The following is a 57,671-nucleotide window of genomic DNA, read 5'->3' as shown; positions in this document are numbered from 1 at the left end:
GCATCTTCAGCAGCTTGCCGCAAGCTAGCAGATATACTCCCATGATGCACATGATATATATCTGGTAGTCCTTTTTCTGTGGCAATTTGTCGCAGAGATGCAATTACAGATTCGGTTCGTGTGCGATTATTAGCAAATATTAGACATTTGCGAGACTTGCTGAGGTTGAAAATATATTGTTCATCAGCTGTCGCTTCTGATTCATCTACTTCAATATAAAAATGTTCTACAGCTAGTTTTATTTGCCGTTTTATACCATCAATTTTTGGTGTAATGACTGGCTTATCTGTTCCTGAACTCAGCCAATTTTCCGCTATTGAGTAATCACCAAGAGTTGCCGACAAACCAATACGACGTGGTTGTTTTTGTGTCAACTTTGCTAAACGTTGTAATTGGCAAATAATTTGGCAACCACGTTCTGAACCCATAAAGGCGTGAATTTCATCAATGATGACAAACCTTAAATCACCAAATAACCGAGGTAGGTCGTTATTTTTGTTAATTAATAAACTTTCTAGAGATTCTGGGGTAATTTGGAGAATGCCTTGAGGATTCTTTAAAAGCTTGTTTTTTCGAGTTTGGGAAACATCGCCGTGCCAGTGCCAAACTGGAATATCTGCTTCTTTGAGTAAGTCGTTTAGACGCTCAAATTGATCGTTTATTAAAGCTTTGATTGGACTAATGTATAATACGCCAATTGTGGCAGCAGGGTTTTCATGTAATAGAGTCAAAACTGGCAGAAAAGCTGCTTCTGTTTTACCCGCAGCAGTTGCAGCTGTAACTAGCAAGTGAGCATTAGTATCAAATATAACTTGACAAGCGGCAATTTGAACTGGTCGTAATTCAGTCCACTGGTGATGATAAATATATTCTTGGATGAAGGGCGCAAGTCGCTTAAAGGCATCGCTCATATTTTTTATCGATAAAAGTGTTAGTAAAACTACTCCTTGGTATTTCAGAACTCTCGAATCATGGATCAACGAGTTCCATGCTTGGAATTACCGATTGCTAAAAGCGATCGCTACCCTAAAATTTCTGCCGTAAAGATTCCACAACAAGAGCATTGGTGGCAGAAGTTCCACCTGCTATGTCATATATGGAGATTGTTGCTTAATTATTTTATGTCTATTCAAGTCTATGGAATTCCCAATTGCAGCACTTGCAAAAAAGCTTTGACGTGGCTCCAACACAACAACATTGACCATGAATTTATCAACACCAAAGATACTCCCCCGACTCGTGAGATGATTCAAAGCTGGGTAAAGTCTTTGGGTTTTGCTCCCATGCGAAACACCTCCGGTCAATCCTACCGCGCTTTAGGAGATGAAAAGAAGACTTAGGCTGATGAACAGTGGGTTGATGCATTTACTCACGATGCGATGCTGCTCAAACGTCCACTTTTCGTCAAAGATGGAACAGCGGTGCTGGTTGGCTTTAGAGATGAGGGAATAGTTCGAGAAAAATTAGATAGTGGTAAGCTGTCGCGCATTTAATTTGCACAATTAGGGCGGGCAAGATGCCCACCCCACAAGAGATTTATTTTTTTGAGGATGCAAATTAAAAGATTTTTAGCTTAATTAAGGATAGCTAGTATGACAGCAAATTAACATCCGTCAGTCAAACTGAAGTAATAAGGGCAAGTATATAATGAGGCAAAAACCATGAAAAAGTATAAGGAAATATTACGTGTCATCCTTGCTATATCGATAATTGTAGTTGGAGTGACACACTTTGTGATTCCAGAACCTTATGTCAAAATTATGCCACCGCAACTTCCTTACTCTTTAGGATTAGTTTATCTCAGTGGCTTTTATGAAATTTTGGGTGGTATTGGGTTATTAGTTCCGCCTGTAAGTCAAGCTGCTGCTTGGGGACTTATTGCCCTTTTTATTGCGGTTTTCCCTGCCAATATCAACATGGCGGTTAATCACATTCAGCTAGAACATATACCAAATTCACCTTGGGTACACGTAGTTAGACTTCCTTTTCAAGCTGTTTTAATTGCTTGGGCTTGGTGGTACACAAAATCTTCGTTTGGGGAAAAACAAGCTTCTATCATTCCTATGTCATTGATTCCCAAGGAACTAGAATTAGAATAAGTGCGTTTTTTTATATCTGAATCATGCGCCTTGCAACTTTGTTTGGAATAACACTCTCGTTAGCAATAGGCATTGGAGAAGTTACGCTGCCCGTGACTCAAGCTGTGCAGCTTAGAGATGGCTTAGTCTATTTCGTCCAACCGCCAACACTTGTTAACGCGACAACTACTTACAAAGAGGTGAATTTTTGGGGCGCAACTTACTATTTCACTATCAATGTGCCGGAAAATGCTGGAGAATCCCTCCAGAAGGTAACGATCGCACAAAAAGAGGGATCGGAAAACATCCGCTACAATCTTGATGATACCCGTGCATTTGTCGGCACACGCTTACGCAAAGAAACGCAACTGAAACTAGGTTCAGTCACAAACGACCGCGACACACGCACGGTTTCTGTAAACTTTGACCCACCTGTGACTCCAGGACAGACAATTACCATCGCCCTCCGTCCTGTAAGTAATCCGAGCTTTTCTGGTGTCTACTTATTGGGTGTTACAGCATTCCCTGTGGGTGAAAAATCTCACGGTCAATTTCTTGGCTTTGGACGATTTCAGTTTTACAGCAATAGAGGAAGTTGGTGGTTCCCATAGAGGGAATAGGGAATATTTTCTAAAAGTTGTGTTATAAAAACGGGCAAGAGTCTTAAACAATACGAAAGGGCTTACCATCAAGCTTTTCCGTTAAATACTTCTGAGGATTCAGGAAAAATTAGCTGTATTTTTTCTGAGTCACTGACGTGTACTCTGATTTTTCGGTAAATGCGTAATTCTTACAGCAATGGAATCAAATGCTACTGTCAGCAATCAAGCTTTAGCGTTTAATCATCAGTAATCTTTAAAAATCCGAAAAAAAATATGTTAAGTATTCCTATTAACTTAAATTTACCTCGTATACCCCGTTTAGTAACTTCCTTACCTGGACCTCGCGCTCAAGCTATTGTACAACGCGATCGCGCTGTAACTTCCCCTTCTTATACCCGCGATTACCCGTTAGTTGTATCTCGCGGTCAGGGCTGTATGGTAGAAGATGTAGATGGCAATGTATTTCTGGATATGACCGCAGGTATTGCCGTTACCGCCACCGGACACGCCCACCCGGAAGTCGTCAAAGCAATTCAAGAACAGTCGGCGCGTCTGTTGCACATGTCAGGGACAGATTTTTATTATGAACCGATGGTGGAATTAGCGGAACAATTAGCAATTTGCGCTCCCTTTCCCCACCCACAGAGTAATGCTGTGTTTCCCGCAAAGATATTTTTCACCAATTCCGGGGCAGAATCTAACGAAGGAGGAATCAAACTAGCTCGATATTACACCAAGCGATCGCTAATCGTAGCCTTCTTAGGTGCATTTCACGGACGCACTTATGGGGCAATGTCTCTCACTGGTTCCAAAGCAGTGCAGCGAGCTAATTTTGGGCCTTTAGTTCCTGGGGTAACTCATATCCCTTATGGCACTCACGCTAGCTTAGATTACTTGGAAAAACAGCTATTTACGACGATTTTACCACCGCAAGAAGTAGCGGCGATCGTAGTGGAACCGATTCAAGGAGAGGGTGGATATATCGTACCCGAAGATGGTTTTTTGCAGCGAATTCGGGAGATATGCGATCGCCACGGTATTCTGATGGTAGTGGATGAAGTGCAAGCGGGGATGGGGCGGACTGGTCGCTTATTTGCGATCGAGCATTGGGGTGTGATGCCTGATATCATTACTACTGCTAAAGGTATCGCCAGTGGTATGCCATTAGGAGCGATACTTGCCAGACCAGAGTTAATGACTTGGCCTCCCGGTTCTCACGCTACCACATTTGGCGGTAATCCCGTAGCTTGTGCTGCTGGTATTGCCACACTGCGACTGCTAGAAAGTGGTTTGATGACCAACGCTACCAAAATGGGAGAATTATTACAAGCTAGTCTAACCGAATTGCATCAAAAATTTCCGAGAGTATCGCCGCCACGAGGTAAGGGTTTGATGGTAGCGGTAGATTTATTGGATGAACAGGGTAATCTTGATTATAAATTGCGCGATCGCATTATCCAAGAAGCTTTTTTACGCGGTTTATTATTGCTAGGTTGCGGTAAAGCAGCAATTCGTTTCTGTCCCCCTCTAGTTATCGACAGCGACCAAATTCAAATAGCCCTTCAGATTATCAGCGAGATTTTAACTTCTTAGGGGAGTGGGGACATGGGGAATAACAAATGACCAATGACAAATGACAAATGACCAATGACAAATAAAATAGCCCTTCATCTATGGAAATTACTTTGGCAAGAGTACAGCACCAGAGTAAATCATGCCCGTACCTACCAGCAAATGATTACTGCTGCGGGTGGGATTATCGCCAACGACCACATCGCCTTTCGGTCTTTGCGTTTATTAGTAGATACTCCACAAGGTCAACTTAACCTGGGTATTGACTACCTCGGACAACTTGCAGAAGCTTTAGGTTACGTGGCGGCTGGAGAGTATACTTTTGCTCAAACTCATTTGTACGCCCGTCATTATCGTCATCCACAGCAAGAGGAATTTAATTTACCGAAGCTGTTTATCAGCGAGTTAATTGTCGATGAATTACCTGCTAATATTGCTCAACTCATCTTTAAAACAGTATCTTCAATCCCTGACGAACTGACCTCACCCCTTACTCTTCTACAAAAAGACGCGAATATTGAAACCATAGCCAAACAACTCCAGCAAGTCTTTACTCGTCCTTGGCTACCTCCCCAGCGTTCTGTTGTTGAAGAGGTGAATCAGGTTACTCAGTATGGGGCTTGGGTGTTGCTGCACGGATATGCTGTCAATCATTTCACAGGTTACGTCAACAGACAGAATACTCCAGAATATCCAGATATCGATACTACCGCAAGTGGTTTGGCTAACCTGGGTGTACCAATGAAAGCAGAGATAGAGGGAAATGTTGCTTGTGGTTTGCGACAAACTGCAACTCAAGCAGTAACAGAAATGGTGACAGTATTAGATGATAACAGTGGTGCAGAAATTCAGATTCCTTGGACTTATGCCTATTATGAAATTGCCCAGCGCTATCTAGTAGAAGTGGAATCTGGAAAGCAGCAGCTTTTTGATGCTTTTCTAGGAAGTAATGCCCAGCAATTGTTTGAAATGACTCGTCTATCTAAATAGGCAGAAGGCAATAACAATTCAAAATTCAAAATTCAAAATTTACCCTTACAGGGAAACAAGCTATGCGTAGCGTGTAGCAGACAAGCCTCTCGTACTACTTCGTGGCAGCAAGCTACGCGTTAGTGTCTCCGTTCGCGCAGCGTCTCTGACAGGCTAAGGTGTAGGCACTATAGTGGTTCTTAGTTGCATAGAATACAGACCTAACCCCCAGCCCCTTCCCTTCTAGCGTTAGGGAGTAAAATTCAAAGCCTCTCTCCTTTTAAGAGAGAGGAATGGAAGTGAGGTCAAAGTGTATTGCATCCGAACGAGAAGCGTTATAGTATCTTGACCATACAATCGCATTGCATCGACTGACAATCGCATTGCATCGACTAACAATCGCATTGCATCGACCAACAATCGCATTGCATCGACTAACAATCGCATTGCATCGACCAACAATCGCATTGCATCGACTGACAATTGCATTGCATCGACTGACAATTGCATTGCATCGACTAATATCATGTCCGGCTAAAGTCAAAATTTGGTGTTCCAAGCTTGAAACTTTGTGTTGCCAGCTTGGAACACTGTGTTTTGAACGAACTATGCTTGCAACACAAAATCAGATGCCGTGAGAGTTGGCGCATTAGTTAGAGTCGCAAATAGACCACCAGTGCCAAAACCAGGCGCACTGCCATTTTGGTTGTAGAACAATTCCCCACTCACAGGGTTGTAGACAATTTTCGCCGTGCTAGTCCCGGCGGAAGTTGTGATTTTAAAATCACTGGCGTTACTAAAACCTGTTCCAGCAGTAGAAGCGATCGCATTAAAGGTAGTCTTATCTAAGATTATCTTGTCATCTTGAGAGTGTTTGAAGTCACTAATGGTATCGACACCAATAGCAGTCAGGGCAAAAGGAGCATTGGTATTGTAAAGAAATCTGTCAGCACCCGCACCACCAACAAGAATATCATTGCCTGTACCGCCAATGAGAGTATCATTACCAGCGCCACCCCGCAGTAGGTCGTTGCCACTCTTACCGTTAATGGTATCGTTACCCCCTTGACCATTAATCACATCATTTGAGTTGTCAAAACCCTTGATGTTGTTGTCAAGGTCATTAAGGAATGTCACTGTGTTTTTGTTAAACAAATTAGTTTGAGTGGACTTGGCATCGAAGACATCAAAATTGTCAGCGATACTGGTCTGTCCATCAAACAAGATATTCGCAATAGCTGCTCTTTTAGACAATGCAGGTAAATTATCCAGGTTTTCTAGTTGAAAGTTTTTGAGGATGACTTTGGTATTAGCGACACCTTCAAAAGTGACTTCTAAGTTGTTGCCATTTTGAGTTAATTGTAAATTTCGGGCAGTTAAGCCAGAACCAGTAAATTGCAGTGTATCAACATTAGCGATCGTTGTTGCTGATGGGTTTAAGCCTTTACTTACGCCACCAAAATCGGTGATGATGTCATTGCCATCACCAGGGGTAAATACAAATGTATCTTTACCACCGTTGCCTGTAAGGGTATCGTTACCAGCTTTGCCGTCGATGGTGTTGTTGCCAATTGAGCCGAAAAGGGTATCCGCACCAGAGGTTCCCGTTAAGATAGCGGTGCTGCTAGTGCCAATATTTTTTCCGCCAAATAACACGTAGCTCTGTCCTGAACTGGTACCGTTGGGGTCGGCATTTAGTGCCCCGATAATCAGGTCGTCAAAACCGTCACTGTTGATATCTCCCGCACTACTAACTGAGTAGCCTAAAGAGTCACCTGCATTGATGCTGTTGATGACAAAGCCATCAGTGCCATTGAGGTTAGAGAGGTTGAGTTGGGCATCAAAACCGGACTTCCTGCCAAACACTACGTAGCTCTGCCCAGAATAGTAAGAGTAGTCGCTTGAGGGGTTGGCAGAGGGTGCGCCGATAATCAGGTCGTCAATGCCATCGCCGTTGACATCTCCCGCACTACTGACTGAGAAGCCTGAACGGTCACGTGCATTGATGCCGTTGATTACAAAGCCGTTAGTGCCGTTGAGGGTGGAGAGGTTGAGGCTGGCATCAAAACCACCCTTGCTGCCAAACACCACGTAAGTATGGGTAGTAGTAAGTGTCCCGATAATCAGGTCGTCAAGACCATCGCCGTTAATGTCTCCCGCACTGCTGACTGAATAGCCAAAGTAGTTATTTCCATCAGTCCCGGTATTGATGGCAAAGCCATTAGTGCCATTGAGTGTGGATACGTCAAATTGGGCATCAAAACCCCCCTTGCTGCCAAACACCACATAGCTTTCTCCTGATTCACCGAAGTAATGGGAGGCAAAGGGTGCCCCAATAATCACGTCGTCGATGCCGTCACCGTTGATGTCTCCTGCACTGCTGACAGACCGACCTAAGTTATCACCCGAACTGAAGCCGTTAATCGCAAAGCCATTAGTGCCGTTAAGGGTGGAGAGGTCAAAACTGGCATTAAAACTCTCCTTACTCCCAAAAACTACATAGCTCTGCCCTAACTGCTCTATGGCACCCCTTGCGCCGATAATCAGATCGTCGATGCCGTCGCCATTGATGTCTCCTGCACTGCTGACAGAGTAACCTGACAAGTCACCTATACTAAAGTAATCTGATATATTAATTCCATTGATGCCGTTAATCGCAAAGCCATTAGTACCGTTGAGGGTGGAGATGCCAAATACCACGTAGCTCTGCCCTGAGTCTTCACCGTTGGGATTGGCATCTGGTGCGCCGATAATCAGGTCGTCAACACCGTCGCCATTGATGTCTCCCGCATTACTGACTGAGAAGCCTGAATGGTCATATTTATTGATGCCGTTGATGGCAAAGCCATTAGTGCCATTGAGAGTGGAGAGGTTAAGTTGGGCATCAAAACCGGACTTGCTACCAAACACTACGTAGCTCTGCCCTGAACCGATGCCGTTGGGGTTGGCATTGACTGCGCCAATAATCAGGTCGTCAATGCCGTCGCCGTTGATATCTCCCGCATTACTGACGGGCTTGCCTGAGTTGTCACCTGGATTGATGCCGTTGATCGCAAAACCGTTAGTGCCGTTGATGTCAGAGAGGTTGAAAACTGAATTTGCCATGAGTTTGTCTTTTTGTTTTTACAAATAAAAATTTAAACAATAAACACAGGTTGTTACAGTAGTACAAATTGGAACTAGAAGTTTGCTGTTCCAAACTTGGAACTCGGTATTTTGGGTAAACTATGCTTGCAATACAAAATCAGATGCCGTGAGAGTTGGCGCACCAGTTAGAGTTGCAAATAAACCACCACTGCCAAAACCTGCTGCGCTGCCATTTTGGTTGTAGAATAACTGCCCACTCACAGCGTCGTAGACAATTTTCGCCGTGCTAGTCCCAGGTGTAGAAGTAATTTGAAAATCACTGGCGTTGCTGAAACCTGTTCCGGCAGTAGAAGCGATGCCTACGGCAACCCCTTCGCGTAGCGTCTCCGACAGGAGAAGCGGGAGCGCGCCAAAGGTCGTTTTATCCAGTAAAATCTTGTCACCTTGGGATTTGTTAAAGTCACTAATGGTATCTACACCAATTGCAGCGCCGTTAAAAGCAGCATTAGTGTTGTAAAGGAATATATCAGCACCAGCACCGCCAACGAGAGTATCATTACCTGCGCTACCAATGAGGGTATCATTGCCAGCGCCACCACGTAGATAATCGTTGCCACTCTTACCATCGATGATGTCATCACCTCCCTGACCATTAATCACATCATCGGAGTTGTCAAAACCTGTAATGTTATTGTTAAGGTCATTGAGGAAAGTCACTGTGTTTTTGTTAAACAAGTTAGTTTGAGTGGAGTTAGCATCGAAGACATCGAAACTGTCAGCGATGTTAGTCTGTCCATCAAACAGGATATTGCCTACAGCTGCTCTGCTATCTGATGCTGGTAAATTATCCAGGTTTTCTAGTTGAAAGTTTTCCAGGATGACTTTGGTATTGCTTATATCTTCAAAAGTGACTTCTAGATTGTCGCCATTTTGAGTTAATTGCAGATTTTTAGCAGTCAATCTACTACCTGTAAATTCCAACGTGTCAACTTGAGGAATCACAGCTACTGAAGCTTTTGAACCTTTGCCTACACCGCTAAAGTCGGTTATGGTGTCAATGCCATCGCCAGGGTGAAAGATAAATTTATCTTGACCACCCAATCCCTGAATGATGTTATTGTTGGGCGTACTGATGAGAATATCTCCACCAGGAGTTCCGGTGATAAATTTCTGGCCACCCAAGCTGGTTATTGCCACTGCACTGGTGTTACTGAAACCTTGCCCGTCATCAATGACAAACTCAATTATGGTGTTAACAGTAGTGGCAGCAGTATTGTTGTAAGTAAGGCTGTTGAGAACTTGTCGGTAATTAGCAATGCTATCAGTGCCGTTCAGGGTAAGAGTACCTGTGCTGACGTTGTAGGTAGAGGTGATGTTACCAATGGGAGTGGCATTGAGACTTTCAGCTGCGCTATTTAAGAGATTGGTAATAGTGATAGTGGCACCAGCTAGGGTAGTGTTGTTATCGCTAAGGGTGAAGTTGCGATCGATGATGGAGACCGGAGTGCCACTAAAGGTGGTACTAAAATTAATTCCTGAAGAATTGCCGTTGAGGTCGAGGACGGGGGCGCGGTTGCCAAATAACACATAACCTCCTTGTCCCCCGATAATTACATCGTCAAGACCATCGCCGTTGATGTCTCCCGCACTGCTGACAGACCTGCCTGATGAAAATAAACTTGAATTGCTTTTAATGATAAAGCCCGACGTGCCGTTAAGGCTGGAAAGATCAAAACTGGCAGCAAAACCGGACTTACTGCCAAACACCACGTAGCTCTCCCCTGAATGATTTGACCCGATAATTAAATCGTCGATGCCGTCGCCATTGATGTCTCCGGCACTACTAACAGAGATGCCTGATTGATCGTCTACATTGATGCCGTTGATGGCAAAGCCGTTAATGCCATTTAGATCAGAGAAGTTGAGTTTGGTATCAAAACCAGACTTACTGCCAAACACCACGTAGCTCTGCCCTGAGTAAACATTGTAGGTGGATATATCATATGCCCCGATAATCAGGTCGTCGATGCCGTCACCATTAATGTCTCCCGCACTGCTAACAGAGATGCCTGAGTTGATGCCGTTAATGACAAAGCCGTTAGTACCGTTGAGGGTGGAGAGGTCTAGGCTGCCACTAAAATCGGACTTGCTGCCAAACACCACGTAGCTCGTCCCTAAGAAGTGGCCGTTGGCGTCGTTACCTCTTGATGTCACAATTAGGTCGTCAATGCCATCGCCGTTGATGTCTCCCGCACCGCTGACAGAGTAGCCTAAGTCGATGCCGTTGATGATAAAGCCGTTAGTACCGTTGAGGGTGGAGAGGTCAAAGCTGGCACTAAAATCTTTTTTGCTGCCAAACACCACGTAGCTCTGTCCTGAAAAGTAGCCGTTGGGAGAAGAAACTGGTGGTGGTGCCCCAATAATCAGGTCGTCAAGACCGTCACCATTAATATCTCCTGCACTGCTAACAGACTTTCCTGGTGAGATGGAACCTGGATTGATACCATTGATAGCAAAGCCGTTAGTGCTGTTGAGAGTGGAAAGGTCAAAGTTGGCACTAAAACCGGACTTGCTGCCGAAAACCACGTAGCTCTGTCCTGAATAGTTGCCATTGGGTGAGGCGCCCTTTGCCATAATAATCAGGTCGTCAAAACCGTCGCCATTGATGTCTCCGGCACTGCTAACAGGATTGCCTGAGAAGTCACGTGGATTGATGCCGTTGATGGCAAAGCCATTAGTGCCGTTGAGGGTGGAAAGGTTGAATTGGGTATTAAAACCTTTCTTGCTGCCAAACACCACGTAGCTCTGCCCCGAATACTTGCCGTTGGGGTCGGCATCTGATGCCCCAATAATCAAGTCGTCAAGGCCGTCGCCGTTAATATCTCCGGCACTGCTTACAGAAGTGCTTAAAAGGTCATTTGGATTGATGCCGTTGATGGCAAAGCCGTTAGTGCCGTTGAGGTCAGAGAGGTTAAAAACTGAATTTGCCATCATTTCTCCTAATATTAGTTTTTATGAGTTATTTTGTCGTTAGTCACAATCGAAGACACTAGTACTTTGTCAAACTAGTTTTGAAAGTTTGTAGTAAGCACTTTAGTGCTTAGAAAGCTTAGAAAATAACGACTAAAGTCTTGACTACGAACTTGCTTACTCATTAAGTTGAAATTGACAGACCACTAGTACCGCAAGGCGTAATTCGTAATTTGTCATTTCCATTGCATAAAGGTTTTAAAGATTCCATCAGGGTAGCTTATTGACGCCAAGCTAGCCTAAAAGGCTGAGTACCAAGCTGCTCGAATGGAATTATTGTGAAAAATATTAAGACAATTTGCTCTCTTCACCTCTCTACCACTGGCATTACATTGCCAATTTGTGACTGCGTTTATAGATTGCGCGATGTCTACGACGGGCTACGCCTACGCACCAGATATTTTCTAAAATTTAGCTATATATCTATTAATTCCCCCTCGCTTATCGTCTGTCATACCCTTTTACTGCTACATCCGACCGATAGCGAGAATTGAATAATTCGCAATTCGTAATTAGGAAGTTTAATCACGAATTACAAGCTTACAGTTATAAATTCTATTGATAGCGGTCTTTTGATATCAGCTAGTCAACCGATTGAATTTTGTAAGCAAAAATTACTTTAATATTTTAATAACTGTTAAATCACTTAAATACTCTAATGAATATCTAAGCATTGTCAATAGGCTAAGTGTAATTTTGGTAAAGTTAGAATGAATTTTAGGAAGTGCTATATAAAGTTTTTGCGTAGGAGTAGCCTGTAGTCGATATTGCACTCTTATTACAGATTCTCTTGAGGAAGCAAATTCAAAATTTGCGCGTTTATTGGCTAAAACTTGGGTTCAGCACAACTAAAACTACAGCGTTAGTAACGAAAATAATAATTTTACTAACCAAAATGGTAATTTTGTAACGAAAATTATGATGTTTGTAACAAAAAAAATGATTTTACTAACCAAAAGGGTGATTTTGTAACGAAAATTATAATGTTTGTAACAAAAATAACGACTTGAGTTACTCAAATCGTTACTTTTATAACTAAAATTAGGGCTAATGTTCAGAGAATCTCGCGCTTTGCCAAATATTGGTACATTTGCCAACGGGCATCTACCTCAGCTTGAGCTTGTTCTAACAAGTGTTTGGCAACGTCAGGCTTACTCTTAGTGAGCATCTTGAAGCGATTTTCTTGATACATCGAATGTTCTACAGATTGTGTAGGCGATCGCATATCCAATTGCAATGGATTTTTACCCTGGTTAAGCAACTCTGGATTATGCCGATACAGCAACCAACGACCTGATTCTACCAGAGTTTTCTGATGATTCATCCCTGTGGTCATGTTAATACCGTGGGCGATGCAATGGCTGTAAGCAATAATCACTGATGGGCCATCATAAGCCTCTGCTTCTAGAAATGCTTTCAGGGTATGTTCATCTCTAGCACCAAGGGCTACACTCGCTACGTAAACATTTCCGTAGGTCATGGCAATCATTCCTAAGTCTTTTTTCGGTGCTGGCTTACCACTGGCGGCATATTTAGCAACTGCGGCTCGTGGCGTAGCTTTGGAAGATTGACCGCCTGTATTAGAATACACTTCTGTATCCATTATCAAGATGTTGACATTCCGACCACTAGCAATTACATGATCGATGCCACCAAAATCGATATCATAAGCCCAACCATCACCGCCAACAATCCAGACGCTTTTTCTCACTAAGTAATTAGCAAGAGATTTGAGATTTTGGATTTGAGATTTCAGATTAGGATCGAGAGTTACAATTTCATCTAACCTCTGCTGCAACAGTGCTATCCTTTCGCGCTGTTCCCAAATGTCAGCCTCAGATTTTTGTTCAGCTTTCAGGATTGACTGGACAAGGTTTTCATCGATTTCACTTCCCAATCGTTGCAACAATTCCGCCGCAAACTCAGCTTGTTTGTCGAGAGAAAGGCGGAAGCCAAAACCGAATTCGGCGTTATCTTCAAATAGATTATTAGACCACGCCGGGCCACGTCCTTCGGCGTTAGTTGTCCAAGGTGTGGTGGGAAGATTACCACCATATATTGAAGAACAACCTGTTGCATTGGCGATGACGGCGCGATCGCCAAACAATTGTGTTAATAATTTTAGATAAGGTGTTTCACCACAACCTGCACAAGCACCAGAGAATTCAAATAATGGTTCTTGCAGTTGTTGTTGGCGAATCTGATTTAATTTTAGCGATCGCCTGTCAGGATTAGGTAAACTCAAAAAGAAATCCCAGTTTTTTCGTTCTTGCTCTTGTAATGGCAGTTGCTGCGCCATATTAATCGCTTTCCGCAATGGCTCAGATTTATCTTTAGCAGGGCAAATATTTACACAAATCGTGCATCCTGTACAATCTTCTGGGGCAACTTGAATGGTAAATTTTTGATTGGCAAAGTCTTTATCTTTTGCACCAATTGACTTGAAGGTTCCTGGCGCATTAACTAACTTATCCGCTTGATAAGCCTTGGCACGGATGGCACTGTGGGGACAAACCATCACGCACTTACCACACTGAACGCAGACATCCGGCTCCCACACAGGTATCTCTTCGGCAACGTTACGTTTTTCCCACTTGGCAGTACCTACAGGAAAAGTGCCATCAACTGGTAATGTGCTAACAGGTAAGTCATCACCTTCCCACACCATGATTTTGCCTAGAACTTCTCGCACAAATTCGGGAGCGGAGTCTGGCAATTTTGCATTTTGGATTTTGGATTTTGAATTGTTGATTGTTTGTGGGACATCTACTTTATGCAAGTTGTCTAAGGTGTTGTCTACAGCTTGCAAGTTCATGCGGACAACTTCTACGCCTTTTTTACCATAAGTCTTGTCAATCGCTTGTTTGATTTTAGCGATCGCTTCTTCTTGTGCCAAGACTCCCGCTAAGGCAAAGAAGCATACTTGCATTATGGTGTTAATTCTGCCACCCATGCCACTTTCACGGGCAACCTGGCTAGCATTGATTACGTATAACTTTAAATGCTTGTCGATAATTTGCTGTTGCACCTTCAACGGCAGATATTCCCAAACCGTATCTGCATTGTATGGACTGTTAAGCAGCAAAGTTGCCCCAGGAGTAGCAGACTTCAAAATATCTATGCGTTCCAGAAATCCCCAGTGATGGCAACCAATAAAATTGGCTTGGTCAATCAAGTAGGTGGAGCGAATTGGCTCTTTCCCGAAGCGGAGGTGAGAGACAGTCATCGAGCCAGATTTTTTGGAGTCAAAGACAAAGTAGCCTTGGGCGTAATTGTCAGTTTCTTCACCAATAATCTTGATGGAGTTTTTGTTAGCGCCAACTGTACCATCAGCACCTAACCCATAGAACATTGCCCGAACAACATTATTCGATTCTGTAGAGAAACTAGGGTCAAAGCTCAAAGATGTATGACTAACGTCGTCATTAATGCCAATCGTAAAGTGATTTTTTGGTTTAGCTTGGGCAAGATTGTCAAAAATGCCCTTCACCATCGCCGGAGTAAATTCTTTAGAAGAAAGACCGTAACGACCACCAATAATTTTAGGCAGAGGGGCAGGGGGCAGGGGGCGGGGGAGAAGATCCTCCCCTCTGCTCCCTGCTCCCTGCTCCCCTGCCTCTTCTCCCCACGCTTCATGAATAGCAGCCACAACATCCAAATACAAAGGCTCCCCAGCGCTACCTGCTTCTTTGGTGCGATCGAGAACTGCGATCGCTTTTACACTAGTGGGTAATACTGCAACAAACCTTTGGACATCAAAGGGGCGATAAAGTCGCACTTTCACTACACCAAGTTTTTCACCACGGGCGTTCAGGTAATCTACTGTTTCATGGACGGTTTCACAACCTGAACCCATAAGAATGATAACGCGATCGGCATCGTTAGCACCGTAATATTCATAGATTTGATAATGCCTTCCCGTGCGTTCTCCAAATTCATCCATGATCCGCTGGACAATTTCTGGACAGGCTTTGTAATAAAGGTTAGCGCCTTCCCGTCCTTGGAAGTAGACATCGGGATTTTGGGCAGTACCCCGCAATACGGGACGATCTGGGGTGAGGGCGCGGCTGCGGTGGGCGAGTATTAGGTTATCGTGGATGAGCGATCGCAAATCATCATCTGAAAGCAATTTGACTTTCTGCACTTCATGTGATGTGCGGAAGCCGTCAAAGAAATGCATAAACGAGACTCGCGTCTCTAAGGTAGCAGCATGGGCGATAAGAGCAAAATCTTGACTTTCTTGCACCGAAGCCGAACACAGCAGGGCGAAACCAGTTGCACGAGCTGCCATTACGTCGCTATGGTCGCCAAAAATTGATAAAGCATGAGTAGCCAGGGAACGGGCGGCAACGTGAACCACAGCGCTAGTCAACTCACCAGCAATTTTGTAAAAATTGGGTATCATCAACAATAATCCCTGAGATGCCGTGAAGGTTGTACTCAGAGAACCTGTTTGCAATGCCCCATGCACAGCACCAGCAGCTCCCCCTTCGCTCTGCATCTGCACGACGCTGGGAACAGTACCCCAGAGATTAGGACGACTTTCTGCCGACCAAGCATCTGCCCATTCACCCATTGCTGAAGAGGGGGTGATAGGATAAATGGCAATCACTTCATTTAATTTGTAAGCAACACGGGCAACAGCCTCATTCCCATCGATAGTTGCAAAGGTTTTGTTCATAACTTGATTTTTGTCCCCGCCTCAAAACTGCATTGTCAGAACACGTGAATATAAGAATCAGAAATAGCCAGAATTAGAAAGTTAGTGTATTGTATGCATTAAGATTTAGCGGTAGGATTTACTCCGCATTTAAAGGATAATTTATTGATGGTTTTAGGCTCTTAAATTAACTTTCAACCAATACTGCATCTATTAATTATCTCATTTGCAATACTGCATCTATTAATATGCATTAATAATGTACTCAACAATCAAAGTCTCTGTTTAAAAAGACTTTGAGGCAATTTATTCTTTTTTGTGGGGTATAGGGTCGGGAATCTCTGATGTATTTTACTTAAACGTTAGAGGTCACTTATCAAGTCAAAATATAACAATTACTGTAGTACAAACAGAATGAGCAGTAGCTTATTCTGCTTCTCTTACTTAAGATTACTAACGAAAATCAATGGCGATCGCATTACCATTATCCGGTGCTGATGTAGACATAATTAACTATTTATTATCGAATTAATCGTTATATATTAGGGTAGTATGTTTACCGCTAGTATGTAAAAGCACAGTTAATTGATGTAAACCGAACATACGTTATGGTTTAACAATTTTTATCTTGTGTAATGACTGTGTGAATTATCACTAAACCTCAAAAAGTATCAAAATTTATTTTGTAATATAATCTTATGTGTTTTTTATGAAATATAATTTATGCCTTATCGGAGAAATTTTTTAAGAAGAGCAGGATATACAACCCTTTCTGCCTTATTAACTATGGGGTTTTTGCAAAAGGATAACCAAAAAGAAAATCAAGGCACGAATGCTATTGCAGGAAATTATACAAGTAAAAATTTAAATTCTCCTCTTCGGCAATTAGCTGCTGCCAAAGGAAAGCGTTATGGCGCAGCAATTTCTAATGAATTTTTGCAAACAGAGAAAGATTACGCTAACCTAATGGCTCGTGAATGTTCCATTGTTACACCAAATGGTGAATTAAAATGGAACGCTACTGAACCACAGCCAGGAAAATTTACCTTTGAGTCAGCAGATGCGATCGCTGATTTCTGCCAAAAACATAGGATAGAATTGCACGGGCATACCCTTTTCTGGCACATGGGAAACCCAGACTGGGTTCCTTACCCACCCACACCTACGATGATCGAACGCCATGTTAAAGGAGTCATGGGGCATTATCGCAATAGCCCCGTTTTAAAGTCTTGGGATATCGCCAATGAAATCATCGCTGATAATGAAAATGAAACTGATAATGCAACAATCGGTTTGCGTAAAGGGGTAAAACCAGAATTGATTCGAGATTTGTTTTTAATTGCCGCTTCAGTTGATAGCAGCAAGAAATTTTACCTAAACGATTTTGGCATCGAAGGCACCACATGGAAATCAGAACGTTTCTTAAGAATGGTCGAATATCTCAAGAATAGTGGTGTTAAAATTGATGGGGCAGGCATCCAATCGCATCTATGGTTTTCTACTGCATATCCTTTTGACGAGAAAGGATTTAATTCCGTCTTAAAACGGCTTAACGATCTTGAAGTTAAACCAATAATTACAGAATTAGATATTATTATTGATATGCCATTGCCCGATAGTATTAAAAAGCTAGACCAGATGGTAGCCGATAGTTACAAGCGATATCTCGATCTGTGCTTTGCGGCTAAAGTCGATACTGTCATTACATGGGGACTTACCGATCGTCATACCTGGATACGTCATCCTGAGTGGATGCCAAGAAAAACCTTTAGAAACAATCCAAGTCTCTGGAAATTTCTGCGTCCACTTCCCTTCGATGAAAATCTGCAATCTAAACCAGTCCGTAATGCTATAGCCCAGGCTTTTCAGGAATCAACCTAATACTCCACCCAGGCATAAACATAGCGTTTCCTTAGCAACTGAGGTACACCCAAATCTTGTTTACCAAGCTTAGTAGTTTTGAAAATGTACCTCACTATGCCGGGAATTGCTATAGCATTTTTAAGTATTATTCTAAGCAAAATAGATGGAGATATTTTTAGTTATTCACGATTATGAAAGTTGAATAAGACTTACTGACTAATTAATCATTAAATCTTAGTACAACGTTTCGTTTCATAAATTCGTGACGAATTGAGCGACCTGCTGGTAAGAGTCTGATAACCTCGATCAAGCTACGAACTTTTGAAATTTCGTACTTAGAAATACCAGCAGGTTATTTTTTTTTCGTTTACTTGAGATACTCCAAATTTCTCGTAAAAATAATGTGCCAACAAACCAAGGCTCAACTAAATAACGTCTCCAAAGTCTTTTTGGTTCAGATAACAAGCGATACAACCATTCCAACCCCACCTTTCCCATCCAGCGAGGAGGAGTAGGTATTGCTCCTGCTATATAGTCCATACAGGCTCCACTAGTCAAAATAGTGTTGGCATGAATATGTTCAAGATTTTCGTAAATCCAATACTCTTGGCGTGGCATACCCATCCCTACCATTAATATATGGGGTTTGTAAGCATTAATTGCAGCCACAGTGGCAAGATTTTCTTGACTATCTTTATCTATATCAATATAGCCATGAGCGCAAGCAATCTGTAAACCAGGAAATTTCTGGCATAAAATATTTGCTGCATTTTCAGCAACTCCTGGCTTTGAACCTAAATAGAATACACGCCAGCCTTTACTAGCAGCTTCTGCCATCAGAGGCCATACCCAATCAGCATAGGTTACTCTTTGTTCCCGTTTAATTGGAAAACCCAGCAGCTTTCCAAGAAACACTAGAGGCATACTATCTATATGGGTATATTCTGCCTTCGCATAAAAAGCTTGCATTTTTGGATCGTTATGGAAGAGATAAAGACTATGTAAGTTGTGATTAGCAATAATCCATTTTTCATCTCGATTAATAGATTCTTCAATCAATAAATTTAAGTCAAGGATAGAGAGTGCATCCACTTGAGCACCAGTAATTTTATAGGAAAATCGCTTTTTCATATCTTATTTTTCTTTTGATAAATATGAGATTTTATCTCAAGGTCAAGGTGAATATTGTAAAATTAATTAGCAACATTTCAAGAATGAAGTACCTAAATATTTAAATGCCTAATTTTTTAGTTAAAAATTATTATCTAACTATAACTAAAAAGCACTTGTTTTTATGAGGATGTCTGCGATATTTTGTGCTCTTGCATTCCAGGAATACTTTTCTGTAATTAAAGTATATGCTGTATCTACAATTGACTGATATTTATCAATATTTGAAGCAGCATCCAGTATTGTCTTAGCGATTTCTTCGCTAGAGTATCCTGTTACTAACAGATGTTCTAAATTGCGAAATTCTTCTAAACCTCGCAAGCCTTCTGGTGTTGATATAACTAATTTTCTACTAGCAAAATAATCTAATGCTTTATTGCGAGCACCACCTGCTACTGCTTGTTTTGAAAATGGCAACAAAGCAATATCTGCATATTTCAGATGGGCTACAAAATCTTCTCTTTTAGGTAAAAAGCCTAAAAAAGAAATATTAGAGGGTATTGGTTCTGAAATATCACTACTATCCCTACCAATAACAACAAAATGCACTTTTTCTTGATGGCTTTCAAGGGATTTCGCGACCTCGATAGCCATTGATACAGACATATCATTAGTTGGAAATTGAAAGGTTTTGGGAGCAATAATAACCACTATTTTAGCTGGTCTAAATGCTTGATAGGGGTCTTTATCTGGAAAAACTTCAGTATTGAGTAAGTCTTGAGTCACTCCATTCCCGATAGAATAAATTTGCTGTGGAGTTTTTCCATACCATTGGGAAATTAGTTTAGGAATTGATTCACCTGCTGCAATAATTGGACTACCAGAGAATATTAAAATTCCCTGAGCAATATATGTCTTAATACATTGTGCAAACTCTTTGAAGGGATTGGCAACTGAAAACAAGCGCATCCAGTATTCATAAGGCGAAAATGTATGAAAATCTAACACAAGAGAGGAACTACTGTGTTTTCTAAGCTTTAGTGAAACTAAAGCAGCCAATCCAGGTAGTGTTTCTTGAGCATACACAATGTCTGGACAAAACTCGTCGATGCACTTTTCTATGGATTGAATATATGACCTCAAGCTTCTTGATCCAATAGAAAAAGAAGGTGCATAATTAACAGATGAACAATCTAAACCTAGCTGAAAAACATCAAAATGTTTAGTAAGATATTGTCCTAGATAAAAAGGTCTAGTAAATGCACCAAATGGCTGACTAGAATCGAGGGTTGAGACAATCAGTAAGCGTTTACCCATAAAATGATTGCTGATTATTATTTTATAATTTGAAACTACATTTGTCAAATTCTTAAGATAGTTATAACTTATCCAAATATCATCCAATAATGACTATCATGCAAGTATTAAACTCCTGAGCTAGTTTGATTAATATCCTCAGAAAATGTGGGAGAGGTTGCCAAATCTTTGTAGCCAATAATTGCTCTAATATAGGGTAAGAACCAGTACAATATCCAGAATGGCCCAGAGTGTCTGCTACAAAATATAGTCCATGATTTCAATGGAAATGCTTTAATTTGTAGTATTTTTTTCAAGCGCTCTAATAGATTTAAATTAGTATCTGCCCAACTATTGTGGATAGAGTTTTTAGTACAAGTCCCAATATACCCAGGAGCTACCCATATTTTACAACCTAATTTACGCGCTCTCAGGGCATAATCTAAATCTCCTAAACTATGAACAAAAGCTGTATCAATATTGCCAACTTTGGCGGCAACACTTTTAGGAATTAGCACGCAGTTACCATACATAGCATCGCATTTTCGGATAACGGAACTTGGTTCTAAAAATTCAAATTTATTAGAATACCACTTTTTAGATTTTACCGCTCCTCCATAAGTTGCTTTTCCTGTAATTAAGTCTTTAGTTGAACCAACTACAATTGAGTCTGGATAACCAAGTTCCGTCAAATTTTGATGAACATGCAATAGTTTACTTACAGCATTGGCTTCCAGAAATGTGTCATCATTCAACCACAAATAATAATCATATTGATATTTGATTGCCTCACCAAAAGCGAGATGCATTCCTCCCACCCAAAATAAATTGCCATTACCTTGAAGAATTTGTACTTCTGGATATTCTGCTTTAACAGCCTCTGTAGTCCCATCAGAACTCCCATCATCAGTTAAATAAACATCACAATGTTTTTTTTGTTGATATAAAGCATTTAGACAGGCAAGAGTTGTATTCCGCCTGTTATGGCAGGTCATAATTACGGCTAGATTTGCTTGCTTCATATTATTATCCTCATATAACATCTACAAAAAAATTAATCCAGATCATAAACTTACAGGTTAAAACTTAACCATTTTTTCTATCCAGCCACTGAAATTAATATCTAAATTGAAGTTCTTTAGTTTTTGTTCCATTTTTCTGGCTACCAAAATATATCGATGCCAAACTGATACACGAGGCATATTAAGTCTGACAACCTCTTGACATAACCATAGATATTTTTGTGAATTGATATTTAATCTTTTTAATCTTTTTATTTGTGCATTCCAATCGTTATAAAAAAATAAGTTGAAATAATGAATGGATATAATGTCATCCCAATGTTTAATTTGTAGTTCTTTTGATAAACGGTTATGTAAAGGTAATGGATAACTATAATTAGGAGGAAGGTGTTCGACGTTTTCTTCCAAGGCACATAAAGTTACAGACAAAACAGACTGCTCAACAAAATAAATACCCTGGGGAGGAGTAATATCTAAGCGCATTACTTTTTCAAAGTTCTCTTTCCAAGTTGTAAATATACCCGCACTTCTTCTTACAGCAATCAAACCAGAATTCCAGTAGGCTCTGATTCTTTTATTACCAATTGGTGTGTCAACAAATACCTCACGCTTTACTCCCAGTACTTCATATAGTTTTTGCCAATACCATTCTTGAGGATCTTGCAGACCTGTAGAACCAATTCCTTGACCATATTCAGGACGCATCCTTACATTACAATCTATGGGCAATAAAAATTCTTTTGGTTCCGAAAAAAAGCATTTATCACTGTCTAAAAAAACCAATATTTCTGCATCAACATTTTGTTCTGCATAGGCACAAACCAAGGGTTTATTGGCTAAATAATATTCATGAAATTCTCGATTTATTGGAATTTGTTGATGAGTCACCTGCAATGCTTCAAAGGCTTGTTGGGTTTGTTTTAAAATCGGTTCACCTACTCTAGGATGGAAACTATATATAGGTGTATTTTTCAATTCGCCGCAGAACTTACGAATACTTTCTGCAAGCATCAAAGATTGACCTTCTAAACGGCCAGGTTCTGTACAAATTATAAAAGCTATAGCTATTGACATATTATGAAGTATTGATTTACTAAGTTAATTACTCAATGAAGATTTCTTGGCTATCATCAATATTTCCTGAAACAAGGCTGAATAACGACGTGCTTGAAGTTCCAGGGTAAATTCTTGCTCTGCTTTATCACGAGCATAAAATGACAGTTTTTGCAACCTCTGTTCATTTTCAAGTACCCAGGTGATTCCTTTGGCAAAATCCTCAACTTCATAAGGTTTAGCCAAATAGCCATTCTGCTGATGATCGACAATATCTTTTAAGCCAGTAGCATTAAACGCCACAACTGGAGTACCACAAGCGAATGATTCGGAAGCTGTCTGTCCAAAAGATTCTTGAAGAGACGGTACAAGCATCACATCGGCAGCTGAATAAACAATTGCTAAAGATATAGCATCGTGTAAGTGTCCTAAATAGTGGGTTTTGAAGCCTAAATCAGGTGGATTTTCGGGTTGAGATGCTCCAAAAATCACAACTTCCAAGTCATCCTTCCAGCCAGATTTACTCAATTCTTGTAAAGCTGGTTGCAACAAATGAAATCCTTTATTTCTATCGCTTGTTGCTTCTATCGCTCCAAAGAGTATCAGCTTCTTATCTTGGGGTAGATTGAGTGCTTCTCGTGCAAAATGTTGATTAATCGGTCGATATTTTTGAGTATCTAGTCCGTGGGGAATTACCTCGATTCGCAAATTCTGGAACAAAGAACTGGAACGAGCGCACTGCGCTAACCAAGAACTTGGTGAAACCAGAGTTAAATTTAAATTTTTCCAGGCTTTTACTTTGCGCTGCCATACCCAACGAGATAGATCCCACTCATTACCACTGCTGAGTTGAGGACAAGCCCCACAGGATACTTTGTAGCGATCGCATTCTCCAGTTACGTGACAACCTCCAGTAAACCCCCACATATCATGGAGAGTCCAAACTAGAGGACGCTTCAGTTTAGCAAATGTTTCTATTTGCATAAAACCTCCGCTAATCCAATGCAGATTGATTATATCTGGATTAATCTGAGCAACTTTTGGAATAACTCTATCTGGCAACCATTGAGTAAAAAATGGAGTGTTTTTCTTTTGGCGATAAAGCTTTAATGGTAAACTTTCAACTGTCAACTTTGCCTTAGCGACGCCTTGAAATAGTCTAATTTTAGGTGCAATTACTGTTTTATCATTGCTATATTTTTCCTGAACTAACATTTGTGACTGTAGTCCTATATCCTGTAAACCGGTGTGTAAACGATATGCAGCCCTCGCCGCACCGCCATTAATATCATGGGTACTAATATGTAAAATTTTCATTTTTATTAACTTAATAATCACTAAAACTATTTATGACTGCCATAAAAACTAATTGACTAAAATATTTTTATTATTTCGTTGATATTCAACAGTTAAAGATAATGAAGTTGTGACATACATTAACCAATTCCAGCTAGGAGTTAATAATCTTGCTTCTGAAAAATTAACTATGACTATGATAATTAGCATCTGCATTGGCCAATAATCTTCCGGTTTTTTAGCGACAGAAATAATTCGACTCAATGCCATTAAAAAAAAACGGACGAACCCTGCTGTAAAAGTCAAAAAACCTAAAAATCCCAACTCTAACAATAATTCTAAAAAACCATTATGGGCATTACTTGCCCAATCATAAGTAGCTCTTAATTTAGATGCAGCATTACTAGTCCAAAATCCCGAAAATCCATAACCTAACCAAGGTCTTTCCAAAATCTTGGAAATTACTAGATCCCAGAGGTCAGAGCGTCCATTGAAGGTAAGGTCTTTACCAGAAGTGCCAACTACAGTTTCGGCATTATTGAGAAGTAATATTGAAGAAATCATCAGGAACATCAAAGTTGAAGTAATCATAATAACTTGTAATTTATAATTAGTTTTCTTCAAGGATCTGTAGAAAGGTAAAAGTAATACCATTGTCAATAAGATCGTTAAAGATGTTGTTGAACGTGAGAGGATAATTAGACATATAGAGATCCCACATAATGCCCACATCAACCAGCGATATCGATGACCACTAAGAGCAAGATGCAAAAAAACTCCTGCACTCCAAGCCATCATGTAACCTAATTCATTTTTATGACCATAAATTCCACTCCACATACCTAGTAATTCAGGTGATTCGTGAATATAACCTGGTATAAATGCAGAAAAGATTATAGATAATGATGCAGTTACACCAAGTGCCCAAGCTATCAGTCTCATTTGTTCCCTAAGGGAATAACGCATTGCTAAATAGATTGCAAGAAAATATATGCGGATTAGACCTCTTAGATAAGTAAGACTAGAACTTAGGTCTTCTGACCATAAAAGAGAAAATATAACTATTGCTAGTAAAAAAAACTGTAATGGACTTCTAATGATTACATAAATAAAACCTTTCCAGTATAAAATTATGAAATAAAATAGGATTAAATATGAAACTATATTGAACAAAGTATCTAGCTTATCGCCTCCAAGTGTAGACATGGAAACTTCTTGTGCTGGATGTATTGTTAATGCCCCTACAGCAATGAGTAATAGCAAGATAGTTAATATTTTTTCTGTCAGTTTTACTTTCATTTCTGAGATTTTATTTATTTTTTTATCGTTGAGTAATTCAATCTTTTCTTTATTTCTTCTTTGAAAATATCCAATGTAGTTGCTTTGTAAACTGTTTTCTGTGTAAAATTATCTGCTTCTACATTCCTGACAATAAATGGTGGATGCTTTAAGGGAAATTCCATTGTCTGCATAGACATATTGATGAAGGAAAATCCTTGATTTGAAGTGAAATGAGTTGCGTCTGGACCAACACCAACATTGGAGATTAAATTGACATTGGGAATAATACTTAAGCTTCCCTGCATCCAACAAGCAAATGTCCATTGGTAATCCCAGGTTATACCTGTAGGATTGTCATAAACAGACTGAAATATTCGTTGCCAAGAATTTACCGCTTTTTGGTCTATAAGAATGTCATATAAAAGGTTTTCTGCTTGCACCTCTTTCCAGAGTTTGATAGTCAAATCATAATGTTGCCAAGCACGTCTCCAACTTGCCCAACCCCAGCAGTGATTGTAGCGAGAAAAATAGTAACTATAATTTGTACGTTTTTGTCCAAGTTGAAGATTTTGAGCAGAGATTGTGGCAATTCTGGTATCATTTCTATATTTTTCCAGCAGTTCTTGACTAAACCTGAAAAAAGTTGGGTGAGGAATACAATCATCTTCTAAAATAATTGTCTCTTCAACATTATGAAAGACCCAATCTAAACCACTTGATACACGTTTTGCACAACCTAAGTTGATATCAGAATAATTCTTAACTACTTCACAATCCCAATCAACTCTCTCAATAATTGCCCTAGTCGCTTCACATTTTTCTGCCTCACCTTCGCGGTCAGTGCGGGGCCCATCTGCAATTACAAAAAGTTTTGTTGGCTTGGCTTGGCGAATAACTTCAAAAACTTTTTCTGTTGTTTGGGGGCGTTTAAAAATAATAAAAGTTACTGGTGTTTGCATCATATAAAGTTTAAATAATAACGATCAGGATTTGTAAAAATGAATAAGCGATCGCACCTGAATTTTAAATAGCTTTTGTGTTCTTGAATCAAATGCGTTGCATATAAAAGCAGCAGCAGCTTGAGATATTATTGTTGCGATCGCAGCCCCAAGTCCTGCATATTTAGGAATTAGTAATAAATTGAGAATAATGTTTAGTATCGCCCCAAATAAAGTCTTACCTAAAGAAACGTGGTTCAAACCTTCAGCAATAAACCAAGGTGATGTTGCAAGACCCATAAATACAAACAAAGAAGTCCAAATATGAACTGCTAATATTGGTCCTGCCTCTGCATATCCACTTCCAAACATCACCATAATTATCTTGTCCGATAAAAAGGACATAGGAAGAGCAATTGCTAAAGATATACATGTCATAAGACTGAGTAATTGTCCTATTCGCTGATAGTAAAGACCTTCTGATTTTTCCTTAGCGGCATAAATTGCTGGAGCAACAGAGGAAACAATAGCCCCTGGAATAAAATACCAAATTTCAGAAACACGTACAGCCGCAGAATAAATACCAACCTCACTATCTCCGATCATTTGACCTAACATCACCTGATCTATTCTCATAAAAATCATGATGGCGAACCCCGAAAAAATTAGAGGTAAACTCTCTTTCAAAAGAGTTTTAGCAGTTGCAACACTCCAACGCCATAACCATAATGAAGACCCTTTGACTTGGTAAACAATCAGTAAGCCAATTGCACTCATTGCAAATTCTGCTAATGTTACCAAAGCAAAAGCTAGCAATGGTGCTTTTGTTAAAATCAGTGCGATTTTGATGAGAGTATTTAGCAGAAAGGCCGTGTTTTTAGCAATTACAGTATATTTTGACTGCACCTGTGATTGAAACCACAGTTCAATAGTATCAGATGCCCTAAAAACTCCTGCTATTCCTAAAATTGCAACTAGCCATATCTTTAGTGTTTGATGCTCACCTAAGAAAAACATCGTGCTAACTGCCAATAAAACAGAAGCAATTCCACCCAAAAATTTTAGCCAAAAAGTAGTTCCTAAAATTTCCTCTTTGTTTGATGATTGACGAACAAGATGGCGAACTACTACGTCGTCTAGTCCGAGAGTAAAAATTGGGCTAAATAAGGCAACAAAAGCTAAAGCATAGTTAAATAGACCATACTGTTTTACTCCTAAATAACGTGCTACCCATACTCCTACAATCAAGCTTGCACCCATACGTAGAATGCGATCGGCAAATAACCAACCTGTATTAGCAATAATTGCACGCAGCCCAGAACGAGATTTAAATTTCGATAAGTTTTTAATTTTTAATTTGCTTAACATTATTTTTATGAATTAATCACATGCAATTATTTATATTTATCAATCTCGCTCATGCAACTTTGTCATTTTATCAAATACAAAATAAAGTGTATTTATTTGGCAACTCACATTATGGAACGCTTAAAATGTTTTTAATTTACCACTAATCAAAATCCTCAATAAATAGCTAAGTAAGAAAAGAATACCCTTTATTTTCCAATATAAACTATGCTCAAATAAAAATATTATTTTCAAATAAGTAACAAAATCCTGATATTTTGGGGATGGTATTGTTTGTAACTCCTTGATAGATGTAAAAGCTAAGAATAATGGGTAGCTAAAATTGTTTTTTTGCAGAATGTAATTAAACAGGGAATTGCGTTTCCAGAATCTTTTGTATTCATAGTTTTTATCTACATCTAAAAAGTTCTTATTATGATACTGATTATTTTCATGTATTCTATACATCACTAAAGGTTTAGACATATAAAACTTTTTAGCCCCCACCAAAGAAGCTCCCCATACCAAACAGTCATCAGCCCTTACACGCCAATCTTCTAAATTTGGAATAGGTAAAAATTTTCTGACTATTTCTCTACGTATTGATAATGTTGAAGTTATGGAACCAATCCATTCACCATTATATAAAGTTCTAATTACTGAATAACCCAAATCTAAATCAACTGCATCGTCTTGAAATGTCTCTTCTACTGCTCCAAATTTTTTATACGCACAAAATACAAAATCACATTCACTACGTCTATTGTAAAAATTTAGGGCGTTTTCTAAATATTGAGGTTCATAAATATCATCGGCATCTAAAAAAAACAGAATGTCACCAGTAGCAGCTAAAAAACCTTCATTGAAAGATGATAATTGCCCTTGATTTTGTTCTTTAAAGATAGATTTAACATTAGCTAATTGAGTAAAATTATTGATGATTTCCGCCGAATTATCTGTAGATGCGTCATCAACAATGATAATCTCATCAAACTTAACTGTCTGATTTAAAGCGCTATCAATTGCGTCAGAGAGAAATGGAGCATAATTGTAATTATTAATTAAACAAGAAGTTCTGATTTTAGTTTTATCCATTATTCCTACAGTCACAAAATTGGGTTTAGATGGTTGTAGTGATGGTAGCTTTCACACTTTCTAAGAGAACTTAACGCTCTTTGTGAAATTTAGTTAAGCTGCTAGATACCAAATCTTGTTCTATTTGTCGTTTTTTAGTGTCATAAAAATAATTATTAGGTTCATTTTTAGTATTTACACCATTGATGACTATCCCTAATACCTTCTGACCTGACTGAGTTAAAAACTCTTTAGCTGCATTTGCACTGTTCAAGTCAACCACTCCAGGACGAACGACTAATAAGATACCGTCAGTCAAGGTGCTTAAAACAGCAGCATCTGCTATTCCTGAAAGTGGAGGAGTATCAAAGATTACAAGATCGTAATCTCTCCCAAAGCTACTAATTAATGTCGCCATACGTTGAGAATCTAGCATTGCCACTGGATTTGGAGGCAAAACTCCAGAAGTGAGAACTTCCAGATTAGGCATTACTTCTTGAACAACTGTATCTAAAGAAGCTTGGTTGATTATTATATTACTTAGTCCAATTGTATTTGTTAGCCCCCAGATATGATGCTGTATGGGATGACGCATATCTGCATCCACCAACAACACCCTACGCCCCGCCTGAGCCATAGTTACAGCTAAATTTGCAGATACGTCAGACTTTCCTTCTTTGGCAACCGAACTTGTAATTACAATGCTTTTGAGCGGTTTATCAGAACAGAGGAACTTCAAGTTCACTTGTAGTATTTGATATGCGTTACCAACAGGGAAGTAAGGAATATCTCTGCCAATAATTTTGGGAATAGGTCTATCAAGTCCTGGTATAGAAGAATGATCTTTACCATTTCTACCTTGTGTAGGAATCACTCCCAAAACACTGTATCTCAAGACTTCTTTCGCTTCTTTGACGGTCTTCACCGAGCGGTCTATCAAGTCTAAAGTAAAGGCGACAATGATACCTAAGAAAAAACCAACTCCCGCTCCACCAACAATAAACAGCATTTTTCGAGGCCCTTCTGCTTTATCAGGGATTAAAGCATAGGAAATGACACGAGCATTTGGAATTTTTTGGTTCTGTGCAATATCAATCTCTTGGCGTTTCTTTAAGAGTGTTTCGTAAGTCGTTTGAGCTGCTTGCAGTTTTCGTTCTAGCTCTCGTTGACTTTGTTCTAGCCTTGGCAAATTATTTGCTCGTTTTATATAGGCATTTTGCTGTTGTTTGAGTGTGGCAATTTGTCTCTCTAGACCAACGCGTTCTGCCTGGGCACGAGTAATATCTGCAATTAGGCTTTGCCGCAGTTGTCCAACCTGTAAACTTCCCTGTGTTATCTGCGCTCCACCAGCTACTTGTCCTGTCCGCTCTTTTAGCAAGTTCTTAAGAGCTACGACTTTTTCTTCTAAGTTAGTAATTGTAGGATGTTCAGGTGAAAAACGGGTACGCTCTATTGCTAGTTTGCTTTCTGTGTCTTGGAGTTCAGCAAGCACTTTCTGAACTCCAGGTGCTTGACTCAATTCAGAGTCGATTACACCTTGCCGTGAATCTACCTGAGCTTCACTACTTAACTGTTCTAGACGACCCTTCACATCATCTAGTTGAGCTAAAGCTTGAGAAATTTGATTTCCTAACTTAGAAATTGTATCGACTGCTGCGGCTGCTTCTTGTTCTAGGACAACAACTTTATTCGTTTCTTTAAATACCCGCAGTTTTGATTCGGCTCTTCTGACAACTTCCTCAGCTTTAGGTACTTCCGTTACAAGAACCTGTTTGGCTGTCCGCGCTTCATTCTGATTAGCCTTGATATTTAGATCGATATAACTGTCAATAACTTCATTAACGATTTTAGCAGCTAGCTTCGGGTCGCCGCCTTTATAAGAAAGTTGTACAACATCAGTGCCTTTAATCCCTTCTATTTTTAGTTGTTTTGCCAAGTCGGGAATCGAGAGCAGTTTGCCTTGGCTATCTTTAAGGTTGAGGGAATTAATCGTTTTCTCAATTACTGGATTTGATCCAATAACTCTCACTTGAGTTTCCAGGGGATTGTCGTTCACATTCAAAGCTTCTAGGCGTCCTATGTCATCCGATAAGCCCGTGAGTGAGGAAGAGCGATTTGTTTTAATCATCAAACTTCCTTCTGCTTTGTATGAAGGTTTTAGCGAAAATGCATACAAGCATCCAAGGCTAACAGATATGGCGAAAATTCCAACTAGAGGTAGCCAACGCCGTTGAAAAACTTCTAAGTATTTCTGAATATTTACTTCTTCAAAGTTTGGTAAAGATTCCATTGTCATAATATATGTAAACTTTTATAAAAAAAGACTATTTACTTACAGCAGATTGTTCTCACAATTTTGAATACAGTAACACTGTAGTCTAACTTGTGATATTAATATTTGGGGTGATTGTTAGCTAATACCTTATTACCGAGGTTCTTCAATATCTGAAGTTAACTAATAATTTGGCAAGTCACAATTTTAACTTAGATTTATATTTTACTGACAGCAAAGCCAGGATAACTCATAATTTTATCCCTTATCTAGTTGCTTTCCATTTTTGGGGCTTAATTTTTGTTAACTTAGTTTTGTGTTACTACTAATGCAAGTATTGATTGCCAACCTAACAATCACTATCATATTATGTAAGAACACTGAATTTAATAACTTTACAAAAAATTTATACAAAATGCTAATATATTTACCCTCGGTTTGCTGATTTTGAAAAGACAATAGGAGTCAATTACTTCAGGTAAGGAATAGTTAAATTGTGCCAGTCTATAAGCAATGTAAGCACTTCAGAGATAGACTTTGGAGAGTGAGAAGAGATACCTAGAAAGACTAGATGGATATTTAGGTAAGCTACTTCAAAACTTTAACTAACAATGAATCATTGCTCTAAATAATAGTCAATGGGAATAATACGGGACTGGCAATCATAAAATTGCATGATTTGAGTATTGAATCTATAAGGACTCACAATCAGTTTAATCTTTACTGCTCCCTCCTGTCTGATCGCTTGCTACCTACGACAAATTTTTGCGCTGACCGACTTAGTACAGGTAATTCAGTCGGTACAAATGATTAGAAGACAAGTTGTAAGACAAAATTAATTTACACAAAATTTAATCTTCAACCCTATCCAGCTTGAATTTAACGTAGCATAACAAAGGAGTATCAAATGACAGCGTGGTTAGAGCAATAAATTAGTTTACATCAGACTAGTACAAGATAGCGGAAATCCAGGTACTATCTCAATTAACCAGACAAATAGCTCAAGCAAATTGTTCAAGGTAGGCAAACTTCAGTCATATTTTACTAGATTTCACTATATTTTTCGTGAAGTTTTGCTGTATTTATTATTACCTGTGTTAATCTGAAGTATTCAAGCTAGGCTCCTATTTCTTTGTTTTTGGATATAGGCAATTGTAATTATTAAACTGACATTAAATGTTGAGAGATTGAATTATGAAATCCTCTTCTATTATCTTAGCCGTTGTGATTAGCGCACTCACTCTCAGTCAGAGAGCCTATGCTAACCAAGAGAATGTTCCTATAACAATAGGCGATCGCGTTCGAGTTTTATTGACAGAACCAGCTACGATTAACGCTACATGGAGCAATTTTATCGGACAGACTAATAATCCAAAACAAACTGCTGAATCAATTTCGCTAGTGCAAGAGCAAGAATGCCAAAAAATTAACCCGCTTGAGTACATTAATAACCCAAGTGCTTTTTTTAAGCAATGTCAAGAGCCAACCAAGACTCAAAGTAGTGAGCCAATTGAGTATCTCAAGGTTCCTAAACTGGATTCTGGTATTCGTGTGACAGTTACTAAATTTTAATATAGGAACTTTTTTAATAATACATAGCTAATTCTTGGTAGTGTGATTTATCTAGATAATTTACGCTCAAACATGGATGAAATATTTATGCTGGCTGCTTTAGCGATCGCGGGTGTTGGTGTCTTGCCAAGTGTCATCCTTGATGTTAGTCTTACCACTGTTAGTACTTTTAGTCCATTAAATTTCTCGTAGGAGTAATCAAGTTGACAACACCGCATCCAGTGCAGATGTCTGCGTGCCATTATGACACAAGTGCAATTGTCACAGATGTCTGCGTCTTTTCGATCGTCCTAAATCCCAGGAAAGAGATATGAGTAAAAATGAATATACAGATGTAGCAGTAGTACGTCTGTACAAGTGTTCTGGATACCGCATAATTAATTTCACCAGATGCCTAATTACTAAGTATTTGACCAGATTATTCAATAAAGCTGTTATTTAATAAAGAAGGGGAGCAGGAGAAGTTCTTTCTTTCATGTTTAACGATCGCTCACTATGTAACTGGCTCGATATGCTTAGATTGTATTACAAAAAAATGAGGTTAAAAATGGATGTTTTCTATTTAATAAGTTTTTATTTAATAAGATTACATCTATTGATAAGCGGATCGTGAACACTTCAATAAATGAACTTGTTGTGATATTTTAAGAGTTGCTATTAATAATTTATCTGTTAGATAAGGGAATGGTTACTCGATATTTTTTACTTTTTCCAGAAACCGCATTGGATAAATACACTAAATTTAATTGTTAATCGTATTTTAGAATATGCAAAAATCAATGATAAAAGAATATAATTATTTCAAAGGATATCCTAATGATACTTTAGATAATTGATTTGTGACTGGTGATGATGTTATTATTAAGGGGTGGGTTGATTTTGGGTTTATTATCTCCAACAATTAACTTGTAATGTATCATAGACCAGAATTCATCAGTGTTGCAAATTGATTAGACCTCTTGCATAAATTACAAATTAAGAACCCCACCCCGCCAAAGCTACGCTTTGTCTCCCCTCCCCGAAAGCGGGAAGGAAATTAAGGGATGGGGTGTTAAGTACTTTTGCAAGATATCTATTGATTAGCAGTGTGAAATGGCTGTGGGTCTGAATATCTAGACTTGATACCAATAAATTGATGAGGTTACAGAGGAGCAAATAACCATGAGCAACTTAACATCTTTACATACCGAAGTTCAAAAAACGAAGAAAAAAAGTTTAGCCGCAGATAAAAAGCCTCGAGCTACAGATGATATTGTGCGTAGTTATCTGCAAGAGATCGGGCGTGTAGATTTGTTGACTCGCGAACAAGAGGTTATTTTTGCCCAACAAGTGCAGCAGATGATGAATTTATTAGCTGCTAAGGAAGAATTGGCTGTGAAATTAAACCATGAACCCACACTGCAAGAATGGGCAGATCGGGTGGAGTTAAGTGTGGAGGTGCTAGAGCAACAGCTAAATTTAGGACACCAGTCCAAGCAGAAAATGATTCAGGCTAATCTCCGGTTAGTGGTAGCTGTGGCAAAGAAATACCAGCACCGGAACCTAGAATTTATGGATTTAATTCAAGAAGGTACTTTAGGCTTAGAACGGGGGGTGGATAAATTTGACCCCGCTCTTGGTTACAAGTTTTCTACTTATGCTTACTGGTGGATTCGTCAAGGAATCACACGAGCGATCGCTCAACAAGGACGTACAATTCGTTTACCTATCCACGTCTTTGAGAAACTGAACAAAATTAAACGGGTGCAGCGAGAATTATCTCAACAGTTGGGTCGCGTTCCCACTACTGCTGAAATTGCCACTGCCTTATCTTTGACAGCTAGTCAAGTTCGAGAGTGTTTGTACTTAGCCCGTCAACCCTTCTCTCTAGAGGCGAGAGTTGGCGAACAACAAGATACAGAATTGCAAGACATATTGGAGGATGATGGCCCTTCTCCTGAAGATTATGCCGTTGAAGAATCTCTCCATCAAGACTTACAAGACTTATTGGCAAAACTGTCGCCCCAGCAGCGAGAAATATTAACCCTGCGCTTTGGTCTAACGGATGGGTATGAACTTTCTTTAGCACAAATTGGCGATCGCATGGGTATTAGTCGAGAACGGGTGCGTCAAATAGAACAAAAAGCTCTCAGTCTCCTCCGACGCCAAAAGGAACAAGTACGTAGTTATCTAGCTAGCTAAAGTTATTTTTTCATAATTGAAGGCATTGAAACTCAGGAAGTCACCATAATGGTTGTATAAAATTCAGTCATTCTGGGGGAAAATAAACCTAAATAATCTCTCTTAAAGATTTGATATGAGTACACCAAAGACAGTGCAACAATTGCAGGTAGAATGGGTGACTTCTGAAAACTTTCGGCGTTATGGACAGGTGATCTTTGCAAGTCTTGATGGCAAAACTTACGATGGGGAAGATGCCCAGTTAAACCTGCAAAATGGGATTCCACGATTTTATATTATGCGGTTGGAGAATATAGGGCGAAATTTCCACAAAATTACTCGTCATGTGCAATGCACTCAATGTCTGGGTTCTTTGGAAGGGAAGGATTGGTTGATTGCAGTTTGTCCTCCTCATAATGATGTGAATGAACCAGCATTAGAACAGATTGCTGCTTTCCGCATTCCGGGGAATTGTTTTATCAAGCTACATGAGGGTACTTGGCACGCTGGTCCCCATTTTGACCATGAAGCTGTGGATTTTTATAACTTGGAACTAGCTGATACAAATATGGTGGATCATTTCACCCATGATTTTCTCAATAGTCATCAATTAGAGTTTGAGATGGTTTAGGTGAGATTAGGTTTAATTATAGATATAGACAAGCCATTTTCCTGAATCAGTTCAACCATTTGAATCTACTTTCCACAGAAGGAAAAATTAGTTCAAGTATTACGTCAGTTTGGTTCTGATGTATGAATGTGTAATGTTAGCCTAGAAATTGTATCCCAGCACAATGGGTGCGTAGAAGCTTCCACTGCCTTTGAAATTTTTCTTAAACATTCATTTTATGTCTTCTTCTAAGTCTCAATCTTCTGACAAAAGCTTTGTCTACCGCGAATTTGGCAATGACAACTCCGCCGCCACAGAAAGACCAATTCCAGAACTACCCCCACAACAACAAAATCTGAAAGTACAAGCTTCCCGCAAAGGACGCAAAGGCAAAACCGTCACAGTCGTTAGCGGTTTTCAAGCCAAACCCGAAACCTTAGCAGATTTGGTCAAGCAGTTGAAAACCCAGTGTGGCACAGGTGGCACACTTAAAGACAACGAAATTGAAATTCAGGGCGAACACAAACAAAAAATTGTCGAGATTTTGACCAAGCTAGGTTACAAAGCCAAAATTAGCGGTGGCTAATCTTGAGTGCGGTTTACCGTATCTTAACCGCGATCTAGATTAAGAGAGGAAATGTTATCTTTGAGAGGTACAAACATGCTTGAACAGTGGTAAATTAGTTTACCAACAAGCTGTCTTTTCTGAGATTAATAGGAGGTTTAAATGGATTTAGTTCGGATTCTGTGTGCCATTTTTGTACCGCCTTTGGGAGTTTTTTTACAAGTAGGTTTTGGTGTAGACTTTTGGATTAATATACTTTTGACGCTGTTTGGTTACATTCCTGGAATTATTCATGCAGTGTGGATAATTGCTAAGAAATAATTTTTTGTAGAAGTAGGTTAAGTGTACCAATATCTGTGTTAATGATTCTTGTAGAGGCAATTTATGAATTGCCTCTATAATAAAATGTTTCATGAAATTAACTACTTTGTATTCGTAACTTTAATTAAACAAAAATCTCTAATAATACTACTTTATTTTTTTTAAAATACTTTAAATATACATAGACACTGCACAATAAAATCCGATATCTATCTAAATAAAAGTTGTAAAAACAATATTTATCAAGTCTTAAATGTCAGCTTTTGTGTGGCGGGAAATACCGAATCAACTCTAATTTTTTAACATAGCATAGAGTCTAAATTCTAGAAGCAAGGGGCAGATGTGCAATTGCCATTGTACAGTTGAGACGTTCAAATCTTTGATTAGGCCAGTGCGTATATCTAGTACCCAGCCATGAACCATAGGCGCTTTTCGCTCATGGAGTACCTGACGCATGATGGAAGTTTGGTAAAGATTTTTCACTTGCGCCACAACATTGATTTCTGCCAAGCGATTCAGACGTTCTTCTCTTGTTGGCAAGGTATCAATTTCTTCTTGTTTCTCTAAATACAGTTCCCGAATCGGATTGACCCAGTTATCAAGAATTCCGATAGTTCTGCCTTCTAAAGCTGCCTTAATTCCTCCGCAATCGTAGTGACCACAAACGATAATGTGTTCCACTTTCAGGTGTAAAATTGCGTATTCTAAAACGGCTAAAAAGTTTATATCCGTTAGAGAAACTTGATTGGCAATATTACGATGTACAAATAACTCTCCTGGTTCAGTACGGGTAAACCTTGTTAATGCCAGACGACTATCAGAACACCCAATGTATAGAAAGGGTGGTGTTTGTCCACTAGATAATTCTTGAAAGTAAGTTGGATCTAGGGCTAGCTTTTCGGCAACCCAAGCCTGATTATTTCTGAGGAGTTCATCAATACTGTTATATTTCATCTTTCGTCAAATTCGAGAGAGAATCTCATCAATATTTTATTTTAACCGATCTACAGTTTTGTCTAAATCAAGATGAACTTTCTCAAAACTAAAATCTTATAAAGATGACAATTTTTTTCAATCGGGGGCAACAACTTTGTTATCGTTATGATGGTTGATTGACCAACGGTGATCGATAGTTACAGAGGAAAACTCGCAAATTTCTTCTAGTCGCTTTTGCTGTACAGCAGCTTTACGGAGAGTAATAATTAACTGATTCACCTGATACCGTAAATCTGGGTTATCATTTACTGCTAACATAGTTTGTCTTTCTAAGAGTTGAAGTATAAGTTCGTAGTGAATAGGCGAAGGTAGAGGAATTTGCTCCATGAAGTTAAATTTTGATTTCATATTTGGGATTTTGTATTAGTCAGAGTTTGTTTCTTATTAATAAATTGTTACATAATGAATAACTAGTTGCTTATGGCTTTGATTGGATTAGCAATGAAGATTTGGCAAAGATATTAATGATATTTGATAGCAAATTGCTGCGTGTATACGCATAGTATGCCCAATTGCTCAACTATTATGTGCAGTTGCCCAGCGCCTTTTAGAGCATCTGGGGTGTTTCTTTCAAAAATTCCTCGGTAATATATGAGCGATCGCAGCGCCGGGATCTGGTTGTTTTACCAAAGACTCTCCAATGAGTACAGCAGATGCACCTGCTGTCAGCACTAAACTCAAATCTTCTGGGTTGTGTAGTCCTGACTCGCTGACCACAAGGATATTTTTCTCTTGCAATTGGCTATTCCTTGCAGCCAAAAGTTGGCAAGTAGTTTGCAGATCAACAGAGAAATCTTCCAAATTGCGATTATTGATTCCTACCAAGGAGACCCCATCTAAAGCTAACACACGGTCAAGTTCTGCCAAACTATGGACTTCAACCAAGGTTGCCATTTTCAGGTTGTTAGCAATTTTAAGGAAGTATTTCAAATCTTGATCGCTCAGGATAGCGGCAATCAACAAAATAGCATCTGCACCCTGAACCCGTGCCCAGTATATCTGGTAAGCATAAACCACAAACTCTTTGCACAGTAGGGGCAAATCTACGGCAGCCCGAACCTTGGCTAAGTTTTCAAAACTACCTTGAAAAAATTTGACATCGGTTAGCACTGAGAGACAACTAGCACCACCTTGCTGATAAGATTGGGCGATCGCTACTGGGTCAAAATCTTCTCGTAAAACACCTTTACTAGGTGAAGCTTTTTTAACTTCGGCAATCAATGCTGGCTTAGTCTTACCTTGGCGCAAAGCGGCGACAAAATCACGGGTTGGCGGCGCAGTCAGTACCCGCTTCCGTAATTCTTGCAAAGGAACTTTCTCCCGCATTTGGTCATATTCTACTTCTTTCTGCCAGACAATTTCCTCTAAGATGTTGTTTGGCGCGGCATCAGGCACGACAGCCTGATAACGCAATATCGATACATCAATAGCTGGGTTAGGTGAACGGCGACGGATTTGCATAATTTGTTATTAGTCATTAGTCATTGGTAAGTGGTCATTAGTCAATGGTCATTTGTCCTTAGTTTATTAGCAAAGGACAAATGACAGAGGACAAATGACTAAATGGCTCGTTTATAAGCTTCGTCCAGGACTTCCGAAAGTGTCGGGTGGGCGTGAACTAGATGTGCAAGATTGTGGACAGATTGACGGTTGGCGATCGCAGCTGACGCTTCATGAATCAAATCTGAGGCGTGTAGTCCGAAAATGTGGACGCCCAAGACTTCTCCGGTGTCTTTGCGATATATCACCTTGGCAATACCGTCGGCTTCATTTTCTGCCAACGCTTTGGAATTTCCTTTGAAGTAACTCCTACTTGTGGCGATTTCAAATCCTTCGGTTTGTCCCAACTCTTTAGCTGCTGTTTCAGTTAAGCCTACATAGCTGACCTCTGGGTGGGTAAATGCCGCTGCGGGGATGCTGCGATAGTCTACTATTCTTTCCCTCCCAACTATATTTTCTACCGCGATGATGCCTTGAGCAGAAGCCGCATGGGCTAACATCATCTTCCCATTAGCGTCGCCAATTGCCCACAAATGCGGCACGACTTCACCTGCTGAGAGTACTGCCATGCGATCGTCTACTGGAATAAAATTCCGCCGATCGAGTTCCACACCCACAGACTCTAAACCAAGATTTTTGGTCGCCGGGATGCGTCCCGTAGCCACTAAACAAGCATCTACCTCGATGACATCTACATCTTCCTTGGTTTTGAAATCTGCTAACTCAATCACCACAGGTGAACCTGGGATAACTTTTTTGGCGTATATCCCCACTTTCGTTTCAATATCGCGGGGAGTAATTAGCACCCGTTCGGCAAGTTTGGCAATATCGCGGTCAAATCCTGGCATTAACTGATCTAGGGCTTCAATCAAGGTGATTTCACAACCCAAAGCTGAGTAAATATCAGAAAATTCTAAACCGATGTAACCACTACCAATAATTGCCACCCAGTCTGGTAATGATTCCAACTTCACACCTTGATCGCTGGTAAAGACAGTTTTGCCATCTACTTCAATCCCTGGAGGTACAAAAGGAATTGAACCGGGCGAAAGGATAATGTCTTTAGCTGTGATGGTTTTTTCACCACCGTCTCCGATGATAGAGACTTTTTGCGCCCCAGCGATTTTTCCCCAACCCCTGATGATATCAACTTTTAGACGTTTGAGGCTGTTGGTTAAGTCGCCTTGAATTTTCGAGACGAGATCGTTAGCATGATTAGCGATCGCTTGGCGATCGAATTCTACGCTACCAATTTGAATTCCCAGTGACTTGAGGTGGTGGGCATTGCGTAACTCCCGCACACGTCCAGATGCTGCCAGCAGCGCTTTAGAAGGAATACAGCCCCGATTAACACAGGTTCCTCCCATATCAGCAGCTTCAATAATTGCTGTTTTCAAACCACAACTTACGGCGTGTAAGGCTGCGCCATGTCCGCCTACACCAGCGCCGATAATTACTAAATCGTAATCATATCCTTGACTCACGTTAGTTTCCCCGTGTGCTTCGCCTATTTATTCTCAACTTGACCGACAATCAGCGCAACCCTTTTAACAGTTATCAGTTATCAGTTTTATCGCTGAACTCTAAATCCCTTTCCTTACATTACCCTGACTGTTTACTGTTGACTGTTCACTGATTTCAGGTTCGGGTATTGCTAACTCAAATTATGATTCACTCACTTCTGGCGAAAATATGGATATTTTCATTATATGGGTTGGTTTTCCCAGAAAAGCGACAAGAAATTAAGTGAGTATTTGCAGGGTAATAAAGCTGATTACCAGTTCTGAGCTAGTTAATGAGTAGAAATTGCAGTCTCATTCAGAATCATCCACACCTTTTTCTTTACAGGGCGTTAGCGTAACACTAAGCTGGACTTAGGATTGATCCAGAAGATTTACGCAGGCGATCGCTCGATGTCTATTCCCCAAATTAGTGAATTTACTATCCGCCGTCATGCCAACGCCAAATCTTTCCAGCGGGGCGAGGCATATTATAACGCTGGTGCTGTTAATGCCGTTATCCAACGTGGTCATCTGCTTCAGGCGGATGTTGTAGGCACCGAAGCTAGACCTTATCATGTCAGCCTGAATTTCGATAGCAGTGGGTTAACCTCAGTAAAATGCACCTGTGCCTACGACTATGAAGGGTGGTGCAAACACATTGTGGCGACGATGCTCGTTTGTGTGCGTAACTCAGAAAATATTGAACAGCGCCCCACCCTGGAAGAACTACTAAATCGTCTGAATCGGATCGAAACTCAAAGGCTGCTGCAAGAGTTGGTAGCAGAATACCCCCCCCTAATTGAGGCAATTGACCGTCATGTAAGTTGGATGACGAATCCTGCTGACAACCAAACAGCCATAAAATCCGGGCGCCGCAATACTCTTGATCCCGCTCCGTTTCGGCGGCAAGTACGGCAGATTCTCAAGGATACTGTGCGCTACTTTGAGGAGGGATACGAAGAAGACCCGATTGGCGAAGATTTGCTGAGTGTAGTGCAAACTGCGGTTGATTTTAGCGAACGGGGAGAAGGTGAAAATGCGATCGCTATTTTGTCAGCGATTACCTCTACTTGTGCGGAAAATTGGGATGATGTTGCCGAATACGGCGCTGAAAATGATGAAGTTGTCGCGGAATTAAATAATGCTTGGTGTGAAGCAATTCTGATTGCCGAACTTACTCCAGAAGAAAAAGTTGATATTCAAATAAATTTGGAAGCTTGGCAGGATGAGTGGAATGCTGATTTTGGTCTAGTCATGGAGGCTTTACGCCAAGGTTGGGATTATCCGCCGCTGGTACAAGTTCTCCAAGGTAACATTACTGAAAGGGGAGCATGGGAAGAAGACGTGCCAGATTATGCTGATGATTTGGCATTAATTCGCCTGAAAATTCTCGAACGTCAAGAACGTTATCAAGAATACCTGTATTTAGCAGAAGCAGAAGGGCAAACCCAGCAATATCTGACAATGTTGGGGCGTTTAGGCAGGGTGGAAGAAGCAATTGATGCTGCTCAAACCCAGATGAACTCAATGGAAGAAGCCTTTGCCCTAGCGAAAACACTCAGCGTTCAGGGAGCATTACAGCAAGCACTAGATATAGCGCAGAGTGGATTAAATTTACCGGGTAATTGTCAGTATGAATTGGGAATTTGGACAAGTGATTTAGCTAGTGAGTTGGGTAATAGTGAAGCAGCTTTATTAGCAATCAAGGCAGCTTTTCAAATGAAGCCCTCCTTTGTGGATTACCAAAGGATGGCAGAATTAGCTGGGGAAAACTGGGAAAGTGTCAAAACAGACCTGCTGAGAATTGTCCGTACTTCTAGTGGTTGGGGAACAGAATCAGCCAAGGTAGATATATTTTTGCATGAGGGGCTAATTGATGATGCAATTGCGATCGCTAGTGAACTAAGTTCCGAGCGTTCAGAGTTAATTCACCGAGTTATGAATGCTGCTATCTCTCACAATCCTAGTTGGGTGATTGCTAATGCTCGTCGTCGTGCCGAAAAGATTATGGATGCAGGTAAAGCCGAATACTATTATTACGCGGTTGAATGGTTGAAAAAGGCGCGTAATGCCTACCTGAAATCTGGGAAGAAAGCTGACTGGTTAAGCTATCGGGAAAACTTGATGCAAACCCACGCTCGTAAACGTAAATTGATGGGAATGTTTCAGCAAAGTGGTATGGAGTGAAGAAGGCAGTAGCTAGAAGGTTGCAATGAACGGTGTAGGCTTATCTTTCAGAGACGCACAAGGGAAAGACCTACACTGATTGCAGCAGACTAAATCAGAAATTTGGTATCAGATTTAAACTGCAAAAAAAGCACGGAGATGCTACGCATAGCTTGCTTCCACGTAGTGGTATGGGAAGCCTTTGACTACATAAATTTTGCCTACCAAGGATTTTGGGCAACGCATAATTAATTTCATCAGATATCTCATTGATACTTTTAAGTCTGCAATCACCAGATGATTTAGCTTTTAAATTGAGATTTGCTCAAGATATCAGTTTTAGCGACAAAAGATGAAGTAAGATTCACATCTGAAGCAGTCCTCATATAATCCCATAGTTACTGACAAAAAATAGTCCAGTGCGATGATTGATAAATACCCTCAGAATCTTATAGTGTCCTGCTTACCGCTGAGTATGCTTTTATTACTTAGCAGTACATCTTTAAGTCCACTGAAAGCTCAGGCTGTTGATACTACACAATTACCAACTAGTGATTTCACCCTATCACAACAAATTCCACCACCACAGGATATCCAACCACCCACACCTTCACCACTTCCCTCACCTGAAGTGCCACAGCCACTCCCCCCACCAGCAGAACTATTGCCACCCTCTGCCCCAACTCCCACACCTGATACACCACTCCCTGGTAACTTTCCTCAAACTATTGTTGTTGAACGCTTTGAAGTTGTTGGTAGCACAGTTTTCAGTGCCCAAGAATTAGCTGAAGCCACTGCTGAATTTACCAAACGACCGATTTCACTAACTGAAGTTTATCAAGCACGTTCTAAAATCACCGATCTATATGTCAAAAAGGGTTACATTACTTCTGGTGCCTATATTCCACCTCAAACAATCCAATCTGGTGTTGTCAAAATTCAGGTGGTTGAAGGTAAATTAGAAGATATTCAGGTAACTGGAACTCGGCGGTTGAATCCGAATTATGTCCGTAGCCGATTAGCAATTGCGACATCACCGCCTCTGAATCGCCAGCGTCTATTACAAGCCCTGCAACTGCTGCAACTTAATCCTTTGATTCAAAACGTGACTGCTGAACTCTCAGCAGGATCGCGGACGGGTACGAGTCTTTTAGAAGTTAAAATCAGTGAGGCAAAAACCTTTAGTGGCCAAATAGTTCTTGATAATGGGCGATCGCCTAGCGTTGGCAGTTTTCGACGCGGGTTAAGATTGAATGAAGCCAACTTACTTGGATTGGGGGATGGTCTGAGTGTAGGCTACACCAATACTGATGGTAGCAACTCCTTTGACGCTAGTTACACATTGCCTCTTAATCCCCGCAACGGAACGCTTACCTTTAACTATGGCACTACGTCGAGCAATGTCATTGAGCCTCCTTTCGACTTCCTAGATATCGCATCGGCTTCTCGCTACTATGAACTGACATTTAGGCAGCCCATAGTCCAAACTCCTACGCAAGAATTGGCTCTGGGGTTAACAGCTTCCCGACGCGAAAGTGATATCTCGTCCTTTTTACAGAGAGAAGGGGTTCCCGCCTCTGAACTTTCGCCTGGTGCTGATGATGAGGGACGCACTAGGGTATCGGCGTTGCGATTTTTTCAAGAATGGACGAGTCGTAACAGTCGTGAAGTCATCGCCCTACGCTCTCAATTCAGTTTGGGCATAGATGTGTTGAATGCCACAGTTAATCAAGATGCTCCCGATAGCCGTTTTTTTGCTTGGCAAGGGCAAGCGCAGTGGGCGCGCCTTTTAGCTCCTGAAACTTTATTGTTATTACGTTTAAATACGCAACTAGCATCTACAAAACTTCTGCCGATAGAGCAATTTGGCATCGGTGGACAGGATAGCATTCGCGGCTACCGTCAAGATTACCTGCTGACAGATAATGGCACTTTTGTTTCTGCGGAAGTTCAAGTACCGATTCTGCGCTTACCACAGATAAATAGCATCTTACAGGTTATCCCCTTTGTGGATTTTGGTGTTGGCTGGAATACTTCTGGTAAAGATAATCCCGAGCATAATACTTTAGCTGCTGTTGGTCTGGGGTTGCGTTGGGCACAGGGCGATCGCTTCACCGTTCGTCTTGACTGGGGTATTCCTTTGATATCTGTTAATAACTCAAATGAGAGAACATTACAAGAAAACGGTCTGTATTTTAGTTTACTCTATAATCCTTTTTAACCGCTGTTCACGTCCACCCTCAGTTCTGAATAGGGTGGATATAGACAGTAGGCAATGACGAAAATATAAACATTATCTAAGCTTTCATAAAAAAGACCCTGGGTTATGATTCCAGGGTGCATACACGTTTTTCAGGCATTAATAGGTTGAATAATAACTTTGTAAAATAGTTATTTCTACTATCTATAGAATGATACAAAAGTAGATTTAGTTATTTTAGTCAATCGAGACATCTGCCATTGGGAGTATACAAATATTGCAAGAGGCAAGTTATATAGCAGTATTCTAGATTGGATTAACCTTCAAATGCTGCTGTAATTAATCTATATAATTTAAGTTTTGTTAGGGGCATAAAAACACATCCAAAATTAAATGTAATTTCTTGGGAGATATCCACAAAATAATCTGTGCTAAAGGAAAATAACTTAAATGTTTTTAGGTAGTCGCACGGTAAATAAACTACCTTTACCTAGTTCAGAAGCGACCTTGATAGTTCCTGCGTGCCCTTCTATAATGCGATGGGATAGATGTAGTCCTAAGCCGCTACCTGAGCGTTTATTTCTGCCTTGGCGAAATCGCTCGAAAATTGTTGCCCGATCTTCTGGCGCAATCCCATATCCTGTATCTTGTACCTCAATTATTACCGAATCTGGATCTCCTGGATGAGATGATGTTTCATAAATGCGGATTGTTATGCCTCCTGTATCTGTAAATTTGATGGCATTTGCAATCAGGTTGTTTAACACTCGCCGTAATTCTAAACGATCGCCCATGATAATAGCAGCGTTTTGACTCAGTGGATCTAATTCACGGGTATCTATTTCCAGAGTCAAGCCTTTTTCATTAGTTAGAGGACTTAGTTCGCTGACTACTTCTTGAGATATCTCAGATAAATCGCATTCCTCCCAATTCAACGTTTTTTTACCTGCCTCGAAGCGATAGACTTCTAAGAGCGTGTTCACCATTTCCATCAAATTTTGGTTACTGCGAATCATTACTGCGATCGCCTGTTTCATTTCCGGCGAAATTTTACAGAATGTTTCCATTTCAAACAAATTCAACATCCGATCGGCGGCTACTAGGGGAGTGCGCAAGTCATGAGTCAGACGGGAAACAAAATCTTCCCGTTGGCGGGCCATTTTTTGTTGTTCGTCCAAACTATGCTTGAGACGTAATAGCGATCGCACCCTTGCCAGTAGTTCATCAGTATCAAATGGTTTACGAATAAAATCATCAGCACCAGCATCCAAACCTTCGACAACGCTGGATTGATGAAAGGCAGTAATTAATAGGATTGGAATATAAGAGATTGCAGGATTATTCCGAATCCGACGTGTGACTTCATAGCCATCTATCCCCGGCATCATTACATCTAACAGAATCAGATCGGGTGGAGATTGCTCAACTTTCCGTAAAGCCTTTATTCCATCTGAAGCCAAATCAATTTCATACCCCTCACTTTCTAAAATTGCTTGAACCAAAATGAGATTATCTTGAGTGTCATCAACTGCTAAAATACGATAAATTTTATTATTTTCAACTACAGACATGATTTATAAATTTTTATCAGTTTTTTGGAAGTAATTTTTAAATTTAGGATATTCTATTGGCTTTCCTGGATTGAGAAGATGACTGATGAGGATTTTTAGCAGGACAAAAAAAATCGTCGTTATCGTTATCTAACTGTGAAGCTGGAGCATGGCCTGCTCCACTCGGTAATGTAATTTGACGTGGCAATTCAATTTTAAACATTGAACCCACCCCCAATTTACTCTCCAGAAATATTTTACCGCCCATCATTCGCACTAGCGAATCTATAATTGCCAAACCCAGACCTGTACCTGGATATTTGCGAGTGATAGTTTGATCGACTTGCCGAAATGCTTCAAAAATATGCTTAAAATCTCTGGGGTCAATACCTATACCTGTATCTTGAACGATAATTACCACTCGATTTTCCGGTAGTTCCTTAACCTCAACCCAAATTTCACCCGATTCTGTGAATTTAATGGCGTTGGAAAGCAGGTTAATCAAAATCTGTTTGACACGAACCGGATCGTTAAATACCAAAGGATTTTGCAAATCGGTTTGTACTAACAATGAAAGATTTTTAGCATCAGCTAGGGAACGCATTTCACTGACAACAAGATTGATTATCTTTGATATATCAAATCTTTCTGCCTTTAAATCTAATCCTCCTCCCTCCAGCTTGGAAAAGTCGAGAACTTCATTGAGTAACATTAGTAAATGCTTACCATTATTCAAAATGCGCTCAACCATATCTGCTTGCTGGCGCGTTAGCTGACCGAATTTAGGACGCAGCAGTATTTGCGAAAAACCAATAATCGCATTCATCGGAGTTCTAAGTTCGTGAGATATAGTTGCCAAAAAAAGTGATTTTAGACGTGATGCCTCCAATAGCTTGAAGTTTTGCATTTGAATCTGTTGTTGTTGTCTCTCCAATTGTTGGTTCTGACAAATGAGTTGTTCATGAGTTTCTCTGAGTTGCTGATTTGCCAAATCCACCTGTATTTCCGCCCGATAAATCCGAATCACATTCCGCAAAACCTGCGACAAAGTTTCTGGAGATATTCTAGACTTAGAGAGATAATCTGTAGCACCAGCTTTCAATAATTGGAGAGTAATTTGTTCATCTCCTTGACCAGTTAGGACTACTAAAGGAACTTTAATTTCTGAAGAACCTAGCTGTTGAATCAAAGTTAGTGCATCCCGATCTGGTAAGGAATTGTCGAGGAAAACACAATCGTAAGCAGTAACGCTTAAGACAGAGAAAGCATCATTACCATTCCCTACTTCAGACAGTTGCATCTGAATACCTGCTGTAGTCAGGGCAGAACGGATTGCTATCCGGTTTACTTTGTCATCGTCTACAACCAAAATTTTCAGCGTCTCTTCCATCGGTTTTTATTTTCGCCGCCAAACATAGGTTGATATATAATATTTGCTCTTTTTCAGATTATCCAACTAAAGAATATAAGATTTTCGGATATCTAAGACCTGTAATTTGATTGATTAATATATTTTGCTTAAGATCCAGTTTAATACCTGTTTAACATTCATCACATCAACTTTGTTATCCTCCATTAGTAGTATGTCGATCGCTCTTTCGGTCTTTTCCTTGGGTTGAATTGAGTCTGTTGTATCTTCAATCTGGTTAATTTACCAGATTCTGGTAACTAAACTCCTAGCAAATGACCAATGTCCTGCAAAAAATTAGTAATTACCAAGCACACACCGCTGATATAAAGTAAAATAAAATACTTTACCAAGCTTAAAACAATTGTAGATGAGTGAGGAAGCCACCGTCGTCAGTCATTGGTGAGAGTTGCATCCGATTATCGTGTACCATAAGCTTGAACAGTTTTGTCTATCAGGTTAGTTAGACTAGGTAAATAAAAAAGTAATATCTATAGCTATTTGTAAATCTGAAGTAATCCTACCTCCTGAAATTTCAACAATTTTCTTAGCGATCGCCACATCTGTATTAGTATTTTCCCGGTTATATCTAATTTATAGATGTTCGCAAAATTACTAACCCTTAATGCCGAAGAAAGGTTCCCGACAAAAGTTAGGCAAAAATTCAAAACCTAAAAGGGGAGAGGTTTGCACAGAGGGTTTGTATTATATCCTGTGAAAAGTCAGATGAACAAGTTAGTCACCAAGAATTACGAATTACTTTGCTGTTCGTGATTCCACCAAATCTTAACGCTGCCTGATTCCCTTCTATGAGGATCTCTATTGGCTCTATCAATCGGATGAATCCAAAGGCTTGATTAAAAATTGCTTGCATCCATCGTTCACTTTCTCGTAAAGCAACTTTCACACGGTGTAATTTTTTCATTTTCATAAGCTTTTTTTTAAGTTTGATCCAAAATAATACTAATTAACCAATGGAACATGGCAACTCAAAGCTGAATTATAATTATCAGCAAGGAGGAGCAATTTGGCATTCGTTTCAATATTTCATACTTTTTGTGTAAGTATCTATATATCTCCAGCTAGATTTGTCCTCTATCTAAATATAAAACTTTTGAGTATTTGTTATTTCTATCGGTGGATGCAGACAGGTTGAAATATCATCTATCTTAAGTTTGGGAAAATAAAAGATAGTAGTTACAAAAGGAAATACTTTGAAAGATGCAAACAGTGCAAGAGTGAGTGTAGCTATGAATGAAATTAGTATTATTTTAATTGAAGATCATGACTTAACGCGAATGGGGCTACGAGCAGCATTACAGTCTCATAGTGCATTGAAAGTAATTGGGGAAGCGGCAAATGCTACCCAAGGGTTAAAACTTTTAGAAACAGCAAAGCCTGATGTAGCGGTAGTAGATATCGGCTTGCCTGACATGGATGGCATCGAACTCACTCGCAAATTCAAACGCTCCCAGGCTGAAAATGGTGGGCAATCTACTACAAAGATTCTCATCTTGACAATGGATCATACAGAGGATGCTGTACTTGCAGCCTTCGCAGCTGGCGCTGATTCTTATTATATGAAAGAAACCAGCATCAGTAAATTAACTGAGGCAATTCAAGCAACTCACGGCGGTAACTCTTGGATCGATCCGGCAATTGCCAACGTGGTACTGCGGAAAATGCGCCAAGGTATTCCTGGAGAAAGTCAAGGTTCTGACAAGCCGAAGACTGTAAAAATTGAAGCGCTGGCGACAGAATACGAGCAAGTTTTGGAAACATACCCTCTGACTCAACGGGAACTGGAAATCCTAGAGTTGATTGTAGCTGGGTGTAGCAATGGGCAAATTGCTGAGAAACTCTACATTACAGTTGGTACTGTCAAAACCCATGTTCGTAATATTCTAAATAAACTATGTGCTGATGACCGTACCCAAGCTGCTGTGAGGGCCTTGCGTTCGGGGTTGGTGGCGTAAGGGATTAGGGACAAGGGAGATGAGGGGACAAGGGGACAAGGAGAATAACCTGCCACAATGCCCCATACCCACTGCCCCATTATCCCAATTTTTCCCGCAAGCAATTAGCAATACGTAGTGCGGCTCCCGGTTTGCCCATGCGTCGCCCACCATTTTCAGCAATAATTTGCAAATTATCAGGGTTTTTAAATAAGGATTGTACAACCTTCGCTACTTCTTCTGGTTGATCGATTAAAATCAAAGACGATCCGAGAAGACGACTTTGAGATTCAGCAAAGCCAGGGTTGTATTGTGGCCCATTACCGGGAATTGCGATCGCAGGTTTGCCTAAACCGATAAACTGTTCTGTGGCTGTACCTGCCATTGCGATCGCTAAATCTCCCAAGTGCAAGCAATCATTGTAGGCTTGTTGTGTCAATAGTAGATAAGCATTTCTCTGTTTAAATGTCAAGACATTTGGATCGCGAAGTTGGATAGGAGATGCTAATTCAGGGCGCCAGCCTTGGGATTGCACACTTTGGGATAAAATATTAGAGTCTAAACCAGGAGCGATAGCACCTAAAAATACTACTGTGTTAGAAGTATAAAAGATTGAATCTCGCTGTTGAAAACTTGCCATCAATGCAGATACAGCAATCATAATTGTTTCCCAGTTAGTGTATGCTTCTGGCGGACGAGAACCAGGAAGAAGAGTCACTACAAAAGGTCTAACTGTCTCTTGCTGTTGGATATTCTGACTATAAAATTGTTGGCGTGAAAACGTCGGTTCTAGACCATCCATCATCGGATTACCAAAATAGAAAGCTGGAATTGGCCATTGTTTTAATGTTTCCGTCGTCAGTGCATCTCTAAGGAACACTGCTTTACAACGGCGACGACTCATTAACCAACGTTCCCAAGGGTGGTAAACTGAACCAGAAAAGTTTTCCCAACCTGCGTCTTTAGATTTTCGTGGTAATAATCCAGCTTCATCTCGCACGTAATACTCAGATTTAGCTGTACCGACAAAAGCATAATTAGCGCCACTAAATGTTGCAAACAACAGCGGCAAAATATCTCCCACTGCTAAAATCGCTCTTCTATTACCTAATTTTTTTTGAGAACTCACCCAACGGCGGATAGCTTTGATTTGGCTGAGGGTAAGTTGCAATAAACCACCGCGTACATCCCGCGCTAATTGGCGGCCATCCATATAAATAAAGCCACCAGAAGGCATATTCAGAACTGAACCGATAAAGGGGATATCCAACTGTTCATAAGCACGTCCTTCACCCACCAGAGGTAAAGCAAATATCTCTGGTGGGTTTGGCTGTCGTTGGAGTTCTTGCAAAATCCGAACTGCAATCATATCTTCCCCATGACCATTACTTAATACAAGTAACCGCAAAGGAGAAGTAGCAGATTGGGAGTTAGAAGCTAAAGATGACCGAGATAGATTACTCATAAGAAACAAAATATCAAAATTAACTGTCTGTTTGGGTAAGAGGTATAAATAGGGAAATCGACGAAGAAGCTGGAAGTTAGTATTATCCCTATTCGCTAGCGTCTCTACAACTAACTCCCAGTTAATTAGGTTAAATATTTATGCGAGTTTCTACTACTGCTATTTTTACTTTAGCTACTTTAGCTGCTGGCAATGTTACTGGGCAAGCAACGGCTGCACCTGCTAAAACCGTTACTCCAACTGCAAAAGCTGGTAACTTGGTGGTGCCGATAATTGAAAACACTCCCGCACGGGTAGAGACAATTGCTTCCCCAGAAACTATAGTTGCACAACAATTTTCCCAAAATCCCGTCACTGTGCAAACAGGTGCAAACAAAAATTCCCCAGTAGTCTTAAAATCAGCAGACAAGGGAAATTCATCAGTAACGCTTCCTTCCACTCCCTCTTTTTCACCTTCATCCCCCAAAACTCCTGCGACTGAAGGCGATTTGGTAGTCACAGCTACAGATGTACAGGTGGTGGGAGCCAATCAAGAATTACAGCAAATCATTCGCCAAGTAATTAAAACCCAAGCTGGTGGAGAAACCAGTCAAAGCCAGCTACAAAGAGATGTAACAGCAATTTTAAATACAGGTTTATTTAGTAGTGTCAGTGTGAATAGCTTTAGCACACAGGCTGGATTGAATGTAGTATACCAAGTCCAACCAGTGATTGTGCGATCGCTGCAATTATCCGGTGCTAAAGTACTTACCTATCAAGTTGCCCAACAAGGTTTGCAATCTCAGATTGGAACCATTATTAGTCCTAGTGGACTGCAACAAGCAGTAGCACAAATTAACAAGTGGTACGCTGACAATGGTTATAACTTAGCACGGGTGTTATCAATTAAACCTAGTTCTCAAGGCATTCTCACTGTGAATGTTGCTGAAGGTTTGGTGAGTGATATCAAGTTTCGCTTTGTCAATGATGAAGGTAAAACCGTTGATAGCAAGGGTAATCCTGTCGGAGGACGCACTAAAGCAGATTTCTTACAACAACAACTCAAGTTGAAACCCGGCCAAATTTTCCAAGAAAATGTCGTTAAACAAGACATCCAACAGCTATATCGGACTGGTTTATTTGAAACTGTGAATGTTGCCTTAGAAGGAGATGCGACAAAACTTGATTTAGTCTACCAACTCAAAGAGACTGGGGCGCGTGGTGTTAACTTGGGTGGGAGTTACAATGCCGATCAGGGATTGGTAGGTACAATCAACTATCAAGATCAGAATGTCGGCGGTATTAATGATACTTTCGGTGTGAATCTTGGTGTAAGTAGCCGAGACTTGCAGTTTAATACCAAATTTACCAGTCCCTATCGGACAACTAACCCCGATCGCTTCGGCTACACTGTAAATGGTTTTCGTAGTCAAGAACTTTCGGAAACCTTTGATGACAAGATTAAGCTAACCAACGGCGACAAAGTGCGAGAAGGTCAAATTGGCGGTGGTGTCAGCTTGCAGCGACCAATTGATGACTGGAATACCTCATTAGGATTAAACTATACCCGAACTAGTATTCGCGATCGCCAAGGTAATATTACCCCAACTGATGCTCAAGGCAATCCCCTCTCTGCCAGCGGAACTGGTATTGACGACCTAACTACCGTATCGTTCACCGCCACCAAAGACAAACGAGATAATCCCCTCAATCCAACTCAAGGTTCTGTTCTGAGTCTGAGTACAGAACAATCTCTGCCTATCGGTGAAGGTAATATTTCCCTCAATCGCCTCAAAGCCAATTACAGCCAATATTTACCAGTGCAGTTATTTAACAGCAAACAGCCACAAGTCTTTGCAGTGAATCTGCAAGCTGGTACTGTCCTTGGGAATTTACCGCCTTACGAAAGCTTTAACTTGGGTGGTTCCAACTCAGTGCGCGGTTACGATTCTGGAGAAGTTGGCAGTGGACGCAGTTATGTGTTGGCTTCGGCAGAATATCGTTTTCCCGTTTTACCAATAGTAGGCGGTGTATTGTTTGCCGACTTCGCCTCAGATTTAGGTTCTGGTGATACTGTATTAGGAGATCCGGCAGGTGTACGGGATAAACCAGGTTATGGTTTTGGTTATGGGGCGGGAGTGCGATTAAATTCACCACTAGGCTTAATTCGGGCTGACTATGGCATTAACGACCAGGGAGAAAGCAAGGTACATTTAGGAATTGGGCAGCGATTTTAATTTGAGTTCAGGCGTTGCTGAGAAAGTCATATCCAGAAATTAAATATGCGTTCTCCAGAATTTTTGTAGAGACGGTAGCAGTGCTATGTCTCTACATTTTTTTTCACTCATATCTCTATTAGCGATCGCCTTTGAAAATGACTTTTATAAATTGGCCAATTTATTACACAATATTTAATAGTATATACATTTTAATAATCAAAGCAAAAAAGCTATTGTCACGTTTTCACGAGACATTAATTTTTTAATAGCGCTAGTTATGCAGAATCTAAAAAAATATTATAAGTAATAGCATGGAAAAAAGTGTTATTAATGCCAGCCTTTCTACTCAGAACCTAACCTTTCGTCCAGGTGATACTCCTGTATCATTTGAGGTAACTGTCAATAATGATAGCGATCGCTTCGTCAATTTTCAGATAGAAATTACCGCAGCCGGAGAAATCCGCAACACAGGATATCGCTGGTATAGACTCGAACCAGAGGTAGCGGCAGCCAAGCCACCGGGCAGTAGTACCATCTTCCAAGTTTTCGTATTCAATACACCCATTCCGGGATTTGTTGGTACTGTCAACCTGATGGTAAATATTTTTTCACCGCAATTAGCACAACAGTCCAGACTTGTGCTACGCCTGAAAATCGAGCGAGACAACAGACCAACACATTTAAGTGTAGAATTACCTGTACGAGAGTTCCAAGTTTATCCCCGCAATTCGGTCGATATACCAGTACGGGTGCGGAACTTGGGGCAACAACCAACTGAGGTAATGCTACGTTTTACAGGCGTCGATCCGTCTTGGCTGGCTGGCAGTGCAGAACGCCGATTACCCTTAGATCCAGGTGGTTTAGCAGAAGCTACATTCCAATGCCAACCTCCTTCTGTAGTGCAAGCGCCCAGTCAAAATTATCCTTTTACTATTGAAGCTGTTAGCAATAATGGTTATCCAACTAATGCTGAAGGCAATATTGAAGTTTTGCCAGTGGGTTTTATAGACTTTAATACCACCGAAAAACACCTGAAAATCCCCAATAAATCGGCATGGTTGCCTGACTGGAAATCTGATACAGCTTCCTTTGAATTACTATTTAAAAACGCTAGCAATCTCAACCAGGAAATTAATGTGCAGGTGCAGGGTAGAGACTGGCGAAAATGTAGTTTTAAAAAGCTTCCCGAAACCGCCAATCTTCATCTAGGAGAGACAAGTAAAGTCATTCTCGATGTTAAAACAAAACGTCCTTGGATTGGAATCGGCAAAACTTTGTTGCTGGAGGCTAAATCGGAATTATCCGACCAACGTTTAGGGAGTACAGATCCAGCCACGCAGACATTAGAAGTCAAGACTCTGCCAATTATACCTTTATGGCTACAATTAGCTGCGATCGCACTTTTAGCCGCATTCTTAGCATTAATCCTGCAACCAAGAGGTGTAATGCATACTCGTTCTGTCAACTCAGTGCGTTTTAGTGGCATTGGTTTATCTGTGGTCAGCGGCTCAGATGATTGCACCTTAAGACTTTGGAGAATTGGTGCTGATAGCTTAGACCCTGATGATACAGTAAGGTATGCTGGGCAACCACTTGCTTGCGACCAATCACAACAGCCCAAAGGCTTGATGGCCATTACTGATGACGCTGTAGAAGTCTTGCGCTTCATGCCGTTACAAAATAATCGTGTTGCTGTTGGTTTAGATAATGGTGTCATTGAACTCAGAGATGTTCCTTCAGGTGCAAAGATTAGCCAACTTCAAGACCTTAAAGATCCTAAAGCAAAAGGCGATCGCGTTTTTGATCTAGCTTTCACTTCAAACTCACTTAACTTATTCAGTGGCTATGGCAGTGGTAAAGTGAGACTGTGGTCAAGACCAGCGCCTAACAGCGATTTTCTGCCAGAACCAAAAGTTATCGACGTACAAAGTACATTGAAACTATCAGGTTTCCAAGTCAGGGCATTAAATCTCAGCCCAGATGCAAAAACTCTAGTGATTGCTGGAAACTTTAAGCGTTTTATATTGTGGCAGTGGAATCCAACTCAATTTGATAAACAATCCCCAAGTTTATCAGTGCAAAATCTAGAAAAACTAGATCCATTAGTTGGCCCTGAAGACTTTATTTGGGGATTAGCTTTTGTTCCTGACTCAACAGGAAAAATCCTTGCAACTTCTGATTCTACGGGATTTATTACGATTTGGGATTTAAATCAGTGTCAAACTATCAAAAATCCGAATCCGCTAGAAAAAGTAAAGGAACTTAATTGTTCACAACTAGACCGTTGGTCAGCATCAAAAACATCTGTGCGGACTCTAGCATTTAGTGACGATGGTAGTCTCTTAGTAAGTGGTGGCGATGATGGACGAGTCTTAGTTTGGTATTTAACTCCCGAACACAAGCTCGACAAAACAAAAGCAGCAGAAGGTAAGCAAATTTACAAAAGCTCTAAAAAAATCAATAGTATCGATTTGAAAACTAATCAAGGAACCATGATTGTGAGTGGTGATGAAGATTTTCAGGTCAAATTACACCGCATCAAATAAGGGAATCAATGACATGCAAGCTAAATTCAATCCACTGCAAGTTATTATCAACCCGCCTGGAATTCAATTTGGGATGCCAGGAGATACGATTGAACTCTATATTGTTGTAATCAATCAGGGAAATCAGAGTGCGGTTATTGACTTATATTTTGTTTTTGATGAAGTATTTCAAAATTTAACCGGCTGGTCTAGTTCTCCTAGAGAAAGTTTAGCATTAGCTCCAGGGCAAAATAGTGACGAAGTAAGGTTTGAGTTTCAAATTGCCGCAAATGCTCTCCCAGGAACCTATGACTATACACTAGTCGTAGATTCCCCTCTACATTATCCACAAGATACTCCCATAACTTTCGCAAACCAAATTAAGGTTCTACTAAAAGAACAGACTGTAATTCGGGTGAACGACCCGACATTTTCCATTAGACCTAACACCAACCCTAACAAACCGTTAATTTTCAATCCTAGTGAACCTCTGCAAGTGGAGATAATAGTTGACAATCGCTCTTATCTTGTAGACAGATTCCGCTTGAGTTGTCCAGATTTAGACGATGACTGGTTCACAATTAATTATCCTGCAACTGGATTTGAGGGGCCAGGATTAGTGTCTGACGTGACTGCACTAGAACTCAATCCTGGTACTCAAGGTCAAATATTGTTGAAATTTCACCCACCTGGGGATACCCTTGCGGGAAGCTACTCTCCGACAATCCGCTTGTATTCAGAAAACTCTCCAGATTTAGTACTGCTGGATTTGGTGTATATCCAAATTCCGACAAATTATCGCTTAGATATACAACTTAATACCATCTTGGGACAAGTTAGCCGTAGTCTTGGCAAGTACGAATTATCACTAGCTAACCAGGGCAATATTGTCCGAGAACTGATACTAAACTTAAAAAGTCGAGACGAAGAAGAACTATATACTTACAAATTTGATCCCACTGAAGTCAGATTATTACCTAATAGAAGTGCTGTAGCCAATTTGACGGTCAAACCCAGACGTTGGTGGCGACGACCGTGGTTTGGTGCAGGGCTAGTAGTCAACTTTCAACTCGATATCAAAGACCAACAAAATTTACCCCTACCTAACACACTGCCTCAAGGAACTTTGGTATGGAAACCCCGTCCTTGGTGGCAATTTCTTCTGTTAATTTTGGCAATTTTGGGGTTATTAGGAGGTATAGGATTTATCATTTGGCGAATTTTAAACCCCGACCCTTTGAGATTAGAAAATTTTAGTGCAAATGACTCTCAAATTACAGAAGGTGATGAGGTAGCTTTAAACTGGGAAATTCATCAATATAAACAGTTAAAAAAGTTAGTTTTGACGGCTAAAGGTTCCCAACCTATTCAGCCTATTACTTATGACTTTAGCAATGGCATTCCTGAAACGCTGGGTAAAGGAAGTGCTAATGAAATCCCTCCTTGTCAGATACAAGATAAACAAGAGTTAATTTGTAGCAACGTAAAAACTGGAGTGAAAACAAAAGGTAATTACACTTTTCAATTACAAGCCTTTTATCGCAATGGTATACAAATATTTTCCCGAACTAACCAAGTAGCAGCGCAAACTACCCAGGTAGAAATTGCAGAAAAACCAATTGCATCAGTAGTTAACTTTCAGCTAGATAAGCCACAGTACACAAAAGGTGAAAATATTCTTTTTAGTTGGACAATTGCACGTCCATTATTGCTGTCACAACTTCAGGTTGTTGGCAATGCAGATGATGGTACATCATATGGTGAACCAGTTACTTACAAATTTAATCAAGGCAATATTACAGATCCTAAACTTAAAAAACTGTGTATACAACAAAATCAACAACTGCAATGTAAAAATATTCCTTTATTAGCAAATAAAGTGGGAAATTTTGCATTTGAAATTAAAGCTATTTCTAACAATGGAAGCGGCAAAACTAGTTCTAAAAAAGCTGAATCAAAAATTCCAATATTACCCAAACCATTTAAGATTGTCTATTTCAAAATTAACGGTAGTGAACAACCAAATTTGGTTCTCAATGAAGGAACATCTGCTATTTTGAGTTGGAGAGTAGAAGGAGAAAATATTCAGGTTAAACTTCTACCATACGGCAATGACGTTCCAGCAGTTGGTTCAACCAAGTTTCCAGTAAATCAAGCCTTCCCCGCTCAAATCGGACTGCTAGTCAATGATCTATCTGGTAAGCAACAACCCCAGCAAAGAGGATTTGCAATCACAGTCCTCAAAAAAGTAGAGCCTACTCTTATACCAGGTATTAACCCAATTCCACCTATTCTGCCACCTAGCAATAGCCCATTTAAGACTCCTTTACCTCAGAGATACAGCACTTGCGTCTATTATGAGGTACACTAGATTAAAATATAAATCCTTTTAAATGAAGTCCTACTCTGTCGATCTTCGAGAAAAAAT

General features: G+C 40.2%; 39 protein-coding genes and 1 pseudogene (1 of these 40 running past the window's edge). 17 read left to right on the top strand and 23 right to left on the bottom strand.

Going from position 1 to position 57,671, the window contains the following annotated elements; all coding sequences use genetic code 11:
• Positions 1–911: the 5' portion of a DEAD/DEAH box helicase gene (locus tag V7K44_RS04170; protein ID WP_334928919.1), read on the bottom strand. 1,258 nt of this gene lie to the left of the window's left edge; only the first 911 of its 2,169 coding nucleotides appear in the window; its start codon is at positions 909–911; its stop codon lies off the left edge, out of view.
• Between the two features lie 210 nt (positions 912–1,121).
• Between V7K44_RS04170 and V7K44_RS04165 the strand changes: the two are divergent.
• From V7K44_RS04165 to V7K44_RS04145, 5 genes and pseudogenes are all read left to right on the top strand, one after another.
• Positions 1,122–1,493: pseudogene (locus tag V7K44_RS04165) on the top strand (Spx/MgsR family RNA polymerase-binding regulatory protein).
• 168 nt (positions 1,494–1,661) lie between these two features.
• Positions 1,662–2,099, top strand: a complete 438-nt coding sequence (locus V7K44_RS04160; protein ID WP_334928917.1) for a DoxX family protein — start codon at positions 1,662–1,664, stop codon at positions 2,097–2,099.
• A gap of 23 nt (positions 2,100–2,122) precedes the next feature.
• The gene (locus tag V7K44_RS04155) at positions 2,123–2,689 is read left to right on the top strand and encodes a DUF2808 domain-containing protein (protein WP_334928915.1); all 567 of its coding nucleotides are present in this window, start codon (positions 2,123–2,125) and stop codon (positions 2,687–2,689) included.
• 264 nt (positions 2,690–2,953) lie between these two features.
• Entirely contained in the window at positions 2,954–4,273 is a 1,320-nt protein-coding gene (locus V7K44_RS04150) for an acetyl ornithine aminotransferase family protein (protein ID WP_334928913.1), read from the top strand.
• A gap of 54 nt (positions 4,274–4,327) precedes the next feature.
• The gene (locus tag V7K44_RS04145) at positions 4,328–5,242 is read left to right on the top strand and encodes a DUF1338 domain-containing protein (RefSeq protein ID WP_334928911.1); all 915 of its coding nucleotides are present in this window, start codon (positions 4,328–4,330) and stop codon (positions 5,240–5,242) included.
• Between the two features lie 228 nt (positions 5,243–5,470).
• On the opposite strand, the gene V7K44_RS04140 is transcribed toward V7K44_RS04145, so the two are convergent.
• From V7K44_RS04140 to nifJ, 4 genes are all read right to left on the bottom strand, one after another.
• Positions 5,471–5,749 carry a hypothetical protein gene (locus V7K44_RS04140; protein ID WP_334928909.1) on the bottom strand — a complete coding sequence of 93 codons (279 nt, stop codon included), beginning with the start codon at positions 5,747–5,749 and terminating at the stop codon, positions 5,471–5,473.
• Positions 5,750–5,827: 78 nt separating this feature from the next.
• The gene (locus tag V7K44_RS04135) at positions 5,828–8,326 is read right to left on the bottom strand and encodes a beta strand repeat-containing protein (protein WP_334928907.1); all 2,499 of its coding nucleotides are present in this window, start codon (positions 8,324–8,326) and stop codon (positions 5,828–5,830) included.
• A 120-nt stretch (positions 8,327–8,446) separates the two neighbouring features.
• On the bottom strand, positions 8,447–11,299 hold the full coding sequence (locus tag V7K44_RS04130) for a hypothetical protein (RefSeq protein ID WP_442940660.1): 2,853 nt from the start codon (positions 11,297–11,299) through the stop codon (positions 8,447–8,449).
• Positions 11,300–12,392: 1,093 nt separating this feature from the next.
• Positions 12,393–16,019 carry a pyruvate:ferredoxin (flavodoxin) oxidoreductase gene (nifJ, locus tag V7K44_RS04125; RefSeq protein ID WP_334928903.1) on the bottom strand — a complete coding sequence of 1,209 codons (3,627 nt, stop codon included), beginning with the start codon at positions 16,017–16,019 and terminating at the stop codon, positions 12,393–12,395.
• A 702-nt stretch (positions 16,020–16,721) separates the two neighbouring features.
• On the opposite strand from nifJ, the gene V7K44_RS04120 reads away from it, so the two are divergent.
• Positions 16,722–17,879, top strand: a complete 1,158-nt coding sequence (locus V7K44_RS04120; protein ID WP_334928901.1) for an endo-1,4-beta-xylanase — start codon at positions 16,722–16,724, stop codon at positions 17,877–17,879.
• 288 nt (positions 17,880–18,167) lie between these two features.
• On the opposite strand, the gene V7K44_RS04115 is transcribed toward V7K44_RS04120, so the two are convergent.
• The 10 genes from V7K44_RS04115 to V7K44_RS04070 form a co-directional block, all read right to left on the bottom strand.
• Positions 18,168–18,992 (bottom strand): WecB/TagA/CpsF family glycosyltransferase, encoded by an 825-nt coding sequence (locus V7K44_RS04115; RefSeq protein WP_334928899.1) that lies wholly within the window; start codon positions 18,990–18,992, stop codon positions 18,168–18,170.
• Between the two features lie 144 nt (positions 18,993–19,136).
• Complete coding sequence (locus V7K44_RS04110) at positions 19,137–20,288, bottom strand: glycosyltransferase family 4 protein (RefSeq protein ID WP_334929091.1); 1,152 nt, start codon at positions 20,286–20,288, stop codon at positions 19,137–19,139.
• Between the two features lie 107 nt (positions 20,289–20,395).
• On the bottom strand, positions 20,396–21,289 hold the full coding sequence (locus V7K44_RS04105) for a glycosyltransferase family 2 protein (RefSeq protein ID WP_334928897.1): 894 nt from the start codon (positions 21,287–21,289) through the stop codon (positions 20,396–20,398).
• 57 nt (positions 21,290–21,346) lie between these two features.
• A complete protein-coding gene (locus V7K44_RS04100) occupies positions 21,347–22,363 on the bottom strand; it encodes a hypothetical protein (RefSeq protein ID WP_334928895.1) in 1,017 nt (338 codons plus the stop codon).
• A gap of 24 nt (positions 22,364–22,387) precedes the next feature.
• The gene (locus V7K44_RS04095) at positions 22,388–23,659 is read right to left on the bottom strand and encodes a glycosyltransferase family 4 protein (RefSeq protein ID WP_334928893.1); all 1,272 of its coding nucleotides are present in this window, start codon (positions 23,657–23,659) and stop codon (positions 22,388–22,390) included.
• 48 nt (positions 23,660–23,707) lie between these two features.
• Positions 23,708–24,937 (bottom strand): O-antigen ligase family protein, encoded by a 1,230-nt coding sequence (locus tag V7K44_RS04090; RefSeq protein ID WP_334928891.1) that lies wholly within the window; start codon positions 24,935–24,937, stop codon positions 23,708–23,710.
• A 14-nt stretch (positions 24,938–24,951) separates the two neighbouring features.
• Entirely contained in the window at positions 24,952–25,878 is a 927-nt protein-coding gene (locus V7K44_RS04085) for a glycosyltransferase family 2 protein (RefSeq protein WP_334929089.1), read from the bottom strand.
• A 24-nt stretch (positions 25,879–25,902) separates the two neighbouring features.
• On the bottom strand, positions 25,903–27,225 hold the full coding sequence (locus tag V7K44_RS04080; RefSeq protein WP_334928889.1) for a flippase: 1,323 nt from the start codon (positions 27,223–27,225) through the stop codon (positions 25,903–25,905).
• A gap of 120 nt (positions 27,226–27,345) precedes the next feature.
• Positions 27,346–28,314 carry a glycosyltransferase family 2 protein gene (locus V7K44_RS04075; RefSeq protein ID WP_334928887.1) on the bottom strand — a complete coding sequence of 323 codons (969 nt, stop codon included), beginning with the start codon at positions 28,312–28,314 and terminating at the stop codon, positions 27,346–27,348.
• A gap of 55 nt (positions 28,315–28,369) precedes the next feature.
• Positions 28,370–30,574, bottom strand: a complete 2,205-nt coding sequence (locus V7K44_RS04070; protein WP_442940659.1) for a GumC family protein — start codon at positions 30,572–30,574, stop codon at positions 28,370–28,372.
• A 1,170-nt stretch (positions 30,575–31,744) separates the two neighbouring features.
• Here V7K44_RS04070 and V7K44_RS04065 point away from each other — a divergent pair.
• From V7K44_RS04065 to V7K44_RS04045, 5 genes are all read left to right on the top strand, one after another.
• Complete coding sequence (locus V7K44_RS04065; protein WP_334928883.1) at positions 31,745–32,122, top strand: hypothetical protein; 378 nt, start codon at positions 31,745–31,747, stop codon at positions 32,120–32,122.
• A gap of 1,161 nt (positions 32,123–33,283) precedes the next feature.
• Positions 33,284–34,303: an RpoD/SigA family RNA polymerase sigma factor gene (locus tag V7K44_RS04060; RefSeq protein WP_257235816.1), complete on the top strand. Its 1,020-nt coding sequence runs from the start codon at positions 33,284–33,286 to the stop codon at positions 34,301–34,303.
• A gap of 115 nt (positions 34,304–34,418) precedes the next feature.
• Complete coding sequence (locus V7K44_RS04055; RefSeq protein ID WP_334928881.1) at positions 34,419–34,913, top strand: ureidoglycolate lyase; 495 nt, start codon at positions 34,419–34,421, stop codon at positions 34,911–34,913.
• Between the two features lie 217 nt (positions 34,914–35,130).
• Positions 35,131–35,478, top strand: a complete 348-nt coding sequence (locus tag V7K44_RS04050; RefSeq protein WP_322735908.1) for a translation initiation factor — start codon at positions 35,131–35,133, stop codon at positions 35,476–35,478.
• Positions 35,479–35,619: 141 nt separating this feature from the next.
• Complete coding sequence (locus V7K44_RS04045) at positions 35,620–35,778, top strand: YqaE/Pmp3 family membrane protein (RefSeq protein ID WP_069072139.1); 159 nt, start codon at positions 35,620–35,622, stop codon at positions 35,776–35,778.
• 291 nt (positions 35,779–36,069) lie between these two features.
• Here the strand turns inward: V7K44_RS04045 and V7K44_RS04040 are convergent, their stop codons facing one another.
• From V7K44_RS04040 to lpdA, 4 genes are all read right to left on the bottom strand, one after another.
• The gene (locus tag V7K44_RS04040) at positions 36,070–36,732 is read right to left on the bottom strand and encodes a carbonic anhydrase (protein WP_334928876.1); all 663 of its coding nucleotides are present in this window, start codon (positions 36,730–36,732) and stop codon (positions 36,070–36,072) included.
• Between the two features lie 117 nt (positions 36,733–36,849).
• Positions 36,850–37,101 carry a DUF5340 domain-containing protein gene (locus V7K44_RS04035; RefSeq protein ID WP_334929087.1) on the bottom strand — a complete coding sequence of 84 codons (252 nt, stop codon included), beginning with the start codon at positions 37,099–37,101 and terminating at the stop codon, positions 36,850–36,852.
• 243 nt (positions 37,102–37,344) lie between these two features.
• Positions 37,345–38,235 carry an indole-3-glycerol phosphate synthase TrpC gene (gene trpC / locus V7K44_RS04030; protein ID WP_334928874.1) on the bottom strand — a complete coding sequence of 297 codons (891 nt, stop codon included), beginning with the start codon at positions 38,233–38,235 and terminating at the stop codon, positions 37,345–37,347.
• A 98-nt stretch (positions 38,236–38,333) separates the two neighbouring features.
• A complete protein-coding gene (gene lpdA / locus V7K44_RS04025) occupies positions 38,334–39,758 on the bottom strand; it encodes a dihydrolipoyl dehydrogenase (RefSeq protein WP_334928872.1) in 1,425 nt (474 codons plus the stop codon).
• A gap of 429 nt (positions 39,759–40,187) precedes the next feature.
• On the opposite strand from lpdA, the gene V7K44_RS04020 reads away from it, so the two are divergent.
• Positions 40,188–41,963, top strand: coding sequence for an SWIM zinc finger family protein (locus V7K44_RS04020; protein WP_334929085.1), 1,776 nt, complete (start codon positions 40,188–40,190; stop codon positions 41,961–41,963).
• Between the two features lie 454 nt (positions 41,964–42,417).
• A complete protein-coding gene (locus V7K44_RS04015; protein WP_442940658.1) occupies positions 42,418–44,163 on the top strand; it encodes a ShlB/FhaC/HecB family hemolysin secretion/activation protein in 1,746 nt (581 codons plus the stop codon).
• 425 nt (positions 44,164–44,588) lie between these two features.
• Here V7K44_RS04015 and V7K44_RS04010 read toward each other — a convergent pair whose 3' ends face one another.
• The 3 genes from V7K44_RS04010 to V7K44_RS04000 all read right to left on the bottom strand — a co-directional run bounded on the left by V7K44_RS04010 (position 44,589) and on the right by V7K44_RS04000 (position 48,025).
• Entirely contained in the window at positions 44,589–45,713 is a 1,125-nt protein-coding gene (locus tag V7K44_RS04010) for a hybrid sensor histidine kinase/response regulator (protein ID WP_334928868.1), read from the bottom strand.
• 43 nt (positions 45,714–45,756) lie between these two features.
• Positions 45,757–47,082 (bottom strand): ATP-binding response regulator, encoded by a 1,326-nt coding sequence (locus V7K44_RS04005; RefSeq protein ID WP_334928866.1) that lies wholly within the window; start codon positions 47,080–47,082, stop codon positions 45,757–45,759.
• A 757-nt stretch (positions 47,083–47,839) separates the two neighbouring features.
• Positions 47,840–48,025, bottom strand: coding sequence for a hypothetical protein (locus tag V7K44_RS04000; protein ID WP_334928864.1), 186 nt, complete (start codon positions 48,023–48,025; stop codon positions 47,840–47,842).
• Positions 48,026–48,350: 325 nt separating this feature from the next.
• On the opposite strand from V7K44_RS04000, the gene V7K44_RS03995 reads away from it, so the two are divergent.
• The gene (locus V7K44_RS03995) at positions 48,351–49,076 is read left to right on the top strand and encodes a response regulator transcription factor (RefSeq protein WP_094349814.1); all 726 of its coding nucleotides are present in this window, start codon (positions 48,351–48,353) and stop codon (positions 49,074–49,076) included.
• A 79-nt stretch (positions 49,077–49,155) separates the two neighbouring features.
• On the opposite strand, the gene V7K44_RS03990 is transcribed toward V7K44_RS03995, so the two are convergent.
• Complete coding sequence (locus V7K44_RS03990) at positions 49,156–50,520, bottom strand: lipid-A-disaccharide synthase-related protein (protein ID WP_334928862.1); 1,365 nt, start codon at positions 50,518–50,520, stop codon at positions 49,156–49,158.
• 140 nt (positions 50,521–50,660) lie between these two features.
• On the opposite strand from V7K44_RS03990, the gene V7K44_RS03985 reads away from it, so the two are divergent.
• From V7K44_RS03985 to V7K44_RS03975, 3 genes are all read left to right on the top strand, one after another.
• Positions 50,661–52,736, top strand: coding sequence for an outer membrane protein assembly factor (locus V7K44_RS03985; protein WP_334928860.1), 2,076 nt, complete (start codon positions 50,661–50,663; stop codon positions 52,734–52,736).
• A gap of 293 nt (positions 52,737–53,029) precedes the next feature.
• Positions 53,030–55,264, top strand: a complete 2,235-nt coding sequence (locus tag V7K44_RS03980) for a hypothetical protein (RefSeq protein WP_334928858.1) — start codon at positions 53,030–53,032, stop codon at positions 55,262–55,264.
• 13 nt (positions 55,265–55,277) lie between these two features.
• Positions 55,278–57,614 (top strand): COG1470 family protein, encoded by a 2,337-nt coding sequence (locus tag V7K44_RS03975; protein WP_334928856.1) that lies wholly within the window; start codon positions 55,278–55,280, stop codon positions 57,612–57,614.
• The last annotated feature ends 57 nt before the right edge of the window (positions 57,615–57,671 follow it).

This window comes from Nostoc sp. (assembly GCF_036917235.1).
In the GTDB taxonomy this organism is placed as follows: Bacteria; Cyanobacteriota; Cyanobacteriia; order Cyanobacteriales; family Nostocaceae; genus Nostoc.
The sequence above is the reverse complement of the archived record's forward strand: the minus strand, read 5'-3'. Positions and strand labels throughout refer to the sequence as shown.

Coding starts and splice junctions, on each gene's coding strand:
- V7K44_RS04140 (WP_334928909.1), bottom strand. CDS start 5,749: ATGATATTAGTCGATGCAATGCAATTGTCAGTCGATGCAATGCAATTG.
- V7K44_RS04095 (WP_334928893.1), bottom strand. CDS start 23,659: ATGAAAATTTTACATATTAGTACCCATGATATTAATGGCGGTGCGGCG.
- V7K44_RS04010 (WP_334928868.1), bottom strand. CDS start 45,713: ATGTCTGTAGTTGAAAATAATAAAATTTATCGTATTTTAGCAGTTGAT.
- V7K44_RS04115 (WP_334928899.1), bottom strand. CDS start 18,992: ATGAAAAAGCGATTTTCCTATAAAATTACTGGTGCTCAAGTGGATGCA.
- trpC (WP_334928874.1), bottom strand. CDS start 38,235: ATGCAAATCCGTCGCCGTTCACCTAACCCAGCTATTGATGTATCGATA.
- V7K44_RS04090 (WP_334928891.1), bottom strand. CDS start 24,937: ATGAAAGTAAAACTGACAGAAAAAATATTAACTATCTTGCTATTACTC.
- V7K44_RS03995 (WP_094349814.1), top strand. CDS start 48,351: ATGAATGAAATTAGTATTATTTTAATTGAAGATCATGACTTAACGCGA.
- V7K44_RS03990 (WP_334928862.1), bottom strand. CDS start 50,520: ATGAGTAATCTATCTCGGTCATCTTTAGCTTCTAACTCCCAATCTGCT.
- V7K44_RS04035 (WP_334929087.1), bottom strand. CDS start 37,101: ATGGAGCAAATTCCTCTACCTTCGCCTATTCACTACGAACTTATACTT.
- V7K44_RS04130 (WP_442940660.1), bottom strand. CDS start 11,299: ATGGCAAATTCAGTTTTTAACCTCTCTGACCTCAACGGCACTAACGGC.
- V7K44_RS03975 (WP_334928856.1), top strand. CDS start 55,278: ATGCAAGCTAAATTCAATCCACTGCAAGTTATTATCAACCCGCCTGGA.
- V7K44_RS04015 (WP_442940658.1), top strand. CDS start 42,418: ATGCTTTTATTACTTAGCAGTACATCTTTAAGTCCACTGAAAGCTCAG.
- V7K44_RS04040 (WP_334928876.1), bottom strand. CDS start 36,732: ATGAAATATAACAGTATTGATGAACTCCTCAGAAATAATCAGGCTTGG.
- V7K44_RS04080 (WP_334928889.1), bottom strand. CDS start 27,225: ATGTTAAGCAAATTAAAAATTAAAAACTTATCGAAATTTAAATCTCGT.
- V7K44_RS04160 (WP_334928917.1), top strand. CDS start 1,662: ATGAAAAAGTATAAGGAAATATTACGTGTCATCCTTGCTATATCGATA.
- V7K44_RS04070 (WP_442940659.1), bottom strand. CDS start 30,574: ATGACAATGGAATCTTTACCAAACTTTGAAGAAGTAAATATTCAGAAA.
- V7K44_RS04020 (WP_334929085.1), top strand. CDS start 40,188: ATGTCTATTCCCCAAATTAGTGAATTTACTATCCGCCGTCATGCCAAC.
- V7K44_RS03980 (WP_334928858.1), top strand. CDS start 53,030: ATGGAAAAAAGTGTTATTAATGCCAGCCTTTCTACTCAGAACCTAACC.
- V7K44_RS04100 (WP_334928895.1), bottom strand. CDS start 22,363: ATGTCAATAGCTATAGCTTTTATAATTTGTACAGAACCTGGCCGTTTA.
- V7K44_RS04005 (WP_334928866.1), bottom strand. CDS start 47,082: ATGGAAGAGACGCTGAAAATTTTGGTTGTAGACGATGACAAAGTAAAC.
- V7K44_RS04110 (WP_334929091.1), bottom strand. CDS start 20,288: ATGGGTAAACGCTTACTGATTGTCTCAACCCTCGATTCTAGTCAGCCA.
- V7K44_RS03985 (WP_334928860.1), top strand. CDS start 50,661: ATGCGAGTTTCTACTACTGCTATTTTTACTTTAGCTACTTTAGCTGCT.
- V7K44_RS04085 (WP_334929089.1), bottom strand. CDS start 25,878: ATGCAAACACCAGTAACTTTTATTATTTTTAAACGCCCCCAAACAACA.
- V7K44_RS04145 (WP_334928911.1), top strand. CDS start 4,328: ATGACAAATAAAATAGCCCTTCATCTATGGAAATTACTTTGGCAAGAG.
- V7K44_RS04000 (WP_334928864.1), bottom strand. CDS start 48,025: ATGAAAAAATTACACCGTGTGAAAGTTGCTTTACGAGAAAGTGAACGA.
- V7K44_RS04155 (WP_334928915.1), top strand. CDS start 2,123: ATGCGCCTTGCAACTTTGTTTGGAATAACACTCTCGTTAGCAATAGGC.
- V7K44_RS04055 (WP_334928881.1), top strand. CDS start 34,419: ATGAGTACACCAAAGACAGTGCAACAATTGCAGGTAGAATGGGTGACT.
- V7K44_RS04150 (WP_334928913.1), top strand. CDS start 2,954: ATGTTAAGTATTCCTATTAACTTAAATTTACCTCGTATACCCCGTTTA.
- V7K44_RS04050 (WP_322735908.1), top strand. CDS start 35,131: ATGTCTTCTTCTAAGTCTCAATCTTCTGACAAAAGCTTTGTCTACCGC.
- V7K44_RS04060 (WP_257235816.1), top strand. CDS start 33,284: ATGAGCAACTTAACATCTTTACATACCGAAGTTCAAAAAACGAAGAAA.
- nifJ (WP_334928903.1), bottom strand. CDS start 16,019: ATGAACAAAACCTTTGCAACTATCGATGGGAATGAGGCTGTTGCCCGT.
- V7K44_RS04045 (WP_069072139.1), top strand. CDS start 35,620: ATGGATTTAGTTCGGATTCTGTGTGCCATTTTTGTACCGCCTTTGGGA.
- V7K44_RS04065 (WP_334928883.1), top strand. CDS start 31,745: ATGAAATCCTCTTCTATTATCTTAGCCGTTGTGATTAGCGCACTCACT.
- V7K44_RS04135 (WP_334928907.1), bottom strand. CDS start 8,326: ATGGCAAATTCAGTTTTCAACCTCTCTGACATCAACGGCACTAACGGT.
- V7K44_RS04105 (WP_334928897.1), bottom strand. CDS start 21,289: ATGAAGCAAGCAAATCTAGCCGTAATTATGACCTGCCATAACAGGCGG.
- V7K44_RS04120 (WP_334928901.1), top strand. CDS start 16,722: ATGCCTTATCGGAGAAATTTTTTAAGAAGAGCAGGATATACAACCCTT.